Origin of the sequence: Shewanella sp. KCT (assembly GCF_007636505.1) — a bacterium.
In the GTDB taxonomy this organism is placed as follows: Bacteria; Pseudomonadota; Gammaproteobacteria; order Enterobacterales; family Shewanellaceae; genus Shewanella; species Shewanella halotolerans.
The window spans coordinates 1-49,625 of record NZ_LVDJ01000021.1; the positions used below are offsets into that span (position 1 = coordinate 1).

Annotated in this window: 51 protein-coding genes and 2 rRNA genes; 18 read left to right on the top strand and 35 right to left on the bottom strand. The window is 53.1% G+C overall.

All coding sequences use genetic code 11. The annotated features are described in order from the left end of the window. Nucleotides 1-155: 155 nt before the first annotated feature. The 14 genes from AYI87_RS19770 to trmJ all read right to left on the bottom strand — a co-directional run bounded on the left by AYI87_RS19770 (nt 156) and on the right by trmJ (nt 13,406). Complete coding sequence (locus AYI87_RS19770) at nt 156-2,885, bottom strand: FimV/HubP family polar landmark protein (RefSeq protein ID WP_144204348.1); 2,730 nt, start codon at nt 2,883-2,885, stop codon at nt 156-158. Nucleotides 2,886-3,085: 200 nt separating this feature from the next. Then, the gene (locus AYI87_RS19775; RefSeq protein WP_144204349.1) at nt 3,086-4,102 is read right to left on the bottom strand and encodes an aspartate-semialdehyde dehydrogenase; all 1,017 of its coding nucleotides are present in this window, start codon (nt 4,100-4,102) and stop codon (nt 3,086-3,088) included. Between the two features lie 2 nt (nt 4,103-4,104). Next, on the bottom strand, nt 4,105-5,235 hold the full coding sequence (locus AYI87_RS19780; RefSeq protein ID WP_144204350.1) for a 4-phosphoerythronate dehydrogenase: 1,131 nt from the start codon (nt 5,233-5,235) through the stop codon (nt 4,105-4,107). Between the two features lie 118 nt (nt 5,236-5,353). Continuing rightward, on the bottom strand, nt 5,354-5,785 hold the full coding sequence (gene ndk / locus AYI87_RS19785; RefSeq protein ID WP_011866107.1) for a nucleoside-diphosphate kinase: 432 nt from the start codon (nt 5,783-5,785) through the stop codon (nt 5,354-5,356). Nucleotides 5,786-5,986: 201 nt separating this feature from the next. Next, nucleotides 5,987-6,178: a Fe-S cluster assembly protein IscX gene (iscX, locus tag AYI87_RS19790; RefSeq protein ID WP_144204351.1), complete on the bottom strand. Its 192-nt coding sequence runs from the start codon at nt 6,176-6,178 to the stop codon at nt 5,987-5,989. Nucleotides 6,179-6,297: 119 nt separating this feature from the next. After that, complete coding sequence (gene fdx / locus AYI87_RS19795; RefSeq protein ID WP_011866109.1) at nt 6,298-6,633, bottom strand: ISC system 2Fe-2S type ferredoxin; 336 nt, start codon at nt 6,631-6,633, stop codon at nt 6,298-6,300. A gap of 8 nt (nt 6,634-6,641) precedes the next feature. Next, nucleotides 6,642-8,504 carry a Fe-S protein assembly chaperone HscA gene (hscA, locus tag AYI87_RS19800; RefSeq protein ID WP_144204352.1) on the bottom strand — a complete coding sequence of 621 codons (1,863 nt, stop codon included), beginning with the start codon at nt 8,502-8,504 and terminating at the stop codon, nt 6,642-6,644. Nucleotides 8,505-8,576: 72 nt separating this feature from the next. Beyond that, nucleotides 8,577-9,098, bottom strand: a complete 522-nt coding sequence (gene hscB, locus AYI87_RS19805; protein ID WP_144204353.1) for a co-chaperone HscB — start codon at nt 9,096-9,098, stop codon at nt 8,577-8,579. Nucleotides 9,099-9,113: 15 nt separating this feature from the next. Then, on the bottom strand, nt 9,114-9,437 hold the full coding sequence (iscA, locus tag AYI87_RS19810) for an iron-sulfur cluster assembly protein IscA (RefSeq protein ID WP_011866112.1): 324 nt from the start codon (nt 9,435-9,437) through the stop codon (nt 9,114-9,116). A 14-nt stretch (nt 9,438-9,451) separates the two neighbouring features. Further along, entirely contained in the window at nt 9,452-9,835 is a 384-nt protein-coding gene (gene iscU, locus AYI87_RS19815) for a Fe-S cluster assembly scaffold IscU (RefSeq protein ID WP_011866113.1), read from the bottom strand. Between the two features lie 36 nt (nt 9,836-9,871). Continuing rightward, nucleotides 9,872-11,086 (bottom strand): IscS subfamily cysteine desulfurase, encoded by a 1,215-nt coding sequence (locus tag AYI87_RS19820; protein WP_011866114.1) that lies wholly within the window; start codon nt 11,084-11,086, stop codon nt 9,872-9,874. A 77-nt stretch (nt 11,087-11,163) separates the two neighbouring features. Then, complete coding sequence (iscR, locus tag AYI87_RS19825) at nt 11,164-11,625, bottom strand: Fe-S cluster assembly transcriptional regulator IscR (RefSeq protein ID WP_011866115.1); 462 nt, start codon at nt 11,623-11,625, stop codon at nt 11,164-11,166. 196 nt (nt 11,626-11,821) lie between these two features. Continuing rightward, a complete protein-coding gene (cysE, locus tag AYI87_RS19830) occupies nt 11,822-12,643 on the bottom strand; it encodes a serine O-acetyltransferase (protein ID WP_011866116.1) in 822 nt (273 codons plus the stop codon). A 4-nt stretch (nt 12,644-12,647) separates the two neighbouring features. Next, entirely contained in the window at nt 12,648-13,406 is a 759-nt protein-coding gene (trmJ, locus tag AYI87_RS19835; protein ID WP_144204354.1) for a tRNA (cytosine(32)/uridine(32)-2'-O)-methyltransferase TrmJ, read from the bottom strand. A gap of 157 nt (nt 13,407-13,563) precedes the next feature. On the opposite strand from trmJ, the gene suhB reads away from it, so the two are divergent. The 6 genes from suhB (at nt 13,564) to AYI87_RS19865 (ending at nt 18,115) form a co-directional block, all read left to right on the top strand. Next, a complete protein-coding gene (suhB, locus tag AYI87_RS19840) occupies nt 13,564-14,367 on the top strand; it encodes an inositol-1-monophosphatase (RefSeq protein ID WP_144204355.1) in 804 nt (267 codons plus the stop codon). 342 nt (nt 14,368-14,709) lie between these two features. Further along, complete coding sequence (locus AYI87_RS19845) at nt 14,710-15,882, top strand: NnrS family protein (protein ID WP_144204356.1); 1,173 nt, start codon at nt 14,710-14,712, stop codon at nt 15,880-15,882. A 108-nt stretch (nt 15,883-15,990) separates the two neighbouring features. Then, a complete protein-coding gene (locus AYI87_RS19850; RefSeq protein WP_011866120.1) occupies nt 15,991-16,395 on the top strand; it encodes a phosphate-starvation-inducible protein PsiE in 405 nt (134 codons plus the stop codon). 304 nt (nt 16,396-16,699) lie between these two features. Then, nucleotides 16,700-17,002 (top strand): PilZ domain-containing protein, encoded by a 303-nt coding sequence (locus AYI87_RS19855; protein ID WP_144204357.1) that lies wholly within the window; start codon nt 16,700-16,702, stop codon nt 17,000-17,002. Nucleotides 17,003-17,115: 113 nt separating this feature from the next. Next, the gene (locus AYI87_RS19860; RefSeq protein ID WP_144204358.1) at nt 17,116-17,784 is read left to right on the top strand and encodes an AAA family ATPase; all 669 of its coding nucleotides are present in this window, start codon (nt 17,116-17,118) and stop codon (nt 17,782-17,784) included. Continuing rightward, nucleotides 17,771-18,115: a replication protein RepA gene (locus AYI87_RS19865; protein WP_144204359.1), complete on the top strand. Its 345-nt coding sequence runs from the start codon at nt 17,771-17,773 to the stop codon at nt 18,113-18,115. Before AYI87_RS19860 ends, AYI87_RS19865 begins: the two co-directional genes overlap by 14 nt. 7 nt (nt 18,116-18,122) lie before the next feature. Here AYI87_RS19865 and AYI87_RS19870 read toward each other — a convergent pair whose 3' ends face one another. Then, a complete protein-coding gene (locus AYI87_RS19870; RefSeq protein ID WP_041406649.1) occupies nt 18,123-18,365 on the bottom strand; it encodes a YecH family metal-binding protein in 243 nt (80 codons plus the stop codon). Between the two features lie 157 nt (nt 18,366-18,522). Between AYI87_RS19870 and AYI87_RS19875 the strand changes: the two genes are divergently transcribed. From AYI87_RS19875 to AYI87_RS19885, 3 genes are all read left to right on the top strand, one after another. Beyond that, nucleotides 18,523-20,220: a sensor histidine kinase gene (locus tag AYI87_RS19875; protein WP_144204360.1), complete on the top strand. Its 1,698-nt coding sequence runs from the start codon at nt 18,523-18,525 to the stop codon at nt 20,218-20,220. After that, nucleotides 20,217-20,927, top strand: coding sequence for a two-component system response regulator BtsR (btsR, locus tag AYI87_RS19880; RefSeq protein ID WP_144204361.1), 711 nt, complete (start codon nt 20,217-20,219; stop codon nt 20,925-20,927). The genes AYI87_RS19875 and btsR overlap by 4 nt, the downstream gene beginning before the upstream one ends. A 119-nt stretch (nt 20,928-21,046) precedes the next feature. Then, nucleotides 21,047-22,483 carry a carbon starvation protein A gene (locus tag AYI87_RS19885; RefSeq protein ID WP_011866127.1) on the top strand — a complete coding sequence of 479 codons (1,437 nt, stop codon included), beginning with the start codon at nt 21,047-21,049 and terminating at the stop codon, nt 22,481-22,483. Between the two features lie 112 nt (nt 22,484-22,595). On the opposite strand, the gene AYI87_RS19890 is transcribed toward AYI87_RS19885, so the two are convergent. The 9 genes from AYI87_RS19890 to AYI87_RS21285 all read right to left on the bottom strand — a co-directional run bounded on the left by AYI87_RS19890 (nt 22,596) and on the right by AYI87_RS21285 (nt 30,453). Continuing rightward, on the bottom strand, nt 22,596-23,135 hold the full coding sequence (locus tag AYI87_RS19890) for a YaeQ family protein (protein WP_144204362.1): 540 nt from the start codon (nt 23,133-23,135) through the stop codon (nt 22,596-22,598). Nucleotides 23,136-23,203: 68 nt separating this feature from the next. Then, nucleotides 23,204-24,115, bottom strand: a complete 912-nt coding sequence (locus AYI87_RS19895) for a bifunctional precorrin-2 dehydrogenase/sirohydrochlorin ferrochelatase (protein WP_144204363.1) — start codon at nt 24,113-24,115, stop codon at nt 23,204-23,206. A gap of 70 nt (nt 24,116-24,185) precedes the next feature. Next, nucleotides 24,186-24,503: a DUF2007 domain-containing protein gene (locus AYI87_RS19900; RefSeq protein ID WP_011866130.1), complete on the bottom strand. Its 318-nt coding sequence runs from the start codon at nt 24,501-24,503 to the stop codon at nt 24,186-24,188. A gap of 175 nt (nt 24,504-24,678) precedes the next feature. Next, nucleotides 24,679-25,626, bottom strand: a complete 948-nt coding sequence (secF, locus tag AYI87_RS19905) for a protein translocase subunit SecF (protein ID WP_144204364.1) — start codon at nt 25,624-25,626, stop codon at nt 24,679-24,681. A 13-nt stretch (nt 25,627-25,639) separates the two neighbouring features. Beyond that, complete coding sequence (secD, locus tag AYI87_RS19910) at nt 25,640-27,490, bottom strand: protein translocase subunit SecD (RefSeq protein WP_144204365.1); 1,851 nt, start codon at nt 27,488-27,490, stop codon at nt 25,640-25,642. Between the two features lie 39 nt (nt 27,491-27,529). Then, nucleotides 27,530-27,862, bottom strand: coding sequence for a preprotein translocase subunit YajC (yajC, locus tag AYI87_RS19915; protein ID WP_041406650.1), 333 nt, complete (start codon nt 27,860-27,862; stop codon nt 27,530-27,532). Between the two features lie 27 nt (nt 27,863-27,889). After that, complete coding sequence (gene tgt, locus AYI87_RS19920) at nt 27,890-29,014, bottom strand: tRNA guanosine(34) transglycosylase Tgt (RefSeq protein ID WP_011866134.1); 1,125 nt, start codon at nt 29,012-29,014, stop codon at nt 27,890-27,892. A 168-nt stretch (nt 29,015-29,182) separates the two neighbouring features. Beyond that, a complete protein-coding gene (gene queA / locus AYI87_RS19925; protein WP_144204366.1) occupies nt 29,183-30,220 on the bottom strand; it encodes a tRNA preQ1(34) S-adenosylmethionine ribosyltransferase-isomerase QueA in 1,038 nt (345 codons plus the stop codon). Nucleotides 30,221-30,291: 71 nt separating this feature from the next. Continuing rightward, nucleotides 30,292-30,453, bottom strand: a complete 162-nt coding sequence (locus AYI87_RS21285; protein ID WP_186300684.1) for a hypothetical protein — start codon at nt 30,451-30,453, stop codon at nt 30,292-30,294. Nucleotides 30,454-30,629: 176 nt separating this feature from the next. Here AYI87_RS21285 and AYI87_RS19930 point away from each other — a divergent pair, with 176 nt between their 5' ends. Both AYI87_RS19930 and AYI87_RS19935 read left to right on the top strand, forming a co-directional pair. Continuing rightward, complete coding sequence (locus AYI87_RS19930) at nt 30,630-31,223, top strand: ACP phosphodiesterase (RefSeq protein ID WP_011866136.1); 594 nt, start codon at nt 30,630-30,632, stop codon at nt 31,221-31,223. Nucleotides 31,224-31,256: 33 nt separating this feature from the next. Continuing rightward, nucleotides 31,257-31,790, top strand: coding sequence for a protein disulfide oxidoreductase (locus AYI87_RS19935; RefSeq protein ID WP_260865193.1), 534 nt, complete (start codon nt 31,257-31,259; stop codon nt 31,788-31,790). 80 nt (nt 31,791-31,870) lie between these two features. Here AYI87_RS19935 and AYI87_RS19940 read toward each other — a convergent pair whose 3' ends face one another. Further along, nucleotides 31,871-33,223, bottom strand: a complete 1,353-nt coding sequence (locus AYI87_RS19940) for a sigma-54-dependent transcriptional regulator (RefSeq protein ID WP_186300683.1) — start codon at nt 33,221-33,223, stop codon at nt 31,871-31,873. Beyond that, the gene (locus AYI87_RS19945; protein ID WP_144204368.1) at nt 33,223-34,857 is read right to left on the bottom strand and encodes a sensor histidine kinase; all 1,635 of its coding nucleotides are present in this window, start codon (nt 34,855-34,857) and stop codon (nt 33,223-33,225) included. The genes AYI87_RS19940 and AYI87_RS19945 overlap by 1 nt, the downstream gene beginning before the upstream one ends. 337 nt (nt 34,858-35,194) lie before the next feature. Here AYI87_RS19945 and AYI87_RS19950 point away from each other — a divergent pair, with 337 nt between their 5' ends. Then, on the top strand, nt 35,195-35,971 hold the full coding sequence (locus AYI87_RS19950) for a hypothetical protein (RefSeq protein ID WP_144204369.1): 777 nt from the start codon (nt 35,195-35,197) through the stop codon (nt 35,969-35,971). A gap of 96 nt (nt 35,972-36,067) precedes the next feature. Then, complete coding sequence (locus AYI87_RS19955; protein ID WP_144204370.1) at nt 36,068-36,403, top strand: hypothetical protein; 336 nt, start codon at nt 36,068-36,070, stop codon at nt 36,401-36,403. Nucleotides 36,404-36,463: 60 nt separating this feature from the next. Here the strand turns inward: AYI87_RS19955 and AYI87_RS19960 are convergent, their stop codons facing one another. From AYI87_RS19960 to AYI87_RS19970, 3 genes are read right to left on the bottom strand one after another with little or no spacing between them, the layout of a single operon-like run. Then, nucleotides 36,464-37,978, bottom strand: coding sequence for a PhnE/PtxC family ABC transporter permease (locus AYI87_RS19960; protein WP_144204371.1), 1,515 nt, complete (start codon nt 37,976-37,978; stop codon nt 36,464-36,466). A gap of 54 nt (nt 37,979-38,032) precedes the next feature. Next, the gene (locus AYI87_RS19965) at nt 38,033-38,698 is read right to left on the bottom strand and encodes an ATP-binding cassette domain-containing protein (RefSeq protein ID WP_144204372.1); all 666 of its coding nucleotides are present in this window, start codon (nt 38,696-38,698) and stop codon (nt 38,033-38,035) included. A gap of 7 nt (nt 38,699-38,705) precedes the next feature. Beyond that, nucleotides 38,706-39,560 (bottom strand): putative selenate ABC transporter substrate-binding protein, encoded by an 855-nt coding sequence (locus AYI87_RS19970; protein WP_144204373.1) that lies wholly within the window; start codon nt 39,558-39,560, stop codon nt 38,706-38,708. Between the two features lie 239 nt (nt 39,561-39,799). Here AYI87_RS19970 and AYI87_RS19975 point away from each other — a divergent pair, with 239 nt between their 5' ends. Both AYI87_RS19975 and AYI87_RS19980 read left to right on the top strand, forming a co-directional pair. Then, complete coding sequence (locus tag AYI87_RS19975) at nt 39,800-40,474, top strand: response regulator (protein WP_011866145.1); 675 nt, start codon at nt 39,800-39,802, stop codon at nt 40,472-40,474. Continuing rightward, the gene (locus AYI87_RS19980) at nt 40,465-41,814 is read left to right on the top strand and encodes a sensor histidine kinase (protein ID WP_144204374.1); all 1,350 of its coding nucleotides are present in this window, start codon (nt 40,465-40,467) and stop codon (nt 41,812-41,814) included. Before AYI87_RS19975 ends, AYI87_RS19980 begins: the two co-directional genes overlap by 10 nt. Here the strand turns inward: AYI87_RS19980 and AYI87_RS19985 are convergent. Continuing rightward, on the bottom strand, nt 41,811-42,506 hold the full coding sequence (locus AYI87_RS19985) for a 2OG-Fe(II) oxygenase (RefSeq protein ID WP_011866147.1): 696 nt from the start codon (nt 42,504-42,506) through the stop codon (nt 41,811-41,813). The genes AYI87_RS19980 and AYI87_RS19985 overlap by 4 nt on opposite strands. 120 nt (nt 42,507-42,626) lie before the next feature. On the opposite strand from AYI87_RS19985, the gene AYI87_RS19990 reads away from it, so the two are divergent. Both AYI87_RS19990 and AYI87_RS19995 read left to right on the top strand, forming a co-directional pair. Continuing rightward, nucleotides 42,627-43,892 carry an HD-GYP domain-containing protein gene (locus AYI87_RS19990; RefSeq protein WP_011866148.1) on the top strand — a complete coding sequence of 422 codons (1,266 nt, stop codon included), beginning with the start codon at nt 42,627-42,629 and terminating at the stop codon, nt 43,890-43,892. Between the two features lie 89 nt (nt 43,893-43,981). Then, on the top strand, nt 43,982-44,290 hold the full coding sequence (locus AYI87_RS19995) for a DUF3135 domain-containing protein (RefSeq protein ID WP_144204375.1): 309 nt from the start codon (nt 43,982-43,984) through the stop codon (nt 44,288-44,290). Nucleotides 44,291-44,364: 74 nt separating this feature from the next. Here AYI87_RS19995 and corA read toward each other — a convergent pair whose 3' ends face one another. Further along, entirely contained in the window at nt 44,365-45,312 is a 948-nt protein-coding gene (corA, locus tag AYI87_RS20000) for a magnesium/cobalt transporter CorA (RefSeq protein ID WP_144204376.1), read from the bottom strand. A gap of 161 nt (nt 45,313-45,473) precedes the next feature. Then, the gene (locus tag AYI87_RS20005) at nt 45,474-45,842 is read right to left on the bottom strand and encodes a hypothetical protein (protein WP_144204377.1); all 369 of its coding nucleotides are present in this window, start codon (nt 45,840-45,842) and stop codon (nt 45,474-45,476) included. Between the two features lie 191 nt (nt 45,843-46,033). On the opposite strand from AYI87_RS20005, the gene AYI87_RS20010 reads away from it, so the two are divergent. Then, nucleotides 46,034-46,762: a DUF2057 domain-containing protein gene (locus AYI87_RS20010; protein ID WP_222116790.1), complete on the top strand. Its 729-nt coding sequence runs from the start codon at nt 46,034-46,036 to the stop codon at nt 46,760-46,762. 88 nt (nt 46,763-46,850) lie between these two features. Here AYI87_RS20010 and AYI87_RS20015 read toward each other — a convergent pair whose 3' ends face one another. From AYI87_RS20015 to AYI87_RS20025, 3 genes are all read right to left on the bottom strand, one after another. Further along, on the bottom strand, nt 46,851-47,774 hold the full coding sequence (locus AYI87_RS20015) for a patatin family protein (RefSeq protein ID WP_260865194.1): 924 nt from the start codon (nt 47,772-47,774) through the stop codon (nt 46,851-46,853). A 1,077-nt stretch (nt 47,775-48,851) separates the two neighbouring features. Beyond that, nucleotides 48,852-48,967 (bottom strand): 5S ribosomal RNA (gene rrf, locus AYI87_RS20020). A gap of 332 nt (nt 48,968-49,299) precedes the next feature. Then, nucleotides 49,300-49,625: ribosomal RNA gene (locus tag AYI87_RS20025) — 23S ribosomal RNA — on the bottom strand; the annotation flags it as partial.

Below are 49,625 nucleotides of genomic sequence, written 5' to 3' on the forward strand. Positions count from 1 at the left end.
AACAAACAACTGTGAGTATCTAGCATGAGCACTCTACGGGCATAGCCCAGAAGGAACGATCACCACCTCCATAGGAGGTGGTTTCAGATTGCCAAAAAAAACGGCGCCTAAGCACCGTTTTTCAAATCGCTTTTCTATTTTAGAGCTCGTCAGGATTAGAGCTCGTCTAGCAGCTTCTTGGCTTCCTGCTGCTGACGCTCGTTGCCGTCCAGCTCGACCTCTTTAAGCAGCGCCTTAGCGCTGTCCATGTCGTCGATCTCGATATAGGCGCGGGCCAGATCCAGCTTGGCGTTGACGGCATTCTCTTCGTCGTCCACATCGACCATGGAGGCGTTGCCCATCAGGCTATCGAGCTCACCCATGTCGACATCCAGCTCCTTGTACTTATCGACATCCAGCTGCTCCTCGTCGGCCTCATTGAGCAGTCTATCGATATCGATAAAGCCGTTATCTTGTTGGAAGGCGGTCAGGTCGTGCTCGGGCACGGCTGCTCTGGCCGGACGCTTATTCTCCGCCGCATCCAGGGCTGCCAAGGCCTGATCAACGGTTAGATTATCGTCATCGTCCAGCTGCAGCGAGATAGCGTCGTCATCGTCCTCAACCTGAGTCTCTTGGGCGCTTGGCGCGTCGCTAGTCAAGGCGGATTCCCACTCCAGCATGTTATCGCTGCTGCGCTTGTTCCCCTTGAGATCACCGAAGAAGCCCGATTCGCCCTTTTCGACCTTAGGCTCTTCCGCCTCTTCGACCGATTCAAGATCGGCGAGCAGTGCGTCGAGATCCACCTCGCCGTCATCTTCGGCCTTAATCTCTTCCTCAGCTTCTAGCTCTACAGCCGGCTTATCTTCACCCAGGTCGAACTCGAGCGGCGCATTACCGGCCGGCTTACTCTCTTCCTGGCTATCTTGCTGAGAGCCTGCTTCCAGCTCTGCGGCTAACTCGGCGGCAACGTCAAGTTCTGGCCCCGTCTCCTCAGGTGCAGCCTCCTCAACTTCAGCCTCGGCGAACTCAAGATCGGCGACGTCGGCTTCTGGCTCGCTTGCCGATGCAGCAGGTTCGAATTCGGCCAGTAAGGCATCAAGATCCGCCTCTTCAACCTCATCGTTTTCTTCCTCAAGCTCGGCGGCGATCTGACGAGCAATCTCATCATCCTCGCTATCGGACGCTTGGGCAGCGGGCTCGGCATCGAATCCTGCCAGCAAGGCATCGAGATCTGTCTCATCGACATCGCCCTCATCGCCCTTGGCCTCGATCGCCTCCTCAAGCTCCTGAGCAATCTCATCGGCCAAGGTTTCCTCGGACGCCGCTGTCGCTTCAGGCTCGGCGGCTTCTTCTGGCTTAATCTCTTCAGAGCGAGTCTCTTCTGCGCGAGTCTCTTCTTCTACGTAAGTCTCGTCGTTCACAGTTTCTGCCGGCAGGTCAAACTCCGCCAGCAGCGCATCCAAGTCTTCCTCTTTGGCGTCTTCGCTTGGTGTTTCTTGCTCAAATTCGGCCAGCAGTTCGTCGAGATCTGTCTCTGCGGTCGCCTCTTCTTCCTCAAGAACTGGCGCCTCGAAGGCAGTCTCTTCGATGCTCTTCTCTTCAGCATGTTCCTCTTCGACTGGCGCTTCTTGCGGCGCGTCCAGTTCGGCAAGCAGGCTGTCGAGATCATCTTCCTCAGTTGTCTTGGCTTCTTCCTGCTCCTGTTCACCCATGGCCTCGGCCCAGAGATCGTCCAGCGATTGACCTTCATCCTCAATCGGTGACATCACCTGCTCATCACCCGCATCCACTACCATCTCGGCAGCTTCTTGGGGCAACTCTTCACTCAGATCCGCCTCAGGCTTTAATTGGGTCTCGTCGACCTTCATCAAGGAATCCAGCGAATCGGCCTCATCATCTGTATCCAGATGCACAGCCATCATCTCTTCACTATCTTCAGGTGCTGGCGCGACAGGCTTATCGTCCATAGGTGGCGTCACAGGCGCGTTCGACTCGACCGCCTCGCTCTTGTTATTGCGACGCTTGATAAATAGCCATACCAATACCAATAGCAATAGTGCTGGAATGGCCGCGAACAGACCGAGATAGAGCGGGTTGTCCATCATGGTGCGCCAGCTGTCGTCCACCTCTTTGGGCTTAGCCGGCTGGGTCGCGGCGGCCAGCTGCTGACGAAGCTGCTCGACTTCGCTGTTTAGCTGTGCCTTCTGCTCCTTTTGTACCAGCAGCGCCTCTTCCAGCTCGGCGATACGGCTGCTTTGTTCATCTATCTTGGCCTGCAGCATCTCGCTGTCATTGTTGCCCAGGTTTAACTTATCCTGTGCCCTGGCCAACTCATCGGTGAGCGACAGGTTCTTGGCCTGCTCGGCCTCAAGCTTGGCGGTTAACGCCTCGATCTGCTTCTGCTGCTCGGCGCTAGGCTTATCAGCCTGAACCATCTCTGGCTGACTAGCTTCTGCCGCCTGAGCCTGTTTAGTCGGTGTCACTACCGGCTTAGGCTTTGCAGCCGTCTGTGGCTTCTGACGCCAGCCTTTATCGTTACTCTCTGCCTGCTGTTTAGCCAGGCTCTTAGGAATAGCCAGCATCACCTCTTTAGATGGGATCAGCAGGATCATCCCTTTCTCTAGGCTGTTGTAGTTGTCGCTGGTAAAAGCATGAGGATTGGCTTCATAAATCGCTGCCATCACCTGATAGATAGTCACACTCGCATCGGGACGGGTTTTCTGCGCAATACTCCAGAAGGTATCGGATGCCGTAGTTGGGCCATATTGGCGCAGGGTCTGGCGACTTTCACCATCTGGACCGGTAATATTGAGAGGTTCTGCGGCAGATAAAAGACCCGAAGTCGACGAGAGAACAAGCAGTGCGCTGGCTAGCAAACCAGCAAGATGCGATGTGCGAAAGTTCATCAATTCTTCCCTTTCAAGCGATGATGGACTGCCATTTGGCAGTGTGCTTTAGGCAATTGTATTTATTGAGATTACTATAAACCAGTTTTAGGTGACCTGCTACTGTTCACATTTCAAAAACAAGTGATCACACAAAAAAAGCCTGCAAACTGCAGGCTTTTTCTCCACTTATGCGCTACTTCACCCGCTAGGGCTGGCTATCAGTAGTAGTCTCTGACCAAGACTTCGGCTATCTGTACGCTGTTAAGCGCAGCGCCTTTTCTAATGTTATCAGACACAACCCAGAGGTTGATACCGTTAGGGTGAGAGATATCTTCGCGCACACGGCCCACGTATACAGGGTCGGTTCCTGCCGCTTCGGTCACCGCCGTTGGATACTCTTCGTTAGACTCGAACAGCTCCACGCCAGGCGCATCACGCAACACGGCCTTAACATCGTCGGCACTCACCGGCTGCACCGTTTCGATATGTACCGCCTCAGAGTGACCATAGAATACCGGCACACGTACCGCAGTTGGGTTAACCACTATCTGGTCATCACCGAAGATCTTCTGGGTTTCCCAGACCATCTTCATCTCTTCTTTTGTATAGCCGTTGTCCATAAACTTATCGATCTGCGGCAACACGTTAAAGGCGATCTGCTTAGGATAGGCCTTAGGCTCTACTGGCAGCCCCTGCAGTAGCTTGGCGCACTGATTGGCCAGCTCTTCGATCGCCTGCTTGCCCGAACCAGATACCGACTGGTAGGTCGCTACATTGATGCGAGAGATCCCATAAGCATCATAGATAGGCTTAAGAGCAACCAACATCTGGATAGTCGAGCAATTCGGGTTGGCGATGATGTTGCGATTACGGAAATCGGCGATCGCCTGTGGGTTCACCTCAGGAACGACCAGAGGGATATCGATGTCGTAACGGAAGTGCGAGGTGTTATCGATCACCACACAACCATGTTCGGCGGCGATGGGGGCCCACTTCGCCGACACGTCACCGCCCGCCGAGAAGAAACCTATCTGCGCCTGAGACCAATCGAAGGTCTCCACATCCAAAATTTCGACCTGTTTACCATGGAAAGTTACCGTGTCGCCCGCACTACGACTACTGGCCAGAGGATACAAGTTGGCAACGGGAAAGTTGCGCTCTTCGAGGATCTCAATCATTGTTTGACCCACGGCTCCCGATGCACCTAAAACGACGACGTTAAATTCCTGCGACATAATTACAGACCGACTCCTGAAAAACCTAATTCGAGCAACCAATCTACATCAGAACCCGCGGTATTGGCTAGCATTAACGCGCTAAATTCACGTCGATGCTTATGATTTTTTCTCATCAGGTCGAAGCCTTTGTTATTTTGAAAGCGCTGGCGAAACAGTTCGTCGTCGTCGCGTAGGTCATAGACCAGACGCACCAGGCTGAGCAAGGCCTTTTCATCGGGCACAGACAAGGGTGACAACTGATGACTCCAGAGCACTGGCAACAGGCTGGCAAGCGACTTGTCCACCGCCCTGCCCAGCTGCGCCATCAAGGCCAGATACAGCATAAAGGTGCCGCGGGCCTTGCCCTCCAGGCTATAGCCGGCGATGTGAGGGGTGGCTACCTCAACCAGTGGCACCAACTCAGGCAGTGGCAGAGGCTCCCCCTCCCATACATCCAGCACCAGCTTGAGATCGCTGCGCTGCTGTTTCACCTCGATAAGCGCACGGTTATCGATCACCTCGCCGCGGCAGCAGTTCAGCAGCCAGGTGTCTTCAGCGAGTGTGTTAAGGCGCGCCTTGTCAAACAGATAGTGGGTGGGATACTCGCCATCTCGAGTCAGGGGCACATGCAGGGAGATCACATCGCAGCACTCAATAAGCGTATCTAACGAGACAAACTCTCGGTCATCACCACTTTGTTCAAGTAAGGGATCGTTAAGCAGGGCCTTCACCCCATAGGCCTCAAGGCACTTTTGCAGCGCCGTGCCCGTATTACCCGCGCCGACTATGCCGACCGTCTTGTCCTTAAGCGGACTGTGAAAGCGCCTTGCCAGCTCCAGCATGGCATTGAAGGCGTACTCACCGACGGCCACCGCATTACAGCCCGGTGCATTGGTGCAGAAGATGCCGCGCTGCTTAAGATAGTCCAAGTCCAGATGGTCCATGCCTATAGTGGCGCTGCCCACGAAGGAGAGCCTGTCGCAGCCGTCCAGTAGGCTCTTATTCACCTTAGTGACGGAGCGCACTAGCAGCACATCGGCATCTTTTACCTGAGCCTGGGTCAGGGTGCGGCCATCGACCATCACCACCTCACCAAGATCGGCAAACAGGGCTTCGACATAGGGCATGTTTTCATCGGCTACAATTTTCATCGACTTCTCTTCACAGTTTACTTAGGGCTATTTTGCCGCACTATTTTTTTGCAGTAAATTTCGGGCACAAAAAAGGAGCCCTAAGGCTCCTTTTCGAGTGTTTTGCATCGGACTCGGATTAACGAGTACGTGGACAAAGTTCTTCAGCGCTGAAGAAGTAAGCGATTTCACGCTCTGCAGAAGCAACGGCGTCAGAACCGTGAACGGCGTTCTCGTCGATGCTGTCAGCGAAATCAGCACGCAGAGTGCCACGAGCCGCTTCAGCTGGGTTAGTTGCACCCATGATTTCACGGTTAGCCAGAACAGCGTTTTCGCCTTCCAGAACTTGAACCATGATAGGACCAGAAGTCATGAACTCAACCAGTGCGCCGAAGAAAGGACGCTCGCTGTGCTCGGCGTAGAAACCTTCAGCTTGTTCTTTGCTTAGGTGAACCATTTTAGAAGCGATGATTTTCAGGCCAGCGGTTTCAAAACGGTTGTAGATAGCACCGATGTGGTTTTTAGCAACGGCATCAGGCTTGATGATAGAAAAAGTACGTTCGATAGCCATGTCTAGCTTCCTTCATTAAACAGGTTTTTAAAAATTCGCGCGGATTATACGAAATTAAATCCGAAAAACCTACCTTTATAGCGAGATGAATGAGACATTCATCAAACCGTCATCTAGGCTGGCGCGATCCGGCTAGCAAACTGGCATGTACAAATCGAAACCAAGTAGTCAGCGAGCGAGACTTTAAACCTCGATACAGGCTCAGTACTCGTTGATCCAGCAGGCCTGAATCGCCTCCAGGATCCGCTCATTGCAATGGTTGGGATCGTCGTCAAACTCATCCAGCGCCAGGATCCATTCCCGCAGATCGGTAAAGCGGATCTTGGTGGGATCCACATCGGGATGAGCCTCAAGCAGACTGAGTGCCACATCGAGAGAATCTATCCATTTCATTGTCTTACCTCTATCGCAAATGCTTATCCCTTAAGTTTAGCCCCTTGGCAGATGGCGGGATCAAAAAAGCCGGTCTGATAGACCGGCTTTCTTTGAGATTGCTAATACATTAATCAGGCTTAGCCTTCACTCACCATGTTGATAGTGTATTTAGGGATCTCTACCACGAGATCGCTGTCAGGTACCTTAGACTGGCAGGACAGACGGCTCTCAGGCTCCAGGCCCCAGGCCTTATCCAGCATGTCATCTTCCAGCTCATCGCTCTCTTCGAGCTCATCGAAGCCTTCACGAATGATCACATGACAAGTGGTACAGGCACAGGATTTCTCACAGGCGTGTTCTATGGTGATGCCGTTACGCAGCGCCACATCCAGCACAGTCTCGCCCACCTGGGCCTCGACTACCGCGCCGTCCGGGCATAACTCTTCATGGGGTAAAAAAACTATCTGAGGCATATTGTTACCTATATATTGTCAACCGACTGGCCCTTGAGCGCCAATCGAATGGAATTATCCATACGTTTCGCGGCAAAGTCCTGGCTGGCATCATCCAGCGCAGCAATTGCCTTCTCGATGGCGTCAGTATCAGACTGACTCGCCACCTGTGCCAAATTGGCCATGCCCGCCTGGATAGTCGCCGCTTCCGCTTCGTCCAGCAGATCGCCATCTTTGGCCAGCGCCGCCGACAGGGACTCTAACACCCTGGCCGCTTCCACCTGCTGCTCCGCTAACATGCGGCGCTCGATATCCTCTTTGGCATGGGCCATCGAATCTTTGAGCATGGTGCCGATCTCTTCATCGGTCAGCCCGAAGGAAGGCTTCACCTGAATGCTCGCTTGCACGCCAGAAGATTTCTCCATGGCGGTCACGCTGAGCAAGCCATCGGCATCGACCTGGAAGGTGACACGAATATGCGCCGCGCCGGCCGCCATAGGCGGAATGCCCTTGAGGGTAAAGCGTGCCAAGGAGCGACAATCGGCCACCAGCTCACGCTCGCCCTGCACCACATGAAATGCCATGGCCGTCTGACCATCCTTAAAGGTGGTGAACTCCTGGGCACGGGCGACCGGAATCGTAGTGTTACGAGACACCACCTTTTCCACCAGGCCACCCATGGTTTCGATACCCAGCGACAGCGGGATAACATCCAGCAGTAGCAGATCAGATTCTGGCTTGTTACCCACCAGAATATCGGCTTGAATCGCGGCGCCAATGGCCACCACGCGATCGGGGTCGATTGAGGTCAAAGGCGCCTTACCGAAGAAGCCTTCGACACGTTCACGCACCAGAGGCACACGGGTCGAGCCACCCACCATCACGGTTTCCAGCACTTCATCATTGCTGATCCCCGCATCACGGAGCGCGCGGCGACAGCTGGCGATGGTCTTCTTCACCAGAGATTCGATCAAGGCGTCAAACTGCGCCTTGTCGACAACTTGTTCATGCACTGTGCCCTGCTCCAGGGTCAGACTCGCAGTCACGCTGGCCTGTTCGGTCAGGGCCTCTTTCACGCGGCGACTCTCGATTAAGAGTGCGCGGCGCTCACTGGCGGTAAGGCTGCTGAGTTGCCAGCTACTCTGCAGATGTTCGGCCAGGGCGTGGTCGAAGTCATCGCCACCCAGCGCCGAGTCGCCGCCGGTCGCCAGAACCTCAAACACACCTTTATTCAGGCGCAGAATCGAGATATCGAAGGTACCACCACCTAGGTCATAGATGGCAATCACCCCTTCCTGGCCCGAGTCCAGACCATATGCGATAGCCGCCGCCGTCGGCTCGTTGAGCAGACGCAGCACCTTGACACCAAGCAGGTTTGCCGCCTCTTTGGTGCCCTGACGCTGGGCGTCATCGAAATAGGCCGGCACTGTGATCACCACGCCTTCTAAAGCACCACCAAGGGTCTTCTCGGCGCGATCAACTAGTGGCCTTAAGATGTCGGCAGAGATCTGAATGGGATTAAATTGCCCCGCCTGAGTATTGAACAGTGGCAGGCCATTTTCGCTGGCAGAGAAATGATAAGGTAGCGAGGCATCCTTGGCCTGAATATCACTCAGGCTGCGGCCCATGAAACGCTTCACCGAGACCACGGTATTGAGTGGGTCCTGGGCGGAGAAACGCTCGGCATCCACGCCAACCTGCACTCCGTCTTCGCTGTAACGCACAACGGAAGCCAGGGCATGACGACCAGATTCGTCGGCCAGGGTATCGGCTGCGCCGCTGCGCACGGCCGCCACCAGTGAGTTGGTCGTACCTAAGTCAATGCCTACCGCCAGCCTGTGCTGGTGCGGCGCGGCGCTCTGTCCGGGTTCAGCGATCTGCAAAAGTGCCATATCTTTCCAACTTAAAAAAATAAAGGCTCAGTCGACCGCAATCGACGACAGAGCCATAAAAAACATTCGCGCTTAAAAGAGAGCGTCTTCGGCTCGCTCGAGTTCAGCCTGCAACTTATCCATAAACTTGAGTTTACGCACCAGGTCGGCGGCCTGCTCCAAGACTGAAGCCTCTTCACTGCCTATCTTTTGTGCCAGCTGCGCCGTGATGTCGCTGCGATACTCGCCAAATGATTGATGCAGGTGCTCGATAGCCTCGTCGGGATCGTCACTATCGGCAATCTCCTCGAGCGCCTCACGCCACTCCATCTGCTGCATTAAAAACATTGTGTCTTTAACCGTGGTGGATTCGTGGCTGAGGTCGATTCCCTTGAGGCTGAGCATGTGCTCGGCGCGCGAGATGGGATGTTTCAGGGTGTTATAACCATCGTTGACCTGGGCGGTGTGCTGCACCGCCAGGCGCTTGTCCTGCTCGCTGGCATTAGCAAACTTGTCAGGGTGCACCGCACGCTGCAGTTCGCGATACCGCTCTGAAAGCACAGCGGTATCTAGCTCAAACGATGGCGATAAACTAAACAACTCAAAATAGTTCATGTATCTCGATTCGCTCTAAACGGTGAAGCTCTCGCCGCAGCCACACTCCCCTTTCGCATTGGGGTTGTTGAACTGGAAGCCCTCGTTGAGCCCCTCTTTGACGAAATCTAACTCGATCCCTTGCAGGTAGATGAAGCTCTTGGCATCGATGATGATTTTCACCCCATCGATCTCATAAACTTCATCGTCGTCGTTGAGTTCGTCGACGAACTCCAGCACGTATGCCATGCCGGAGCAGCCGGACGTCTTCAGTCCCAAACGTAATCCGATACCTTTACCGCGGTTGGCCAAGAAGCTTCTTACTCGATCGGCCGCCGCCGGTGTCATCGTTATTGCCATTATTACTCCGACTATTACTTTTCGTGCTTAGCCTTGTACTCGTCTAACGCTGCCTTGATGGCGTCTTCAGCCAAGATTGAGCAGTGAATTTTCACCGGCGGTAGGGCAAGCTCTTCAGCAATATCCGTATTTTTAATCGCTTGTGCTTCTTCAATCGTCTTACCCTTCACCCATTCGGTGACCAGAGAGCTAGACGCGATAGCGCTACCACAGCCGTAAGTCTTGAACTTGGCATCTTCGATGATACCGTTGTCGTCGATCTTCAGCTGAAGCTTCATGACGTCACCACAGGCAGGCGCACCTACCATGCCGGTAACCACTGAAGGGTCGTTCTTGTCGAATGAACCTACGTTACGCGGGTTCTCATAATGATCTATTACTTTTTCACTGTAAGCCATGATTCTGCTCCAATCTCTATTCGTTTATCGGCCGGATTAATGGTGTGCCCACTGCACTGTTGACAGGTCAACACCATCTTTAAACATCTCCCACAATGGAGACATCTCTCTCAACTGACCGATAGACTTGGTAATGGTCTCGATCGCATGGTCAATCTCCTCTTCAGTCGTGAAACGACCGATAGAGAAACGGATTGAGCTGTGCGCCATTTCATCGTCTAATCCTAATGCACGAAGCACATAGCTAGGCTCTAAACTTGCTGAGGTACAGGCAGAACCAGAAGAGACCGCCAGATCTTTCAGCGCCATCATCAAAGACTCACCTTCGACGAAGTTAAAGCTGACGTTCAGGCTGCCGCAGTATCTTTGCTCTGCATCACCGTTGATATAGGTTTCTTCGATATGCTTGATGCCGTCCCACAGTCTGTCGCGCAGACGACGGATACGGGCGTTATCGCTTTCCATGTCGGCCTTGGCAATCGCCGCCGCTTCACCCATGCCGACAATTTGGTGAGTCGCCAGGGTACCACTGCGCATGCCACGCTCGTGTCCACCACCGTGCATAGTCGCTTCCAGACGAATACGTGGCTTACGACGGACATACAGGGCGCCAATGCCTTTAGGGCCGTACATCTTGTGCGCCGAGATTGACATGAGGTCAACCTTGCTCTTTTGCAGGTCGATAGGTAGCTTGCCGGCGCTCTGAGCCGCATCCACGTGGAAGATCACCTTCTTGGCACGGCATAGCTCGCCGATGGCGTCGATATCGTGGATCACGCCGATCTCATTGTTAACATGCATCAGGCTGAGCAGTATGGTGTCTTCACGCATCGCCGCTTCGAGCTTCTCGATAGGGATGATGCCGTTTGACTCTGGCTCAAGGTAAGTCACCTCGAAACCTTCACGCTCTAGCTGACGACAGGTGTCCAGCACGGCCTTATGTTCTGTCTTGCTGGTGATGATGTGCTTGCCTTTCTTATGATAAAAATGCGCAACACCCTTGATGGCCAGGTTGTCAGACTCGGTAGCACCCGAGGTGAAGACGATCTCGCGTGGATCGGCGTTGATCAGCTCGGCGACCTGGTTACGGGCGATATCCACCGCCTCTTCGGCCTGCCAGCCGTAACGGTGAGAACGTGAAGCGGGGTTACCAAAAATCCCGTCCATCGTCATGTATTGCATCATTTTCTCTGCCACGCGCGGATCGACCGGCGTCGTAGCAGCATAATCTAAATAAATAGGAAGCTTCATCTCACACTCCGTACTGAGTAGTCATGGCGCGACCACTTAACCACGTACATATAGTAATAATTAATAACAAAGTTAACTTACAGGGTTACCCTTTGTTCCTGTTGCATCTTGTCTTGCTTGATTGAGATAAATTGCACATCTCGCTTGTTCATCAGACCCGCAAGGCTAATGCCATTTAAAAAATCTGAAATCTGTTTGCTCAAATCGCCCCAGAGCGAATGGGTTAAACATCGAGTACCGCTCTGACAATTTCCCAAACCTTGACAACGTGTGGCGTCGACCGACTCATCTACCGCCCGAACCACCATGCCCACGGAGATGTCGCTGGCGTCGAAACCGAGACGATAACCGCCACCGGGTCCTCTGACGCTGGAGACTAAACCATGCTTACGTAATTTAGCGAAGAGTTGTTCAAGATAGGAAAGGGAGATTCCCTGACGCTCGGAGATGTCAGCTAATGGGACCGGGCCAGAAGTAGAATGCATTGCAACGTCTAACATTGCCGTTACCGCATACCGACCTTTTGAAGTTAGTTTCATAGCTACCACTGCTCTCTAAAATGCTTAGGGCAATTCAACCATACTTGACTGTTTTAGTCAAGTATAAAACCTAGCAGATTAGTCAGGTATTAAGGACGTTATCGGAAACAGGAAATACCCTGCTTCGTTGCTGGGGTATTTAACCTGTTTCAAGGCAAAGATTCAACGCTCAGAGGGCAATAAATCTCACTCTTTATTAAATAATGGGATCAAACTCATCAATCGCCTGCTGGCGCTTCTCGGCCGCGGCCTGCTCGGCGTCGCTAAATTCACCCACCTCAAGCTCAGGAAGGCGCTCGGTACAGACGCTGCCGCCCATGCTCTGCACGGCCTGACACACCTCTTGCACCTTAGAGTCCATCAGGTGCATATGATCCAGCATCTTGCCGATGGCATTGGCCACAGGGTCTGGATTATCGGGCGATACCGCATAGGCATCGAAGCCATACTTCTTAGCCATCTCGGTGCGGCGCTGAACATGCTCCTTGGCCTCTTCGCTGGGTCTGGCCACCTCACGCGCTGGGATCCCCACTACAGTGGTATCTTTTGGCACCTCTTTGACCACCACAGAGTTTGAGCCGACACGCGCCCCATCGTGCATAGTGATCGGCCCCAAGATCTTGGCGCCAGCGCCAACCACCACATTGTTGCCCAGGGTCGGGTGACGTTTTCCCGCCTGCCAGGTCGTTCCCCCAAGGGTGACGCCATGGTAAAGGGTACAATCGTTACCTATCTCGGCGGTCTCACCTATTACCACGCCCATGCCGTGGTCGATAAAGAAACGGTCACCTATGGTGGCGCCCGGATGGATCTCCACCCCGGTAAGCCAACGAGAGAAGGTAGAGATCATGCGCGCGGTGAGACACCACTTGGCTTTCCAAAGCTTATGGCTGACGCGGTGGATCCAAATCGCCTGCATGCCAGGATAGTTGAGCAGGATCTCTAGGGTACCGTTTGCCGCCGGGTCTCTGTGATAGATGGAGGCTATGTCATCTTTAATTCTGGAAATCACGCCCATGGCTCTATTCTTCCTTCGTTGACTGTGCGTCTTGTGTGGCCTGCTGTGCCAATTCAACCTTCTTATCGACCGAGGTCAGGATACCGCGGAGGATGTTCATCTCCTGACTTTCAATTCTCGCCCGGCTAAAGAGACGTCTGAGCTTAGTCATCACCTGCCCCGGATGTTGCTTAATGATAAATCCGGTCGACAGCAGCGTCTTCTCCAGATGAACGAAGAAATTTTCCTGCTCCTTGGCCAGGGGATACGCCTGCACCTCTACCGCCTCGGGCTCCATAGCGAGGTGCGCCACACGCGCCTCATAACAGATGATCTGCACCGCCTGGGCCAGGTTAAGCGAGGTATACTCAGGATTGGCCGGTATGGTCACATGATAGTTGCACTTTTGCAGTTCGTCGTTGCTCAGACCATTACTCTCGCGGCCAAAGACGATGGCCACTGGGCCGTTAACGGCGGCGCCGGCGAGTTTCTCACCCGCCTGACGGGGATCCAGCATAGGCCAGTCCAGGGTTCGGCTACGGGCACTGGTGGCGATCACCAGGCTGCAATCTGCGATGGCATCTTCCAGACAATCGACGGTCACCGCATGTTTAAGGATATCCGACGCCCCGGCGGCAAGCGCCACAGACTGGCCATCGGGTGCCACCTTAGGCTCGGCGAGATAAAGCGTGGAAAGACCCATGGTTTTCATGGCACGGGCGGTTGAACCTATATTACCTGGATGAGTGGTTCCTACGAGAACGACACGAATATTGCTAAGCATGAAACAAGTTTGATTTCTTTCTATAGAACAGTGGATTGATGGTATCACAGCGTAAGGGGATCCCTTAATATAAAAATCTATATTTGATATAACGCTTAAAAAGCGTATAATACGCGCCGATTATTTATATCTGTTCTTTAACATCCAGGGGATTGTAATGCATCCGATGCAGACCATCGCCGTGCGCGCCGCTCGCGCCGCCGGCCAAACGATTATGCGTGCCTATACCGAACTCGACCGTGTAGAAGTTAGCACAAAAGGTATCAATGACTACGTGACTAACGTAGATAAAGAAGCAGAAGCTGCAATTACATATCAAATCCGCAAGTCGTACCCGGACCACACCATAGTTGGTGAAGAAAATGGTGAGAACAAGGGTCAAAACAGCGACTATTTGTGGATTGTCGATCCTCTGGATGGCACTAACAACTTTGTTAGAGGCATCCCTCATTTCGCGGTATCTATTGCCGTACAACACAAAGGCAAGACCGAAGTTGCCGTCGTCTACGATCCTGTTCGTGACGAGCTGTTCACTGCCGTGCGCGGTAAAGGCGCCAAGCTAAATGATTTCCGTATCCGCGTGAGCAAGGCGAGCGATCTCGATGAGGCCATCGTAGGTACAGGTTTCCCCTTCAAGGCGAAGCAACACACTGAAACTTACATGAAACTTTTTGCTTCTACCTTTAGCCAATGTGCCGATCTGCGCCGTGCAGGTTCTGCCGCCCTGGATCTGGCTTACGTAGCAGCGGGTCGTATGGACGCTTTCTTCGAGATCGGTCTCAAGCCTTGGGATATCGCCGCTGGCGACCTGATCGTCCGTGAAGCTGGCGGTACAGTTACCGACTTTACCGGCAACCATGGCTACATGGGTTCAGGCAACATCATCGCAGGTAGCCCTAAGGCGACTGTTGCCATGGTGAAGAGCTTCCGCCCTCTGCTGAGCGATGCCCTTAAGCGTTAATCCCCGGATTAAATAGCATCGCACGCTAAAGACCGCCTTCATGGCGGTTTTTTTATGTCTGAATTTTAAGGCATCTGTTAATTGATTTTGTTTATGTCTATGAATAGCGCTTTCTCTAGGTCTATCCTGCATTCAACCATCAGTTGCCATAAGCTTTCCTCAAGGGTGCGCACTGTTAAAAGCTGCCACGCGAAAAATGCTAGGCGAAGAAACCGCCTTCATTCAAAGCCGGTGCCCTGATTCAATCGATATTCATTAAAAGCTAGCGGCGCTTATTTACATGCATATAAATTACACCTTATAATACCCGACATAATTACTCGGATATTTAATGAGACGCGTATGCTTAACATCGACGAACCCGCCCATCTCCAACCCAAACTCGCCCTGCTGCGTTTGGGATTTCGTCCCTTCTTCCTGTTTGGCGCCCTGTTCAGCCTGGTCGCCCTGGCGCTGTGGGGAAGCTTTCTCACCGGTCGTCTCGGCTTCACGCCCCATGGTAATCCACTATGGTGGCACGGCCATGAGATGTTATTCGGCTTCGTGATGGCGATTGTCGCTGGCTTCCTGTTGACCGCTTCACAGACCTGGACCGGCCAGAAGAGTATCAAGGGCTGGCCTCTGGGCGCCCTCTTCCTGCTATGGCTGGCGCCGCGCATCTTGCTGGCAAACAATCAATGGGGCACGTTTGAGGTGGTCGCCATGCTGGATCTGCTTTTTGCTCCGGCGGCCGCACTGGTATTGGCGAGACAAGTGATCGCCGTCAGACAATGGCGCAACTTTGCCTTCATCCCCATTCTCCTCCTGCTGACAGTAGCCAACGCCCTGAGTTACTACGGCGTCAGCAGCCATAACAGCCTGCTGGTATCCCACGCCTTTCATGGCGCCACCATCTTGATGGTCACCATAGTGGCCCTCATCGGTGGTCGGGTTATCCCCTTCTTCACCGACAGAGCCACTCAGTGGCAGCGACTCGACAATATCTCCTGGCTGGAGAAGCTCACCTTCGTCAGCCTGATGGCGCTCTTTATCGCCATGCTTATCGGTCAGCCACTTGCAATAATGCTCTGCGCCGCCGTGGCCGGGCTCACCCTGCTGGTGCGCTGGTCTCGTTGGGGCGTGCAGTCTACCTTTGGCGTGCCACTGCTCTGGTCGCTACACCTGAGCTATCTCTGCATCCCTGTGGGTCTACTGCTGATCGCTGTAGGGGCCAGCGTCTCTGCCGGTTTGCATGCCATGACGGTGGGGGGACTGGGTGGTATGATCCTGGCGATGATGGCCAGGGTCTCGCTAGGTCACACGGGTCGTAACCTCTTGCCACCTAAGGTAATGACGGGCGCCTTCGCCTTGATCCTTATCTCGACCATCACCCGGGTCTTGGCCAGCCTGTTCCCGACGCAGTTTATGCTCTGGCTGACTATAGCGATGGTCGCCTGGATCTTCGCCTTTGGCACCTTCGTTATCTGCTATGCCCCCATTTTGCTCACGCCAAGGATAGATGGCAGACCGGGCTAGGCGCCTAACAGAGGCTAAAGCGTCAGATTGTGAAAAGCATCACACCCAGACGCTGGCGTAGCGCTCAATACTTGTTACCATCTATAAAAACACTATTGAGCGCTATTTATGGGAAAACTCTACACGCAATATGGCTCTAAAAGCCTCAAAGCAATAGAACATTTTGTTTTAATTATCATCGCCATCGCCACCATAGTGGCCATAGGGCAAGAGATAGCGCATATCATCAAGATGGGAGAGGTGGCGCTGGCTGATCTGCTGCTACTCTTCATCTATCTCGAGGTGCTGGCCATGGTGGCCAACTATGCCGAATCGGGTAAGTTGCCGGTGCGAATGCCGCTCTATATCGCCATCGTCGCTTTGGCCCGTTATCTGATTCTCGATATGAAGGGAATGGAAGACTGGCGCATTCTGGCCATATCTGTATCAACCTTGGTACTCGCCAGCACGGTTATCGTGATCCGCTGGGGTCAGCTAAAGCTCCCCTATCCTCGTAAAGAGGACGACCACTAGCCTGTTTAAGAGCCAGTGAGCTCTAGGCAGGCAATGGCCAGCAAGTTATGGGGCGGTAAGCTATTAAGACGGTAAGCGCCGCCCCTCTTATCACAAAATGCCTGACTCGGCCGACACACGTAAATCCCTCAAGCGTCACTGCGCGCCTATTCACTCCTTATCGCTCCTCACTAGCCGGTTTACCCCATCAGCTCGCCTGCAAATAACTAACCGTTATTCATGTTGTTATAACTATTATTTCCCTCATAAACTGTGCTACGTTTAAAAGGCTTTACCCCTATCTCTAACAGCAAGGAATACTCTGATGGATCAAAGCCACGAAGATTTTGAAGAACGCCGTCAATCCCTGCGGGTTGACATGGAAGCCGAACGCATCCTGATCTCATGGACAGATGGCTTAGGTGTGGTGCACACAGATGATGCTATCTGTATGGATCTGGCACGTCGTGGTGTGCTGATTGAATACAAGCAGGCCTTTACCCTGGGCGAACTGCTCACCGTCACCTTCAATCCCAATACAGATAAACAAAACAGCATCAAGGCTCAGGTGTGTCGCTGCAGCGAATGTGGCCCGCACCGTTTCCAGGTTGCGATGCAAATTATTTAGCCTTTTCAGTGAACTAAAAACGGGAGTTCAGGCAGTATCCATAACTCTGTTCTATACTAAACAGCACAAGTTCTGCGACATAAACCAGTGCCAATGCTTGAGGGAGACACGCTATGATTCTGCTTGTTGGGGGTGAGAAAGGCGGCGCGGGCAAGAGTTGCCTGGCCCAGAATATCGCCGTACATATCACTCAAAAATACAATGCCAATGTATTAATGGTCGACTGTGATCCCCAGCGCACCACCTCAGACTGGATCCAGGCCCGTAACGAAGATGCCAGTCTGCCCGCGATCAACTGTATTCAACTGTACGGTAAAATTCGTAATGATCTGCTTGGGTTAGACCAAAGGTTCGACTATGTGATCGTAGACTGTGGCGGTCAGGATAACCTGGCGATGCGCGCGGCCATGTCGGTAGCCACCTATGTGGTGCTGCCACTCAGGCCCAAGCGGCGGGATCTCAAGACCCTCCCCCATATGGAAGATATGCTCAGCACCTGTAAGATGGTTAACCCTAAGATGGTTGCAACCGTGGTGATGACACAATGTCCTGCGCTGCCCAGCCAATATAAACGCATATTGGAGGCCAAAGAGGTGGTTGAGTCGTTCGGGCTCAGGGTGCTGGACGCGGTAACCTTTAGCCGCAACGTCTACGATGACAGTGAAGAACAGGGATCGTCGGTCATCGAAATCGAACCGGATGGAAAAGCCGCCGCCGAGATACGTGCTATCGCAGACGAACTGTTTGCGATACCACCAGAAAATTCCTATGAGCTTAACTGATCTTAAACGTCGTAAATCCAAACCTCGCAAGAAATTGTCGGTTGAAGAATTTATCGAGGATGCCAACAACTATGCATTTGGTCAGCCGAGCCTTTCCAATCGCGTCAAAAAGTCACGCAAAACCAACACCACGGTCAACCAGAAGAAGCAGGCGAGCCGCATCTTTCGCCACGCCACCTTCACCCTGACCGAGGCCAGCATAGCCCAGCTCAATACCCTGGCGAAGGAGAGCAAGGTCGCCAAGTCTCGGCTGATCCGTATGATGATCACCGAGTTCGCCAGAAAATCCAAGGCCGAGCTACAAGCCCTGATAGAGCTCAGCCAAGACTAATCATTCGTTAGTGATTACAGATACGATCGGCTGCGGTGGCTATCCCCTCGGCCGACTCGGTAAACTTACCCTTACGCTCGAGAAACGCGATCAGCTCCTGGGCGTCCATCTCGCTGGCCGAGCAAGTATGATAACGAGCCTGCTCACCAAACTCCTTATGCATGAGCTGAGTCAGCTCCCCCTTAGATATTGCGCGGCCCAAGGACAACATAAGTTCCATCACCTGATGGCCATGAATTGAATCTGACATACTCTTCCTAAAAGATATAAAATAGATGTCACTTTATAACCTATCTCGGTAGCAGAAACTTTGATCCCGTGCGCAAAGCCCACCCTTGTCCTAAAACCAGCGCCAGTGCTATGCTGAGGATCACTAAGGCCTCTCCCACACGAGTACCCAAGTTTCTATGCCTTTGATCCTCTTGCTGACCCAACAGATGTGCCTCTACCTGGTCATAGTGTACCTGCTGAGTAAGACACCGCTGTTTAAGTTGTTTGCCGAGACCGCAACTCGACTGCCCCATAAGATCTACATCTATCTTATCTTCTCGGGTTTCTGCATCATGGCCACCTATTTTGGTGAGCAGACCAACGACGCCATCGCCAATACCCGCGCCATGGGCGCCGTGCTCGGTGGCCTGTTAGGTGGACCGGTTACCGGCTTTTTGGTGGGCTTAACCGGCGGCCTGCACAGATACAGCATGGGCGGCTTTACCGACTTGGCCTGCGCCATCTCCACCACGTTAGAGGGTCTATCGGCGGGCATAGTCGGTTATTACCTGCGAAAGCAAAACCGCAGCGAGATGGTCTATGCGCCGCTGCTGGTCGCCCTGGTCACCTTCTCGGCCGAGATGCTACAGATGGCGCTGATCCTGGCCATCGCCAAGCCCTATGGTGATGCCCTAGCCCTGGTGAAACAGATAGCCCTGCCCATGTTGACGGTCAACTCCATCGGCGCCGCCCTCTTCATGAGCATGGTGCGGGATCAGAAGACCATGTTCGACAAGCTCTCCTCAGCCTTCTCCACCAAGGCGCTTAAGATTGCCGAGCGCAGCGTCGGGATCCTCTCCAAGGGATTCGATCAGGAGGGCAGCACTAAGGTGGCGCAGATCATATTGGAGGAGACTAATGTCGGCGCGGTGGCGATCACCGATAGAGAAAAACTACTGGCGTTTATCGGCATCGGCGACGATCATCATATTCCCGGCACGCCCATTTCATCTAAGATCACCCAAGATGCCATAGAACAGAACTGTGTCATGTTCGCCGACGGTGTGGAGACCCCCTATGCCTGCTCCATCTCGCCTCAGTGTCGCCTTGGCTCCAGCCTGGTGATCCCCCTGAGGTGCGAGTCTGAAGTGATAGGCACCATCAAACTCTATGAGCCCAAGAATAAGCTGTTTCTCAACATTAACCGCACGCTAGGTGAAGGGATCGCCAGGCTGATGAGTAACCAGATCCTCTACGGTCGCTATGAGCTGCAACAAAGCCTGCTGACTCAGGCTGAGCTCAAGCTGCTGCAGGCGCAGGTCAATCCCCATTTTCTGTTTAACGCGCTCAACACCATCGCCGCCATCATAAGCAAGGATCCCCTGATGGCGCGGCAGCTGCTGCAACACCTATCGCAGTTTTTGCGCATCAACCTCAAGCGCACCACAGGCCTGGTGACCCTCAGCGATGAGCTGGAACATATCGACGCCTACCTCACCATAGAGAAGGCAAGATTTATCGATAAGCTCAGCGTGCATATCGACATTCCAGCCACGCTGCACCATTACCGCCTACCGGCCTTTACCCTGCAGCCCATCATAGAAAATGCGGTGAAGCATGGAACCTCGCACCTGCTGGAACCCGGAGAAATCTGGGTCAGTGGCAGAGCCGAGCAAGATTTATTAGTATTGGAAGTAAGAGATAATGCAGGTCTGTATCGCGAAGAGCTCAATACAGACACCTCAGGATTAGGTATGTCCATCGTCCATAAGCGGATCCAGAGCCTGTTTGGCCCTAATTATGGCGTTAAGATCAACTGCGAGAAGGACCGTTTTACTCAAGTCATTATTACCCTGCCGCTAAATGATGCGGCACAAACGGAACCCACAGCGTGATCACTTGCTTAATTATCGATGATGAACCCTTTGCCCGCGAAGCCCTCAACGACCAACTCAAGATCTATCCCGATCTCGAAGTGATAGGCCAATGCAGCAACGCCATCGAGGGGATGCAGGCCATAGGCAAACTCAAACCGCAGCTTATTTTCGTCGATATTCAGATGCCCAAGATAAGCGGGCTCGAGATGGTGGCCATGTTGGATCCCGACAGCATGCCCAGGGTGGTGTTTGTCACCGCCTTTGATGAATACGCCATCAAGGCCTTCGACAACCATGCCTTCGACTATCTGCTCAAACCCGTGGACGAGGCGCGCCTGGCCACCACGATTTCCAGGGTGCGCCGAGACCTGCACCAGGTGCCACTCGATGCCGTGCTGCCCACCCAGCTCGAACATGTCCCCTGTTACTGCGGTAACCGTCTCAAGGTGATCAACGTCGAAGAGGTGGAGTTTGCCTTTAGCGATCTCAGCGGCATCCATGTCACCACGGCGCAGGAGCAGGTGCACACCCATCTGACCCTCAAGGTGCTGGAGGAGAAGACAGATCTGGTGCGTTGCCACAAGCAGTATCTGGTCTCACCCCAGGCGATCAGCGAGATAGTGATCTTAGAAAACGGCGCCGAGGTCCTGACCCACTCGGGTAAGACGGTCCCCGTCTCCCGCCGCTTCCTGAAACCGATAAAACAGCTCTTCGGCTTTCACTAATACAGTTACCGGCTCGATTTTACCGCTTAATCTGCTTATTCGACCACTCACCTAAATGTCGGTTTCCTTAAATTGCCGACAGGTTACACTCTTGTTAACTTTAAATGGGAGTACTAATTATGATGTGGTTTCTAATGTGTGTCGGCCTGCTACTCGGCGGATACTTCATCTACGGTAAGTTTGTTGAGAAGGTGTTCGGTATCAATACCGCTCGCCAAACCCCCGCCTTTACCAAGACAGACGGCGTCGACTATGTGCCTATGTCAAAAGGTAAGGTCTACCTGATCCAGCTGCTGAACATTGCTGGCGTCGGCCCCATCTTCGGCCCTATCTTAGGTGCCCTCTATGGTCCAGCCGCCATGCTGTGGATCGTGATCGGTTGTATCTTCGCCGGTGCGGTGCACGACTACTTCTCTGGCATGCTGTCGGTGCGCAACAATGGCCAGTCTGTGCCAAACCTTGCCGGTAAGTACCTGGGCAACAGCGCCAAGCACTTCATGAACGTGTTTGCCATCATACTCCTACTGCTAGTGGGCGTGGTCTTTATCTCGGCGCCAGCTGGCCTCCTAGGCAAGTTGACCGGTTGGGACGTTAGCCTATTCCTAGGCATTATCTTCACCTACTATCTGATCGCCACTATCGTGCCGGTCGACAAGATCATTGGTCGCCTCTATCCTTTCTTCGGCGCCCTGCTGCTGTTCATGTCTGTGGGTCTGACCATAGCACTGATCGTCTCTAGCGAGCACACCCTGCTGCCAGGTTTCAGCGCCGGTGACTTCCTGTCTAACCTGAACCCTAACGACATGCCTCTCTGGCCTGCCTTGTTCATCACCATCGCCTGTGGCGCCGTATCTGGCTTCCACGCCACTCAGTCACCGCTGATGGCTCGCTGTGTCGAGAATGAGTCTAATGGCCGTTTCGTGTTCTACGGTGCCATGATAGGTGAAGGTATTATCGCCCTGATCTGGTGTGCTATCGCCCTGTCATTCTTCGGCGGCGTAGAAGGTCTGAATGCCGGCATGGCGGGTAACCCTGCAAACGTTGTGTATGAAGCTTCTACCGGCCTGCTAGGCGCTGTGGGTGGATTCATGGCTATCCTGGGTGTGATTGTTCTCCCTATCACCTCTGGCGATACCGCATTCCGCTCTGCACGTCTGATCTTGTCTGAGTTCTTCAAGATGCCACAGACTGCATTGCCTAAGCGTCTGGTCCTGGCTATCCCACTGTTTGTGATTGGTGCGATTCTGACTCAGGTCGACTTCGGGGTGATCTGGCGTTACTTCGGTGTGGCTAACCAGACCACAGCCGTGATGATGCTTTGGACCGCTTCTGCCTACCTGCTGCGTCATAACAAGCTGCACTGGATCTGTACCGTACCGGCCATGTTCATGACCACAGTGGTTATTAGCTTCCTGCTGAACTCTGCCACCTTAGGTGCAGGCCTACCTATGACGGTTTCTACCATTGCCGGTGTGGTATCGACCTTGGTAATTACCGCACTCATCATAGTGAAGACTAAGGGCCGCGGCGAAGAAGAGTTACCAGAAGAAGCCTAAACACTCCGTAACATCCCCCAAAGTAAAAAACCAGTCGCAAGACTGGTTTTTTTATGCCGGTATCTGTGACGCTCACAACACCAATCGTTTTAGCGCTAAACGCCAGAGCGTATTATCCCTTTAGCTGCTCAGGGGTAATATGCACGCTGCCGCTATCGTTGGAGAGCCACACCTCACCCTCGCTGATATTGTATTGCAGGCTCATGTTGCGACTAACCATCTCGCCCATCGCCTTCACCTGCTCTTCGGGCAAGTTCCACACCGCAAGATTCTGATAACGGCTGAGAGCCTGCTCATTTTGCTGCCACCAGATAGGCACGGCGCGGCCGCCATAGGTATAGAGCAACACCCTATCGGCGCGGCTGCTGGCCTTTCTCAGCCACTTCTCATCGCTCTGACCAAACTCGATCCACAGCTCTATCTCGTCGCTCAAGGATTTCTGCCACAGCTCGGGCTCCCCCTCGACGCACAGCCCCTTGCTAAAGGCCAGGGTGTCGCTGGCGTTCAGGGCAAAGGCCAGCAGCCTGACCATCATGCGGGCATCGGTTTCGGATGGGTGTTGTGAAAGCGTGAGGGAGTGATCTTGATAGTAGCCACGATCCATGTCGGCAATCTGCAGCTGCACTTTATAAACGGTTGCTTTGGGCGCCATAATGCTCAGTCGTTAAGAGTAAAGCGCCTAGTTTACCCTAATTAGACGCCCTTTGAGCAAGAGATGCGTTACAGTGCGCCCGGGCGCAGGTGTTTCGCCATGGGGAAATGGGCCACCAGCTGGGCTATGGTCTCAGTTTCACCATAGACCATCACCCGCTCGCCCTTGTCTAACCTGGCTGATAACTCACTGAGCGGTAACATGGGCTGACGTCCGGCGTCGCGGCGCACCAACTCAGACAGACGCTCTGGCAGCGCTAAGTCACTACAGAGCCAGTCGAGACGCTGCATCATAGGCACGGCGGCCAGGGGCAGCAGATCGATTGGGGTGTGGGCCTCGAGCAGCAAGAGTTCGCCGCTACCCGAAAGCGTACCGAACGCCTGCTCGAAATAGTTATCCGTGCGCTCATCAAATCTGTCGCCATTGAGGCGGAAGAACTGCTCCCAGAACAACTTACGCTGCTCAAACGCCGGCAGGCGATGCTGTACCTCGGTGCGTTTATCGGCAATGAAATCGAACAGCTCACTCAAGGATGCTGGCAGCCAGGTCTCCAAACGAGCCCTAAGCTCGCGAGCAAACACGGGGGCGGCGCCACTGGTGCTGATAGCGACCTGTAAGCGGCCCCTGTCGACGATGGCGGGGGTGATGAAGTTACAGAGTTTGGGGGCATCGACCACATTGACCCAGAGCCCAAGTGCCTTGGCCTGCAGGGCAAACTGACGATTGAGAGGCTCGTCACTGGTCGCCATATAGAGCAGATCTATCCCTTCGAGGTCGTCGAGTTCGGCAAAACGCTGCTCCAGGGCGATCTGCCCCTGATTAGCCATCGCCATCACGACGTCACAGACATTCGGGGCGATCACCCTAATTTGAGCCTGGGTACGGGTCAGTAACTCGAGTTTACGGCTGGCAACTTCGCCTGCGCCTATCATCAGGATCTTCAGCCCGTCGGCCTGGGCGAAAATGGGGAAATATTGCATCGATTAAATAAATTGTCTCGACTAAGGATAAGACAAGAGTAAAGTAAGCCTCAGCGAGCGGCAAGCACTACTAGCTAAGCTGCTCGCTACGCTCGGCGCTGCAATGCCAGCAGAGCTCAAAGTTACCTTCATTCATCTCGTGGCATTTGACGCACTGCCACTTGGGACTCTCGCTGTTTAAGGTCTCAAGCTGCGCCCTGGCCGCCTCATACTGAGACTCGGCTACCCACAGCTCGACATCCTGCAAATCGACCGGCAACTCGCCGATCCCACCCAGCAAGGCCTCGCCTCGCAGTTCGACCCCAATACCGCAGGCCTCCAACATCCCTTTCCAAGCATGGGCCTGTAACAAGTTACCGCCGGCCACCAACTTACTGCGCTCTTCCATCTTTATCCCCTACAACGCTTGCTCTTTTTGGCAAATTATCAGGTGTATTGATTAATCGCTGAACATCCTAGCCTTAAAACTTACATTTTGTCGAGTCGGGATCCGGCCAAATTGGCAATAAAAAAGCCACGAAATCGTGGCTTTTTTATTGCCAATTTGGCCGGGCAGCATGCGCCTATGGCATCAATGCATCCTGATCCGCACCCTCTTTTTCGATCTCCACCGGCATCATATGCTCGCGGTTGATCCCCAGTTTTACAGCCAGGAAACTCGCCACATAGATAGAGGAGAAGGTACCCACGAAGATACCCATCAGCAAGGCTGTCGCGAAGCCGTGGATCATGGTGCCGCCCTTGAGGAACAGGGCCACAACCACCACCAGGGTAGTACCTGTGGTGATGATGGTACGGCTCATGGTTTGGGTGATAGAGTTGTTCACCACATCTTCTGGCGTGCCCTTACGCATCTTGAGGAAGTTCTCACGGATACGGTCAAACACAACGATAGTATCGTTGAGTGAGTAACCCACCACCGTCAGCACACCCGCCAGCACCGTCAGGTCAAACTCCAGCTGAAACAGAGAGAACACACCGAGCGTGATGATCACGTCATGCGCCAATGCCGCTACCGAACCAAGCGCTAGACGCCATTCGAAACGGAAAGAGACATAGATAAGGATACAGATCAGCGCCACCAAGACGGCCAGGCCGCCCTGCTCGGCAAGCTCTTTACCCACCTGAGGACCAACAAACTCGACACGCTTCTGGGTCACGCCTGGATCGACTTTGGCCGCGGCCTCCATCACATGCGCAACCTGTAGGTCGCTCTTAACGCCTTCCTTTACCGGAAGACGGATCAGCACGTCACGGCTTGAACCAAAGTTCTGCACCACGGCGCCATCTGTCTCGTCTGAGGTCAGGGCTGCGCGCAGCTGATTTAGATCGACAGGGTTTTTAAACTCCATCTCAACGACGGTACCGCCGGTGAAATCCAATCCCCAGTTAATCCCGTTCACGGCCAGAGAAGCGAGTGAGCCGAGCACCAAGACAAGTGATAGCGCACTGATAGCTACGGCGTGACGCAGGAAGTTGATCGTGCCTTTAATTGATAAAATCTCGAACATGGTCAACGTCCCCTTAAATAGACAGTTTCTTCACGCGCTTACCACCCCAGATAGCGTTAACTATCGAGCGAGTACCCACGATGGCGGTAAACATAGAGGTCGCGATACCTATCATCAGGGTCACGGCGAAGCCTTTCACGGCACCGGTACCCACGGCAAACAGGATCAAGGCCGTCATAAAGGTGGTGATGTTGGCATCGGCAATGGTGGAGAACGCGTTGCCATAACCTTCATGGATCGCCTGTTGTACGCTGCGTCCTGCACGTAACTCTTCACGAATACGTTCGTAAATCAGTACGTTACCGTCAACCGCCATACCGACTGTCAATACCATACCAGCAATACCCGGCAGGGTCAGCACTGCGCCGGGGATCATAGACATGACGCCCACTACCATTACTAGGTTAGCCGTCAGCGCCAGGTTAGCGATAAGACCAAAGCCACGGTAGTAAACCAACATGAAGATCAACACGACCGCCATACCCCAGATCATCGCCTGCAGACCGTTGTCGATGTTTTCCGCACCCAGGCTAGGACCAATGGTGCGTTCTTCGACAATTGAGACAGGTGCAATCAAGGCACCGGCACGTAGCAAGAGGGCAAGGCTTTGCGCTTCAGAGTGATCAAGACCGTTAATAACGAAGTTACGGCCCAGACGCCCCTGGATGGTCGCAACCGAAATCACCTCTTCGATCTTATCCATCTTCACGCTGCCGTCAGGATTCTTGGCACCGTTATCTTTATACTCGATGAACAGGGTCGCCATCGGCTTACCGATGTTGTCCTTGGTCACGTTGGAGAAGATAGAACCACCCTTAGAATCCAGGTTGATAGACACCTGAGGACGGCTGTATTCATCGAAACTTGGCTGTGCGCCCTGAATATGGTCACCGGTGAGCATCACCTCTTTTTGCAGAGCCACTTTACCGCCTTCACGGCGATCATAGATCTGCGAACCTGGTGATACGCGACCGGCTGCAATCGCCGCCGCATCGGCCTTCTCGTCTACCATGTGGAATTCAATAGAAGCCGTAGCACCCAGAATATCCTTGGCGCGGGCCGTGTCTTGAACACCCGGTAGTTCGACGATGATGCGCTCCGCGCCTTGGCGCTGAACCACAGGCTCGGCAACACCCAACTCGTTTACACGATTACGCAAGGTGGTGATGTTCTGCTGCAGCGCTTCCTCTTTAACTTGCTTGAGGTAGATCTCGCTCATGTTCGCCAACAGCATGAAATCGCTACCAGACGACGCATCGACGAACACCATCTCGTTAGTGCGGCTCTTGAGGAATCGTTCTGCCTTAGCTAAGTTCTCGGCATCACGAAACTTGATCTCAATCCCTTTAGGGGTATTGCGAATACCCGCATAACGAATTTTTTCACCACGAAGATCGGTTCTGAAATCGGCAATTTTCGCTTCGGTCATCTTCCGGATCGCCTCGCTCATGTCCACTTCCATCAGGAAGTGCACACCACCGCGAAGATCCAGACCCAGCTTCATCGGGCTACCACCCATAGACTCCAACCACTGAGGCGTAGCCGGTGCCAGGTTAAGTGCCACGATATATTTGTCGCCGAGTACCTCGGCAATTGCTTCTTTCGCCAGCAGTTGCTGGTCCGCATCGGCAACACGTACCAATAGCTGACCGTTTTCCAACTCTGAACGCTTTACCGCGATGCCTTTCGCCGACAGGATGTCAGTGACTTCACTCTGAGTCGAAGCATTAACTTCCGCGCCACGTGTGGCCACGACTTGCACCGCGTGATCTTCACCAAATAAATTTGGTATTGCGTAGAAGGCACCGACGGCGATGATCAACGCCACCATCAGGTTCTTCCACATTGGGTATTTATTTAACACACCATCGCCCTCTTGGCTTAAAGTGACTTAACTTTCAACTTAAAGTGACTTAATAGACCCTTTAGGCAAAACAGCCGCTATGTAATCCTTCTTGATTGTGATTTCTGAGGTTTCGTTGATCGTCAGCAACACATAATCGTTGTCATCGCTGATCTTAGCGATCTTACCCAAGATCCCACCACTGGTGAGCACTTCATCACCCTTGCTCAACGAGCTCATCAGGTTCTTATGTTCTTTTACGCGCTTAGATTGCGGACGGAAAATCATGAAGTAAAAGATCAGACCGAAAATGACCAGCATGAAAACCAGTTCCATGGTACCACCCGCACCACCTACTGGCGCATCGGCTGCGTATGCATTTGAAATGAACATATTTCTCTCTTCTTATTAGCAGTAAAATTAATCGGATAACTTAGGAACTTCGCGACCTTGACTGGTATAGAACTCCTCAACAAAGGCGTCTAATGTACCTGTCTCGATAGCGCCACGCAAACCTTCCATCAACATTTGGTAGTAACGCAAGTTGTGAATGGTGTTTAAACGTGCTCCTAAAATTTCATTACAACGATCTAAATGGTACAGATACGCCCGTGAGTAGTTCTTACAGGTGTAACAGTCACACTTAGCATCGAGCGGTGAAGTATCATCACGATGACGCGCATTGCGGATCTTGATAACGCCTTCACTGGTAAACAGGTGGCCGTTGCGCGCGTTACGAGTCGGCATGACGCAATCGAACATGTCGACACCTCTACGTACCCCCTCAACGAGATCCTCCGGTTTACCTACCCCCATCAAGTAACGCGGCTTATCGGCCGGGATCTGCGGGCAGACATGCTCCAGAATACGGTGCATATCTTCCTTTGGCTCCCCAACCGCCAAACCACCGACGGCATAACCGTCGTATCCTATCTCTAACAAGCCTTTAAGGCTCTCATCGCGCAGATCTTCATACACACTGCCCTGAATGATCCCAAACAGGGAGTTAGGGTTTTCCAGACGATCGAACTCATCGCGTGAACGCTGTGCCCAACGCAGCGACATCTGCATCGATTTACGTGCCTCGTCGTGGGTCGCCGGGTATGGCGTACATTCGTCGAAGATCATCACCACATCTGAGCCCAGCGAGTATTGGATCTGCATCGACTTTTCCGCGTCCATGAAGATCTTCTCGCCGTTGATTGGCGAGCGGAAATGTACGCCCTCTTCGGTGATCTTACGAATGTCACCCAGGCTAAATACCTGGAATCCGCCTGAATCGGTTAAGATAGGACGCTGCCAGTTCATGAAGTCATGCAGATCGCCATGCTTACGCATGATCTCTTCGCCAGGACGTAACCAAAGGTGAAAGGTGTTCCCCAGCAGAATGTCGGCGCCTGTGGCACGCACTTCTTCTGGCGTCATCCCTTTAACCGTACCGTAGGTGCCCACTGGCATGAATGCCGGGGTCTCTACCGTACCGCGTTCGAACACTAAGCGACCGCGACGCGCGCGACCATCGGTTGTATCTAATTCAAATTTCATTTTTAACCTCGCCAGAGAAACAGTCTGACTCTCTTCGTGCCATTAAAACAGACACAGCTGAACAATAGAGATAAGGGCAAACAACTCAGTATCAACCCTTATCAATAAAAATCTCTAAAAAAATACCCACCTCAAGTGTGGGTGGGTATTTTAAAGCAAAATCATCGCTTAGATCGCTTTTTTAGTCACAAACATGGCATCGCCATAGCTGAAAAAGCGGTATTTTTGCGCAATCGCGTGCTGATAGGCGTTTTTCACCTCATCGAAGCCGGCAAAGGCACTGATCAACATGATAAGGGTCGATTCCGGCAGGTGGAAGTTAGTCACCATGGCATCGACAACTTGAAACTCATAACCTGGGTAGATAAAGATGTCGGTGTCACTACTATAAGCCTGCAGCTCACCTTCGCTGGCCTTGGCCGCACTCTCTAATGATCGCACCGAGGTGGTGCCCACGGCGATGACGCGTTTACCGGCCGCCTTGGTGGCCTTAATACTATCGACCACATCCTGAGGCACCTCGGCCCACTCTGAGTGCATCTTATGATCTAAGATGCTGTCAACCCTAACCGGCTGGAAGGTGCCCGCGCCCACATGCAGGGTCACGAAGGCAACATTTACCCCTTTCTCTTGCAGCGCGGCGAGCAGAGCATCGTCAAAGTGCAGACCCGCCGTTGGCGCGGCTACTGCGCCAGGGTTCTGGTTATAGACTGTCTGATAGCGCTCCTTATCGGCATCCTCGTCGGGACGGTCGATATAGGGCGGCAGTGGCATATGGCCGACCTCTTCGAGGACCTCGAGTATGGTGGACTCGCTGTTGAGCTCAAGCTCAAACAGGGTGTCGTGACGGGCTAGCATGGTCATCTCATAGCCGCCGTCTAAGCAGATGATGGTGCCGGGCTTAGGTGACTTGGAGCTGCGCACATGGGCCAGAATTCGCTTGTCATCCAGCATACGCTCGACCAAGATCTCCAGCTTGCCGCCGGTTTGCTTCTGACCGAAGACGCGCGCCGGGATCACTCGGGTGTTGTTGAACACCATGAGATCGCCAGGGTTAACCATCTCCAGGATATCGGTAAATTGCTTGTCCGCCACCGCGCCGCTATTACCATCGAGTGTCAATAGTCGGGACGCCGTGCGATTAGGCATGGGGTAACGGGCGATCAACTCATCGGGAAGATCGAAAGAAAAGTCGGCAACGCGCATAGTCTGTCTCTGCTTAGCATAAATCGGCCGCTAGTCTATTGGCTGATGATGATAAGATCAAGACACACCGCTTAGCTGGCCTTCTTCTCCTTGTCGGCCACAACAATATTGGCCTGTAGATCTAAGCTGGCTTTTCGATAACTATGCTGTTCGAAGGGGATATCGACCTCGACCCGCCGCCGTCGAGAGGAAGATTTTTTGCCTAGGCGTTTCATTAACCAGTTCCACATCATCCATGATCCTTTAAACCGATAATTAATATGAGGAGTCATAGGTGCACATCCTGTCGATCCCAATACCTAAGCGAGCAGTCGGTTAAAGATAACGTCGCGTAGAATAAAGGTTTCATCGCACCTGTTGGCATGATAACGTGAAAAGCGTGATTAAACAAAGCAATTAACTTTATCTAATGAACTTTTTGGCTCATCTGCACCTGGCAGATAACAGTAAAACCGATCTTGCCGCCAATCTTGCCGGTGATTTTGCCAAGGGCAATATCGCCGACCATCCCAAGGCCCTGCAACAGGGGATCTGGCTGCACCGGCAGATAGACTCGCTAACCGATAGCCATGAGCTCACCAAGGAGCTCAAGGCCGCCTTCCCCAAGACGCTGCAGCGCGCCGCGCCAATACTGATCGATCTGGCCTTTGACCATATGCTGGCCAAATATTGGGAAGAGTATCATCACCTGTCCCTGCCCGACTTTGCCCAGCAGGCCTATCTAGCGCTCAGCAGCGCCGAGCAGCTGCCTGTCAATCTGAGCGATCTCATCATCCGCATGCGTCAGGAAAACTGGCTTATCGCCTATGAAAGCCGTGAAGGGCTGAATCAAACCATCAAGGCGGTGAGCAAAAGGGTCTCTAAGCCGGAAATTTTCGATGGCGCCATCGACACGGTTAAGCGGATGGATACAGAGATAGAGATAGCCTTTCGCACCTTCTATCCTCAGCTGATGGCCTACAGCCGCATCTGGACCCGTCAGACGCCGCCCGAGTTTCTCTAGCCGGTGAGGCGCTAAACCTAAGGGTTCAATTCTGTGTCATCGACCTTCAAAAGCCTGGCAAGCAAGCTAATGCCGTTCGTTAAGCCTAGGCGCAAGCGGTATCGCTATCTCAGAGATGCCGCATTAATGGCGCTACTTGCCTTTGCCCTGCTCAGCTATCAGCAGCGCAACATGATCTCAGGCGAGGCCCCGCCCCTGAGCGGCATCACCACCCAAGGTCAGCCCATTGCACTTGAGCAGGGGCAAGTTACCCTGGTCTATTTCTGGGGCACCTGGTGCCCGGTCTGCCGCGTTACCTCGCCCATGGTCAATAGCGTGGCCGAACAGCACAAGGTGATCAGCATAGCCGTTGCCTCGGGCACAGATGATGAGATCAACCAATTTATGACGGAGCACGACTATCAGTTTGACGTCATCGGTGATGAGAAGATGCTGCACCAAGCCTGGGGCGCAAGCGTTTTCCCCGCCATCTATATCGTCGACACGCAAGGGCAAATTCGTTTTAAGACCTCTGGTGCCACCAGCAGCTGGGGCATGAGACTCAGGCTGTTGCTCGCGGCCTGGTAAGCTATCGCTTTAATTGACATAGACGCTATCAATACTTCTCAAGCGACAACAGGCCGCTAATGCGACAGCACACCGCTAATTTAGACCAGCTGATATTTCTCTAATCGATATAGGAAGGCCTTATAGCTCAGGCCTAAACACTTAGCCGCCTTGGTGCGATTGCCTTCGAAACGGTCCAGGGCCTGGCGCAGGCAATCCTTCTCGAAACTCTCCCACTCGATACCTGCCTCCGGCAAGACAAAGCGCCTGGTATCCAGCGGCTGCGGCGCGGCGCCGAGTTCCTGCACCATCTCCTCTTCATCGCCGAGTAACACGAAACGTTCGATGCGATTCGCCAGCTCGCGCACATTACCCGGCCAGCTATGGTCTAGCAGCGACTTTAAGGTATCCCGGCTTAACTTGGGCACCTCCATGCCATATTGATTGGCGTGGAGTTTAAGAAAGTGCTCCACTAGTCGGCCGATATCCTCGGGTCGCTCCCGGAGCGCCGGCATATGGATAGGCACCACATTGAGGCGGTAATAGAGATCCTCACGAAAACGCCCCTCGGCCACCTCCTGCTGCAGATCCCTATGGGTCGCGGCGATCACCCTGACATCCAGCTTGATCTCGCTGTTCTGCCCGAGACGGGATATCACGCCCTCCTGCAAGAAACGCAGCAGCTTGGTCTGTTGCAGCAGGGGCAGTTCGCCTATCTCATCGAGAAAGACGGTGCCGCCATCGGCCGCTTCTAGTTTACCTATCTTCTGGGTATTGGCCCCCGTGTAAGCCCCCTTCTCGGCGCCGAACAGCTCCGCCTCGGCCAGAGACTCTGGGATAGCGCCGCAGTTGATAGCGACGAAGGGCTTATGGCTACGGCCCGACAGCTGGTAAAGCGCTCGCGCCGCCAGCTCCTTGCCCGTGCCACTCTCGCCGCCAATCAGCACGGTCGCATCTGTGGCGCTCACCCGCTGTACCCTCTGATACACCTTCTGCATCAAGGCGGAGCGCCCCACCAGCCCCACCAGCTCCTGCTGCTGAGACAGTTCGGAAGAGAGACGACGGTTCTGCCGTTTAAGGGCGATAGATTTGGCCACCTTCTCTATGGCCAACAGCAGACTCTGGCGCTGATAGGGCTTGGCCAGATAGTCATCTGCCCCCGCCTGCATGGCATCCACCGCGTGGGTGATGGTGCCGTAGGCGGTGGCGATGATAAAGCCCATGTCCGGATGTTCGCGGCGCACATAGTTAAGCAGATCCATGCCGGTTAACTGTCCCAGCTTCCAGTCGGAAAACACCAGATCCGGCGCCGATGCCTTAATCATCACGATCGCCTGCTCGACACTGTCGGCACTCTCCACCAAATACTGGTTGGCCGTCAACATCTGCACGATCAATGCTCTCTGATCCGGCTCATCCTCAACCACCAAAATATGCAACTTAGGCTGCTCCATCATACTTCCTCTGTCTGGGGCTTATCTTCTTGCTGTGTTTTATTAATCTCTGGCTTGGCGAAATAGAGGGTCACCAGAGTGCCGCCACCGGGATTATCATCGAAGGTGATGCGTCCACCGTAATGCCCTTGAATCAAACGCTCGGCGATATATATCCCCATGCCGGTACCCTCCGCCTTGGTCGTCACATGGGGCTGGGCCAGCTTATCACGCACCTCAGGGCTGATCCCCTTGCCGGTATCGGCCACCACTAAGGTATAACTCTCATCATCTTCCGCCAGGGTCAGATCGATACGGCCTGTGTCCGGGGTGGCCTCCACCGCGTTGATCATGACAGCATGCAAGATGCTGCGGATCTCCGACTCGGCGCCCTGCACCTGAACCCCTTGATCCTCACAGTGAAAGGCGATGCTGGGCTTGCTGCCGTTGATCGACAGCTCCAGCAAGATATCCTGCACAGTAGCTGCCAGTGGCACCCATGACTGGCGATTCACCTGGGTGCTCGACAGCGTCAGCAGAGATTGAATGCTCTTGTCCATCATGGCGATCTTCTGCTGCATCTGACTGAGCAGCTTGTTTGCATCCTCGATTGACGCTGACTGGGCGACCGCCTCAGACAAAAGCCCCAGGGTGTGCAACGGATTACGCAGGCTATGAGCGATCCCCCGGGTCACCTCACCCAGTTCGGCCAGCTGCTTCTGCTGCGCCATCTGCTTCTTCTGCTCGCTTAGGGAGGCGAGCTGACTGCTCATCTTATTAAAGCCGTTGAGGATACTCTTTAGCTCTTTGACCCCACGCTCATCCACCTGATAACCAAGCTCCCCCTGCCCCAACTTCTTATGGCCCTTCGCCAGGGCCGATAACGGCGCGCTGATCACATGACTGAGCATATAGACCAATAAGAGGCCAGCCAATGAGCTCATCAGAATCGCCCCTATCATGGACTCGCTGAAACGCTCCAGCTGCTCATTGGTCTCCTGATTAGGCAAGTTGATATCATGGGCAAATTCCACGGCAACCTTACCCTTCTCAGGCGTGGTGGGCGAGATAGGCGCGTCTATGATGGCCACGTTCCCCTTGTCGAGCCAGCTGTTGGTGTCTATCTCAATCTGGCTCACGGCGTCATGCAGGCGCCGGCGATACTCATCGGCGGCCTCGCGCTTGGCCTCGGCAATACTGGCTCTCTGACGCTGCTTAAGCTCCCTCTCGTAGGACATCATGGCGTTGAGATGATCCCTAAGCTCCTGCTGCTTGGCCGCCAGCTTGGCTCGAAAGAAGGCTTTCTGCTCGGCGGAGGCATTGTCCGTCTCCATCTCCATACGCACTACCTCTTCGCTGAGCTGGGCAATCGCTTGGGAGACAGATTCGATATCCTGCTCAAACTCCTGCCTGAGCGCCTCGGCATCTTGGATAGACTCCTGCAGGTCCTGCTCATCGAACTGCACCACAAACTCTTGCTCTGTGCCGACGTTGTCGATCAGCACCTTCACCAGGTTTTGCGACAGATCCCGCGAGCGCTCACTCAGCTCGCTCTGCAACTGCGCCTTATAGAAATGGGACACCAGCAGCTGGCTGCCTCCCAATATCAGGATGAGCGCGCCAAATAGCACAAACAGATAACCTTTAATCGACATAGAGCCCTCTAGTTTCGATAACAATGCCGCGCCGGCGCTTGAGAAGATTAGTAATAGAGCGCCCGCCTCTCAGGTTATACAAAAACAGTACCAAGATAAAACCCCTTGTGAATCACCCTATTAACCGCCGGGTGTCTCTAGCCATGCCCAGACTAAGCCATGAGTTTCCCCATATCGGGAAATCCATGTCCCATATGGGGGTGAATCCCCTGGGGCGACAGGCGAGTTTTTACGACAGCTGTTTGCGAATGCCTTATCCAGTCTGAGTTTCGCTAGTTTGGCACGCCTCTAGCAACTCATAGGGAAATCATAATTCATCACTATGGAAGGAAACATCATGAAACTCAATAAACTCACTTCGCTTATCGCCTGCTCTGCGCTACTGTCATTTACCCTGACGGCGGCGCCTACCGACGTGCGTCAAATCGATTTTAATGACAACCAACTCAAGGCCAACTTGATTCAAGATGGCGACAAGGACACTAAGTTGACCCTGGACCTTGAAGGTAAACAGCACCACTACAGCTTCAGCGATGATGAGATAAAAGATGAGAAGCTCATCAGGCAGAAGCTCGCCAAACTGCCTAAAGAGACCCAAGATAAGATGGTTCGCCTGCTCAAGCAGATCGACGGTGACGAGTCTCACTACCATTACCTGCGCCACAGTGAGCTATCTGAGACCGACAAGGCCAGAATGGACTCGCTCACCAAGAAGATGGCCAAGAAAGAGGCCGAATTAGCCAAGCACATCGCTAAGATAGAAGTTAAAGTTGCGGCCAAAAGTGCTGAAATGGAGGCCAAAAGAGCCGAAATGGAACGTAAAGCCGCAGAGCTCGAGGCTAAAGCCCGTGAGTTTGAGGTGATTATCGATACGCAAGACGGCGAATTTAATAAGAACATTGAGCTGTTATCGGACGATATCGCCGAGATCGCCACCGAGATAGCGGAGATCGAAATGAAATACCACGGCGATGGCGAGCACGAATTTGTGGTGATAAGAGGCGACGACGAGGCCGATGTAGAGCAGCTGATCCAGCTTATCGAAACCGGCAAGCTGAGCGATGCCCAAAGGCGCAAACTTCAACAGGCGCTAAACAATGATGATCGCAAATAAATGAAATTGTGAACAATGCGATAGAATGCGCCGCTGCCCCAAGGTAATCTGCCACCAAGATGTTTACTCTCACTCCAACAACTTGAGGCAATTATCATGTGGTGGCGCATTCTCATCATCTTTCTCGCTTTTGTACTACTCGGCGCCCACTTTATGCGCTTCGGCCAGACACTGATCAGCGCGGCCTTCATCTTGGCGCCACTGCTGTTACTCATTCGCCACGTGGCCATCACCCGCACCCTACAGCTGGTGCTTATCTTAAGCGCCATCTTCGTCTGGGGCCTCAGCGGCCTGGATTATGTGCAGATGCGCATCTCGATGGACGCCCCCTGGCTAAGACTCGCCATCATAATGTCGGCGGTGACCCTGTTTACCCTGCTGGCATCATTTTGCTGCCAAGGCGTGCAGCGCCTGAGACAGGCTAGGCGCTAGACTCTCATTTTATAATCATTCACTAACGAGTCATTCGCTAACTTGTCTTTCGCAAAAAAGTTAGACCACGCAAGATACCTGGCCGACTGCCATCCCTTGATTCAGGCGCTTGGCCAGCATTCGCCGCGCCAGGCTATCCACCAGCACGTTGAGCAAAGCGGTCACGATAAGCAGATAGAAGGCATTGTTGTAGCGTATCTCGCTAAAGGCGCTATCGATATAGAAACCTAGCGTCATCACCCCCAGCACGCCGAAGATGGCAGTTTCCCGCAGTATCACCTCGAAACGATAGAAGAGCAGCGACATCAGGTTGGGATAGATGCGCGGCAACACCTCATAGCCATAGTGATCGCTGCGGCGCTGATACAGGGCACTGGGTTTGACCAGGCTATCCTGGCGCGTCAGCAGGTAGGCGATCAGGGCGCCGTTGTGCAGCCCCAATGCCAAGATGGCGGGCAACATGGAGGGGCCACAGAGCATCATGAAGATGAAGGCCAGAATATACTCTGGCATGGAGCGCATGATCAGTAGCAAAAGCTGCCCTATAGGCATAGAAAACTTGCCGCGGCTATGCATACTGGCAAAACGATGACCAAGCAGTGCCAGCAGATGGGTCAAGCCTAGCGCACTCACCGCCAGCACTAAAGTGGCGCCCACGCCGGGCAAGGCCTGCTCCAGCGTCAAGCGCTGCCACCAGCTGGCAAATCGCGATAGTCCCTGTGCAAACTCTTGCTGCCCATGGATCACCTCACGGATCCCAGGAGGCAGGATATCTACAGTTAAGAACTGCCAGACCAGCTGCAAATCGACGCCGGTCAGCTTAGGCAGGGTAAACAGCGCCGCCAAAAGATAGAGCGGCAACAGACGCCTGCGTGACCAGAGCGGGATAGTGCCAATCAGGACCACAAAGAGGATGAGCAGCGCCGCCCCCTCATGATACTTACCCTGACGAAAGGCGGTCTCTAAGTAGAAACCCAAGGTCGGCATGCCGATGAAGCCCAGCACTGCGCTGCTGCGCAGGGCACACTCAAACCGGTAGCGCACATAGGCCAGCATCAAAGGCAGCACATGGCCAAGCTTTCCGTAGAAGTAAGTACTCAGCCTGTCGCAACCGAATGGCAAGGTGTCATTGGTGCTACTCGGCGCCTGCTGCAGTATGTCATGAAATACCCTGGCGAAGGTGGCGCCATAGGGTAAGGCGATCGCCAGCACACCCGTCACCGGCGACAGGCCAAAGACTTGCAGAAAGAGCAGCGCCCAGAAGATCTCATGGATCCCCCGCACCATGGCGCAGCAGGCCGCGACCCAAGGGGAGCGATAAATCAGCGCCAGAGGCGAACCGAGCAGCAGACCAAAGGTCACCCCGAGCAGGGCGAAGCTCACCGTCTGCCACAGAGCATTGACCAGCGACTCGGTGGCGAAGAAATCTGGTGTCAGCAGCCCCTGCCCCATGCGCAGCAGTTCCCCCCAGGGATCCAGGCTGATGATCTCAATATCGACAAACAGCAGACTGATCCCCACCAGCAACCAGAGGCCCAATGTCAGTCGCTGCCAGGGCCCGACAAAGTTAAACATCTAAGTTAAGCATCTGAGTTAAACATCTGAGTTAAACATCTAATTGTACACACCCTAGCTCGCCGCCATCTGGTCATCGAAGAAGCAAGCCAGCTGCTCACCATCGAGTTGACTCGTCGGCTTATCGAGCACCAATTTGCCCTCGCTAAGGCCTATGATGCGATCGAAGTGACTCAGCGCTAAGTCGCTGTCATGCAGCACCATGACCACGGTTTCGTGACGGGCCTTGACCAGACTCAGCAGGCGCTGGGCCATCACGGGATCGAGGGCGGAAAACGACTCGTCGCCGATGAAGCTAGATTTTTGCTGATAGAGTGCCCGCGCCAGGGCAACCCGCTGGCGCTGGCCGCCAGAGAGTGAAGAAACGGGCTTCTGCAGCGGCGCCTCAAGGTAGAGCTCGGCGCACAGCTTGGCCACCTCGTCACGCCTAACCGCCAATGGCCAGGCGAGATTCAACAGGTTATAGGCAAAGGAGTGCCTGGCCAACGCGCCCATATAGACGTTATGGAACACGCTCAGGGCATCGACCAAACCTTGGGATTGACTGCATAGGGCGGCGTCTTGCTTAAGCTGCTCGTAGATATAGCTCAGCAGCGTCGACTTACCCGCCCCTGAGGGCCCGACTATGGCTAAAGACTCTCCCCGCTTAATCGACAAGTTAAGATCGTCGATGACCCGAGTCTCACGATAACTCAGGGAGAGTGATTCTATGTGGAGCATAGAATTATTAATCTAGCAGGCCGATCGCCGTGGCCACAGATTCGATAGGCTCGTAATCTGCGTTGTCTGCCTCAACAAACGACTGACGTGGGAAGCTGGCCAGCAGATCCGGATCTTTCATCTCCAGTAGCGCCTTGGTCAGCTTCTCGGTAAAGCCTTCGCCGAAACGTTGATCGGCATCGGCACGTACCGTCCACTGATAGTCAGGATAGGCTGGAGTTTCCCAGATCACCTTGACCTTATTGGTATCGACTGTGCCATTGGCTACGGCGGTTTCCCACACCTTATAGTTCACCGCGCCTACCTGATAGGCACCGGCCTCAACTTGGGCAATGGTACGGCTATGGTCGCCAGAGAAACCTATACGGGTAAAGATATCCTTCACCTGCTTGCCCATGTTGCGCTCGATGTAAAATTGGGGCATCAGGCGACCCGAGGTCGACCCTTTAGAGCCGAAGGTGAAGGTATAACCGTTCAGGTTCGGGAAGTTGGTCGACATCTCCAGTGGTACCGAGGTGTTAGCGATAAAGAAGCTCTTAAAGTATTGATCTTCGTAGCCCTGGGCAATCGCTTGTGAGCCAGGTACCAGTCGTCTCGCCTGCACGCCTGAGAGGCCACCAAACCAGGCCAGTTGCACCTGATTGTTACGAAACGCAGTAACGGCTGCCGAGTAGGATTTGACCGGCACATAGTTCACCTTAACGCCCAGCTCTGTCTCCAGGTACTTAGCCACCTTATTAAAACGCGTCTTTAGCTGACTCTCGTTTTCATCAGGGATCGCAGTAAAGGTAAAGCTTTCGGCTAACGTCGCCGGCACAAACAAACAGGTAAAGATTAAGGGTAGAATTTTAGCGAAGGACATATCCAAGCCTAAATGAGTAAGAAATTTACCGGATTCTAACCATTTGACAGGCAAATTAACAGGCGGAACATGGCCTTATTGCTCACAAAAATCTAACAACTAAACTTTGTTTTAAGATGAGTCAGTCCCTGTTAAGCTAATCCATTATAAATTAATGTTTTATAAAACGTCCTCCGCTTGGTTTACAAATCCCCTATCGGGTCACCGAGCGAGCACATAATTAAACATAGGCAAAGCATATGAGAATTTTGGTCGTTGAAGATGATCCCCTACTGTCCCACCACCTCAAGGTACAACTGAGTGAGTTGGGCAACCAGGTTCAAGTCGCCCAAACTGCCAAAGAAGGCTTCTATCAGGCGACTAACTATCCCATAGACATTGCCATCATAGACCTTGGCCTGCCGGATCAAGACGGGATCTCGCTGATCCAGTCTCTGCGCAAGGCCGAACTCAAGGCGCCTATTCTTATCCTCACCGCCCGGGTCAACTGGCAAGATAAGGTCGAGGGGCTCAACGCTGGCGCCGACGACTACCTGGTGAAACCCTTCCAGAAAGAGGAGCTGGTCGCCAGGCTCGACGCCTTGGTGCGTCGCAGTGCGGGCTTCGTCAAGCCGCAGATCACCAGCGGACCGCTGGAGCTAGACTTGGCCGCCAAACAGGTCACCCTGGATCAGAGCCCCATGGAAGTGACCGCGTTCGAATATCAGATCCTCGAATACCTGATGCGCCACTGTCACGAGGTGGTGGCCAAACAGCGACTGCTGGATGTGATCTATGGCGATAAGGAAGGCGATCCCAACACAATTGAAGTAATGGTGAGCCGTCTGCGCAAGAAACTGACCAAGGGCGGACTGGAAAACCCCATCGCCACCATTCGCGGTCAAGGTTACAAGTTTAATCTGCCATGCAAATAAGGTTTAAACCCAAACAACGTCTGCTCACGCGGATGTTTCTCACCTCGCTCTCCATCATCGCCTTGGTGGGCTTCGGCCTCGCCTGGCTGGTCAACCTGTTGTACGCCCAGAATAGCTACAACGAGGAGACCGCCGAGCTTATCGCCGAGATCCCCAAGGTAGCCGCCGAGCTAAGGGAGCACGACCTGATCCCCGAGACCTCAGAATGGCTGGACGAGAACAACACCCCGGAAAAATATATCATCGCCAGCTGCAACGAGGAGTTTAAGCAGGTGTGGACCTCCTCCCTGGCCGTTGATCGCGGCCTGTTCGATACCTGCGAGCGCTTCAACGAGATACGCTTCGACTCGCCACCCTACTACCTCAACCTCGCCGACAGTAAAAACTACTTCGTCTACCTGCTCTCGGTGGAGATCGCCAAGCAAAAATACAACCTGCTGGTGATGAAAGACGCTCAGAAGCTGGAGAAGGAGTTCGACAAGTTCAGCCGCCGCACCTACTGGCGCCTGGGCATGATCTTGGCCTTGGCCTTGGTGCTATTGATCAGTGCCGGCTACTGGGGAATGCGCCCACTGGTGCGTATGCGTAACGAGCTGCACCAGGTCAGCAGCGGCAAGGCCAAGGCGCTCTCCGAAGATTACCCAGTGGAGCTCGAAGGGGTCACCCAAGCGCTCAACCAGCTGCTGGTGCAATCCAGTGCCCAACAGGAGCGCTACCAGAACGCGATGAACGATCTTGCCCACAGCCTGAAGACGCGTCTGGCGGCGGTGCACGCCATCACGGATGACCAGACCCTGAGCAAGTCCGGGGCCAGCGAGAAGATCATGGAACAAGTCAGTCAGATGGATCAGTTGGTCAAGTATCAGCTCAAGCGTGCCATGCTCGGCCGTAAGGGCCTCAAGCAGGAGCAGACCCTGGTCGCGCCGCTGATCGACCAGCTATCGCAGATGCTGTTTAAGGTCTACCGTGACAAGCAGATCCAATTTAGCGCCGATATCCCCGATGATCAGGTGTTCCCTGGTGACAAAGGCGATCTGATGGAGCTGTGTGGTAACCTGATGGAGAACGCCTTCAAGCTGTGTATCAGTAAGGTAGCGGTCACCGCCCGTTACAGCGATAACAGCGAGTTTGTCTTGATCGTGGAGGATGACGGCCCAGGAGTGCCCGAGGCCATTCGTCAACGGATCATAGAGCGCGGCGTGCGCGCCGACACTCAAAAGGCTGGCCAAGGCATAGGGCTTGCCGTCTGTAACGAAATCGTCTCCAGCTACAACGGCAGCCTCAGCATAGATACCTCATCCCTCGAGGGGGCGAGGTTCACCATCAAGATCCCGCTTTAACCTACAGGGGCGTAAAGCTTCTCGGCGCGGTTAAACATCACCCAGGAGGTGGCGATATACTTGTCGCCACTGATGGGCATATTGCCCCTGTGGCTGTGGGTGAAGCCTGCTGGCGCAATCACCATGGTGCCCTTCTTCGGCTTGATCTTACGCTGCTGATAGAAGAACTCAGTTTCACCGCCCTCTTCCACATCGTTCAGATAAAACATATAGAGCACGACCCTGTGCAGCGCCTCGTTGTGTCCCATCTGCGGAAACTGCTCCGAATGCCAATGGGGGTAGCCCCCCTTACCCTGCTGGTAATGTTGAATATTGATGGTGCCGCTGCGATACAGGTACTGCACCAAAGGCTGTACCCTGTGTCTTCCCAGGGTATCGAAGTTGTCCGGGGTCAGGGTCTGTGGCTTACCCTGTTCGTCCGCCAGAGTGACCGCCACCGCCCCCATCAACCCCAGCGCATATTTTTCAAAATATTGCGCGCTGTGTTTTAGCGTATAATTAAGGAGTTCGTTTCTCAGTGGCAGTAACTCCTGAAAGTTATCCATGGTTATGTCACGGCTAATTTTCTTTTCCAGGTCAACACCATGACCCGTAATACCATCAATGACACCAGGATGTGTGTTGACGGTCTCGATGAGACGATCGCACAGTTCATCTGGAATGGCATTGGGGTAGACTTCGATGAAATCCATGTACAACTCGCTAAATTAGACAAATTTGTGATGCAACTATGCTGACACATAGCTTAAGTAATTGTAAAGCCAGCTGGTTCAGATAAAATAACGCGCAACTTAAGGCAAACGTAAAGACACATGAGCAGAAGCTGTAAGGTAAACACAAACCAACTACAAGTGGGCAATTTTGTTAGATTACCTGTCTCTTGGAAAGACCATCCCTTTCTATTTAATTCCTTTAGACTCAAGCAAGAAGCTCAGATCGAACTGATCAAAAAACTCGGTATCGAGTATGTGTTTGTCGACCTGGATAAGAGCTCAGCGCCGCCACTGGGCAAAGAAGATGCCTACGATGCCCCAAGCTTTAGAGATGACGGCGACCTGACCAAGCTCAGTCAGCAGATGAATCAAAACAAGCAGGAGCGCATCGAGCACCTCAAGAAACTCAAGCGCGATCTTAAGAAAACCGAGCAGGAATTTGACCGCTCCGTCGCCATGATGCGCAACCTGATCGCCAAGCTGAGAAATCGCCCGCTTAATGCCATTTCCGACGCCAAGGAGCTGATCAACAGCATCACCGAAGAGCTGCTTAACTCCGACAACCTGGTACTGCACCTAATGAGCGACGCCAAAGACAGCGACGGGATCTACTATCATTCTCTCAACGTTGCGGTGCTCTCAATGATGATCGCCAAGGAACTGGACTGGCCAAGAGAAGATATCGAGGCGGTCGGCATGGGCGCCCTGTTCCATGACACGGGCAAACTCAAGATCCCGCCTCAGCTGCTTCGTAAGAAGACCCCTCTCACCCAGCCCGAGCTAAACTTCATCCGGCAACACCCCGCCATGGGGATAGAACTATTGAAGCTGGCCAATAACTTCCCCGAAGATGCGGCGCCAATCGTCAGAGATCATCATGAGTTTCTCGATGGCAGCGGCTATCCCAGAGGCTTGAAGGCGGAACAGATCAGCCTACCGACCCAACTGGTCGCCGCGGTAAACCTCTACGATCAACTCTGCCATCCAGAGGGGCAAGTTAAGGCGCGAACCCCCTATGCGGCGCTGGGCTACCTGTATAAGAACTACAAGGAGCGGCTAAATCAAGAGGCTATTGGTAAGCTCATCAAGATGCTTGGCGTCTATCCGCCTGGCAGTGTGGTAGAACTTTCCAGCGGACAATATGCCATGGTGATGGCGGTGAATCTCGAGAAGATCCTCTTCCCAAGGATCTTGGTATACGATGCGCTCGTGCCGAAAGAGCAGGCGCCTATCGTGGATCTGGAGAGCGAAGGCCTAACTATCGTCAGGTGTATCGCCCCCTCGGCCCTGCCGGAAAAGATCTTCAAATACCTGAGCCCCAGAGAGCGGGTTAGCTATTTCTTCGGTGGCGATAAGAAGGCGTAAAGCGCACCTGACTGTCTTTCTCCGCAGGCCAGACTAAAATTAGAGTACTGGCCTTGCATTATGGCGTTTATGCGCTAAGGGGAAAGAGTATGGTAGAGCTACCCGATTTCGACAGCCTGAAATGGCTGGCGCAGCATGCGCCGCAGCAACTGGCCACCCTGCAGAAAAATCTCAACCAGGCTTTGATCAGCGAGGCCCATGCCAATAACCGCGCCCAGCTGGAAACCATTCGTCATCATCTCGAGTTCAAGCTGTCCCGCTGCACCACGCCCTACGCCCGAAGCTATATGGCGCTGCGGCTGATGAATGACAAGTTCATCACCTTAAATCAGGTGATCAATCAGCCTGACCTTTACACAGATAACAGAGCCAAGGTGCTCTGTTATCCAGGAAAATAATTCACGCCGTTAAGATGTGCGTTTGGCTGCCGGCCAAAGCTTTAAGCTAGGCCGGTACCAAGCTCAGGCTGATATTAGAGCCAGCCTTTACGCTTGAAGAAGAAATAGGTCGAGGCCGCGCTGCCAATCATCATCATGATCGCCATAGGATAACCCCACTGCCACTCAAGCTCTGGCATGTTGGCGAAGTTCATCCCATAGGCGCTGGCAATCACGGTCGGAGGCAGGAAGATCACCGCCGCAACCGAGAAGATCTTGATGATCTTGTTTTGTTGCAGCCCACTGAAACCCATGGCCGCATCGAGCAGGAAGTTCAACTTATCGAAGATGAACTGACTGTGGGGCATCAGAGATTCGATATCCGACAACATCTCCCGCAGATCTTTCAGATCTTCCTCGGTCAGCTTGCCGCGATAATAACGCTGCATGTAACGCAGGGACCGCTGGGTATCGAGCAAACTCAGACGGATCTTACCGTTGGAGTCTTCCTGCAAGGTGATCAGCTTAAACACATCGTCGAGTTCACTGCTCTCAAACACCTGCTCACCCACGCTATCCAGCACAGAATAGACATCTTCGATAAGATCCGAGAGGTAATCCACCTTAAGGTTGAACAGCTCCAGGAAGAGCGCCTGTGGCGTCTGTACCTCTAAGCGGCCTAAACGCAGATAGTTACGCAGTAAGCGGATCAGCCCCACATCATCTTCCCTCAGGGTCACCAGAAACTGTGGACGCAGGTTGAAGGAGACGTTCACCCCTTTAACATCCTGTCCGACACGCTGGGGGAACAATGAGTTGATGTGTAGACCATCCTTGTTTTGATAGAAACGCGCCGAGGCCTCAATTTCGTTAATATCTTCCTCGTCCGGTAGCTCCTCTACCGAATAGCCCCTCAGCCATTCACGTTCGTCATCTTCAGGTTTGTAGAGATCCAGCCATAAGGTACCCTCGGGAACACTGTCTCGAATATTCAACTCGACAATGGATAACTTATTCGCTTGAAAGACATAAGCCGTGATCATAGGACCTCCTGAAAAAGACACTTAGATGAAAACGCACCACATCCAAGCGCAGGGTATAATTTGGCGTTATTCTACCGAATAACGCGCCATTGAACAGCCTAATCGACTGCTAATGAAGGGAATATAACCAAAATAAAAATGAAGCGGTGTTAAAAACCAGCCTACCTCATATTCGGCGGAGTATCGGCTATCACAATTCGTTCTTGGGTCGACAAGCGAACCTTGAGACCATCGACTGTGGTGAAGGCATCGCTCTGTAACTCGCGTTTACGTACCTGATAGACCTCTTTCGAGGCAGACGCCGGCGAGATAATGGTGACATACACCAGCTGATTGCCCTCTTGCCAGGACCAATACCAATAGCCCCCACTCCCCAGCAGTGCCAGGGCGGCGATACCAAAGGCAAGGTATTTAAACACGATTCGCTGACCCAACTGACTGGCCGTCGGTTGGCTGACCACCTTAGGCTTACGAAGATAGGCGATCGCCGCGGCAATCACTAACAGAGTCACTAAAATTTTAGTTAACACGCTAAGCTCCTGGAATTAATCCCCACCATTATAGAGTCTTAGCAAGCAAATTACTGCAACCCAACACTCAGGATGCTCAAAAAGCCCAATGGCCGCTTGTAAAGTTGTCCAACTGGGCCACGAGGTGCTATAACACAGATAAATTATTCTTTTCCCGGTTTACCATGAAATCTTTAATCCATTGCCTATTCTTGATCCCACTCTTTTTTGTACAAGCGCACGCCGAAGTTACCATCACTCTGCCAGATAGCGCAGAACCACTACTGCTTAACGGTAAGGATATCACTAGCCATCAGCTGATCTCGCAAAATGGCCCGCAGCAGCTGGTCTTTAATGCCCGCGCCAGCTACCGCGAATTTGGCCAACAGAAGCGCTTCGTCTCAGAAACCCTTATCGTCACCTTCTATGGCGAAAACAATCACTATCGCGTCAGCCTACCTAAGATCAGCTCACCTAAATCGGCAGAGAAATTTAACGACGTCCCTCAAATTGGTCTCACGGATACCCAGGGCAATAAGGTCGCTTACAAGATAGATAAGTTGCTAAAGGATGGCATTCAGATAGGCCGCGATTACAGCGAAGAGATAAAGGCCTACAACATGGGCCAAGGCGTTGCAGCCATAGCGATCAATCAGCCTGTCCAGATGGCGCCTAGCACCTCAAGCAGTGCCTCTGGCAGTACCTCAAGTAGCGCAGCAAGTCCTGCGGCGACCTCTGCTGCCATGGCTGCGCAGCCTGTTGGCCAGCCATCTAGTCAACCAAGCACTCAACCTGTAACTCAAACAGGCACTTCACGCCGCGATCAGATCAATGTCGGCCAGATGCTGGACTTCTGGTATGAACAAGCGGATGAAGCCACCAGAGAAGCCTTTAAAAAGCGTATAGGGCTCATCGAACAGGCTCAGCGAGACGGGCACTAAGCCAGCCGGTTAGATACTCTCGGTATCGATAGACGGCATGACTTTCAATGAAATAGCTTTAAGTAAAATAGCTTTAGCCAGCATAACGTTATGCGGCGCACTTCATGGTGGAAAGGCTATCCTGTTTCAGGAACTTAAATCCCGCCAGCCGCCCGAGGCGATAGTCCCTATCAAGCTCTGCCGTCGAACTGCCGAGTAACTTGCTCGCTAGTGCCCGGCGGGGAAATAGCTGAATGATCTCCACGCCCTCAGGTGGATTGTCGATAAAGGAAAGTGAGCGCTTATATTCGGCTTCATGATGCAGGTAATACTCTATCGCCCTAGGGCAGCGATTCGAACTGCAGATCCAAGACTTGAGACGATTCACCCAAGGGGTATAAGCCTGGTACTCCTCGGGCATAGTACGTATCACCACTATTCTAGTCGCCCCGCGCCGATAGGCCTCCTCTACCGGCAGCGGCGCCGACAGGCCGCCATCGACATAAAAACTGTCCTCTAAAGGCACACCTTGGCGATAGAGAAACGGCAGCGCGCTCGACGCCTTGAGTAACTCAAGCCAGTTCTGCTTATTGGGCTGACGAAATATCGCCTGATAGTTAGAACCATTGGTCATGCTAAAAAGCAGCCGGCGATGAGTCATTGCCCGCATCCCGGCAGACAGGTCCAAGCCTAAGGACTCGCCTTGCACCTGATTAAAGTACCAATCGAGATCCACAGTGCTCTTCCCGGCAAGACCGCGACTCACCTTTACAAATTGTGGATCGCGGGACAAGCCCTTAATCGCCTTCTTGGCAAAGCCAATCTGCCCAGTAAGATAACTCGAGAGATTCTGAGCACCAGCGGAGGTACCGATAAGCAGTGCAAAAGGGTTATACCCCCTCTCAAGCCAGGCATCCAACACACCGGCGGTAAATATCCCCCGCTGCCCACCACCTTCGGCGATCAGCGCCGTATTGGCCTGAACGGGCGTTAGCACTCGCGCAATCTGACTGTCCACTTCCTTAGGAGTCAAGGATGGCCCCAGCAGAGAAAGCGAGCCGGTAGAATCAGTATTTTGAGAACCAGTGTTAGGAAAGCTAGCAGTAGAAAAACCAGCATTAGGAAAGCCAGTATTAAGAGAATGCATCACAGATTTAGTGCCCCAGTTAGCCATTAGCTTCATACCCTAAATCTAAATCCCCCTAGCTCCCCTGTATAATTGAATGATCAAATCGTGCAGATAGAAAACATCTATTAACGCCCAAGTAAGCTCAAAGTAACCTATCCGAGCCTCTCACATAGAGGCGTAAGACATCTGCCAATTCAATGCTTATTAACGGATGTATTAACGGATGGAGATAAACGGCCAGGTCGAAGCCCAGCAAAAGAAATGGCATACGCAGACGGCCTCTCACATGGGGGCGTAAGACATCCGATTAGAACTTAACACAGGGAATAAACATTCCTGTTACTTTGTCAAAGCAAAAAAACTGTAGCAGCTGGAAATGACCTACTCGGTTCGCGCAGCGAACACATGGGGGTGAGAGTAAGGCGCTTTAAATACGCAGTATTTAGCCTCACTTGAACGCGGAGAAGCTATGCTTCGTAGCCGGAGACCCCGCTTAGCGGTGGGACGACGTCGGGAGTAGGCATTCATGCCTACATAAGTTAATAAGCCACCTGACTTTACTTAAGGTGGTTTCGAGAGGGTATGCCGATAATTTCATAAACCCCAAACGCAAAAAAGCCACCTTATTCAGGTGGCTTCTTCACTTAATTAGGCGCCTGTCATAGCCAGCTTCGAGCATGCCGCCATGGATGGCGGCAATTAGAATAACGCAGGAGCAGTTATCGAAGCTCTCCACGTTCATCCCTTGCATCAAACTTAGTTTGATAAACGCAAGAGCTTCACCATACGACCACCACGGACGGTGGAAGTGTCGATTATGCAGGATGCAATTATCGACCAATCACATGGAAATGCACTTCACTACGTTCGGGCTCTTTATATTCCCCATGTTCGAGTAGATATTTCAAAAGCTGTTAAACGAAAAAATCCCCAGCACAGTGTGCTGGGGATTTATCGACTCTCTTTCGAGAATAATTAGGCGCCTGGAAATGACCTACTCTCACATGGGGAGACCCCACACTACCATCGGCGCGATTGTGTTTCACTTCTGAGTTCGGGATGGGATCAGGTGGGACCACAATGCTATGGTTTCCAGACAAATTCTTACTGGTTAATTCTTCGTCTGACGGCATTGTTTCCTCGCTGCAGTGCTTGACCTCCAAGGATGGAGTAAATGTCTTAAATTGTATGGAACAATTTAGACCATGTACTCCAGTACACTGTGCGCTTCGCTTCGTTACGGCTTTGTCAGCCAAACAATTACCTGCGTAATTAACCAAAATAGTAAATTTAGAAAGCTGTTTGAGTTCGCACTTCAATCAAGTACTTTGTATTCTTTTGATTACGTAAAACCATTATCGCGACCTCCATGGAAGGAGGAAGCACTTTAAACGTCTGGAACGTTTCAAGTAAAACCCTTTTGGGTTGTATGGTTAAGCCTCACGAGTCATTAGTACAGGTTAGCTCAACGCCTCACAACGCTTACACACCCTGCCTATCAACGTCCTAGTCTCGGACGGCTCTTTAGAGACCTTAAAGGTCTAGGGATGACTCATCTTAGGGCTCGCTTCCCGCTTAGATGCTTTCAGCGGTTATCGATTCCGAACGTAGCTACCGGGCAATGCCATTGGCATGACAACCCGAACACCAGCGGTTCGTCCACTCCGGTCCTCTCGTACTAGGAGCAGCTCCCTTCAATCATCCAACGCCCACGGCAGATAGGGACCGAACTGTCTCACGACGTTCTGAACCCAG

What these genes read in the sequence shown, in the direction of transcription:
- hscA (WP_144204352.1), bottom strand. Translation starts at nt 8,504, where the DNA reads ATGGCACTTTTGCAGATCGCTGAACCCGGACAGAGCGCCGCGCCGCAC.
- AYI87_RS19940 (WP_186300683.1), bottom strand. Translation starts at nt 33,223, where the DNA reads ATGGAGCAGCCTAAGTTGCATATTTTGGTGGTTGAGGATGAGCCGGAT.
- AYI87_RS19875 (WP_144204360.1), top strand. Translation starts at nt 18,523, where the DNA reads ATGCCTTTGATCCTCTTGCTGACCCAACAGATGTGCCTCTACCTGGTC.
- AYI87_RS19970 (WP_144204373.1), bottom strand. Translation starts at nt 39,560, where the DNA reads ATGTCCTTCGCTAAAATTCTACCCTTAATCTTTACCTGTTTGTTTGTG.
- AYI87_RS19870 (WP_041406649.1), bottom strand. Translation starts at nt 18,365, where the DNA reads ATGTCAGATTCAATTCATGGCCATCAGGTGATGGAACTTATGTTGTCC.
- AYI87_RS19895 (WP_144204363.1), bottom strand. Translation starts at nt 24,115, where the DNA reads ATGCAATATTTCCCCATTTTCGCCCAGGCCGACGGGCTGAAGATCCTG.
- fdx (WP_011866109.1), bottom strand. Translation starts at nt 6,633, where the DNA reads ATGCCTCAGATAGTTTTTTTACCCCATGAAGAGTTATGCCCGGACGGC.
- AYI87_RS19850 (WP_011866120.1), top strand. Translation starts at nt 15,991, where the DNA reads ATGGGAAAACTCTACACGCAATATGGCTCTAAAAGCCTCAAAGCAATA.
- yajC (WP_041406650.1), bottom strand. Translation starts at nt 27,862, where the DNA reads ATGTTCATTTCAAATGCATACGCAGCCGATGCGCCAGTAGGTGGTGCG.
- AYI87_RS19985 (WP_011866147.1), bottom strand. Translation starts at nt 42,506, where the DNA reads ATGGATTTCATCGAAGTCTACCCCAATGCCATTCCAGATGAACTGTGC.
- AYI87_RS19780 (WP_144204350.1), bottom strand. Translation starts at nt 5,235, where the DNA reads ATGAAAATTGTAGCCGATGAAAACATGCCCTATGTCGAAGCCCTGTTT.
- AYI87_RS19980 (WP_144204374.1), top strand. Translation starts at nt 40,465, where the DNA reads ATGCAAATAAGGTTTAAACCCAAACAACGTCTGCTCACGCGGATGTTT.
- AYI87_RS19860 (WP_144204358.1), top strand. Translation starts at nt 17,116, where the DNA reads ATGATTCTGCTTGTTGGGGGTGAGAAAGGCGGCGCGGGCAAGAGTTGC.
- AYI87_RS19865 (WP_144204359.1), top strand. Translation starts at nt 17,771, where the DNA reads ATGAGCTTAACTGATCTTAAACGTCGTAAATCCAAACCTCGCAAGAAA.
- AYI87_RS19975 (WP_011866145.1), top strand. Translation starts at nt 39,800, where the DNA reads ATGAGAATTTTGGTCGTTGAAGATGATCCCCTACTGTCCCACCACCTC.
- AYI87_RS19990 (WP_011866148.1), top strand. Translation starts at nt 42,627, where the DNA reads ATGAGCAGAAGCTGTAAGGTAAACACAAACCAACTACAAGTGGGCAAT.
- AYI87_RS19890 (WP_144204362.1), bottom strand. Translation starts at nt 23,135, where the DNA reads ATGGCGCCCAAAGCAACCGTTTATAAAGTGCAGCTGCAGATTGCCGAC.
- AYI87_RS19945 (WP_144204368.1), bottom strand. Translation starts at nt 34,857, where the DNA reads ATGTCGATTAAAGGTTATCTGTTTGTGCTATTTGGCGCGCTCATCCTG.
- trmJ (WP_144204354.1), bottom strand. Translation starts at nt 13,406, where the DNA reads ATGCTTAGCAATATTCGTGTCGTTCTCGTAGGAACCACTCATCCAGGT.
- AYI87_RS19770 (WP_144204348.1), bottom strand. Translation starts at nt 2,885, where the DNA reads ATGAACTTTCGCACATCGCATCTTGCTGGTTTGCTAGCCAGCGCACTG.
- iscU (WP_011866113.1), bottom strand. Translation starts at nt 9,835, where the DNA reads ATGGCTTACAGTGAAAAAGTAATAGATCATTATGAGAACCCGCGTAAC.
- tgt (WP_011866134.1), bottom strand. Translation starts at nt 29,014, where the DNA reads ATGAAATTTGAATTAGATACAACCGATGGTCGCGCGCGTCGCGGTCGC.
- corA (WP_144204376.1), bottom strand. Translation starts at nt 45,312, where the DNA reads ATGATCACGGCTTATGTCTTTCAAGCGAATAAGTTATCCATTGTCGAG.
- AYI87_RS19855 (WP_144204357.1), top strand. Translation starts at nt 16,700, where the DNA reads ATGGATCAAAGCCACGAAGATTTTGAAGAACGCCGTCAATCCCTGCGG.
- secF (WP_144204364.1), bottom strand. Translation starts at nt 25,626, where the DNA reads ATGTTCGAGATTTTATCAATTAAAGGCACGATCAACTTCCTGCGTCAC.
- AYI87_RS19955 (WP_144204370.1), top strand. Translation starts at nt 36,068, where the DNA reads ATGTGGTGGCGCATTCTCATCATCTTTCTCGCTTTTGTACTACTCGGC.
- hscB (WP_144204353.1), bottom strand. Translation starts at nt 9,098, where the DNA reads ATGAACTATTTTGAGTTGTTTAGTTTATCGCCATCGTTTGAGCTAGAT.
- suhB (WP_144204355.1), top strand. Translation starts at nt 13,564, where the DNA reads ATGCATCCGATGCAGACCATCGCCGTGCGCGCCGCTCGCGCCGCCGGC.
- queA (WP_144204366.1), bottom strand. Translation starts at nt 30,220, where the DNA reads ATGCGCGTTGCCGACTTTTCTTTCGATCTTCCCGATGAGTTGATCGCC.
- ndk (WP_011866107.1), bottom strand. Translation starts at nt 5,785, where the DNA reads ATGGCTATCGAACGTACTTTTTCTATCATCAAGCCTGATGCCGTTGCT.
- AYI87_RS19995 (WP_144204375.1), top strand. Translation starts at nt 43,982, where the DNA reads ATGGTAGAGCTACCCGATTTCGACAGCCTGAAATGGCTGGCGCAGCAT.
- AYI87_RS19950 (WP_144204369.1), top strand. Translation starts at nt 35,195, where the DNA reads ATGAAACTCAATAAACTCACTTCGCTTATCGCCTGCTCTGCGCTACTG.
- AYI87_RS19930 (WP_011866136.1), top strand. Translation starts at nt 30,630, where the DNA reads ATGAACTTTTTGGCTCATCTGCACCTGGCAGATAACAGTAAAACCGAT.
- AYI87_RS19885 (WP_011866127.1), top strand. Translation starts at nt 21,047, where the DNA reads ATGATGTGGTTTCTAATGTGTGTCGGCCTGCTACTCGGCGGATACTTC.
- iscX (WP_144204351.1), bottom strand. Translation starts at nt 6,178, where the DNA reads ATGAAATGGATAGATTCTCTCGATGTGGCACTCAGTCTGCTTGAGGCT.
- AYI87_RS19845 (WP_144204356.1), top strand. Translation starts at nt 14,710, where the DNA reads ATGCTTAACATCGACGAACCCGCCCATCTCCAACCCAAACTCGCCCTG.
- cysE (WP_011866116.1), bottom strand. Translation starts at nt 12,643, where the DNA reads ATGGGCGTGATTTCCAGAATTAAAGATGACATAGCCTCCATCTATCAC.
- AYI87_RS19775 (WP_144204349.1), bottom strand. Translation starts at nt 4,102, where the DNA reads ATGTCGCAGGAATTTAACGTCGTCGTTTTAGGTGCATCGGGAGCCGTG.
- AYI87_RS21285 (WP_186300684.1), bottom strand. Translation starts at nt 30,453, where the DNA reads ATGATGTGGAACTGGTTAATGAAACGCCTAGGCAAAAAATCTTCCTCT.
- AYI87_RS19900 (WP_011866130.1), bottom strand. Translation starts at nt 24,503, where the DNA reads ATGGAAGAGCGCAGTAAGTTGGTGGCCGGCGGTAACTTGTTACAGGCC.
- AYI87_RS19960 (WP_144204371.1), bottom strand. Translation starts at nt 37,978, where the DNA reads ATGTTTAACTTTGTCGGGCCCTGGCAGCGACTGACATTGGGCCTCTGG.
- iscA (WP_011866112.1), bottom strand. Translation starts at nt 9,437, where the DNA reads ATGGCAATAACGATGACACCGGCGGCGGCCGATCGAGTAAGAAGCTTC.
- AYI87_RS19820 (WP_011866114.1), bottom strand. Translation starts at nt 11,086, where the DNA reads ATGAAGCTTCCTATTTATTTAGATTATGCTGCTACGACGCCGGTCGAT.
- AYI87_RS19965 (WP_144204372.1), bottom strand. Translation starts at nt 38,698, where the DNA reads ATGCTCCACATAGAATCACTCTCCCTGAGTTATCGTGAGACTCGGGTC.
- iscR (WP_011866115.1), bottom strand. Translation starts at nt 11,625, where the DNA reads ATGAAACTAACTTCAAAAGGTCGGTATGCGGTAACGGCAATGTTAGAC.